This window comes from Micromonospora sp. NPDC048843 (genome assembly GCF_040649965.1).
In the GTDB taxonomy this organism is placed as follows: Bacteria; Actinomycetota; Actinomycetes; order Mycobacteriales; family Micromonosporaceae; genus Micromonospora; species Micromonospora hortensis.
Map to the genome: position 1 here is coordinate 1 of NZ_JBEZGJ010000045.1, position 41704 is coordinate 41704.

A 41704-nucleotide genomic window follows, 5' to 3' on the forward strand; every position below is an offset into this window, starting at 1 on the left:
TCTAGCGTGACCACTGACCATAAAGAGGATCGTTCCGGAGGGGTGCACCCACGCCGGATAACCCCACTTGATCGCCTCGCTCGCCTCCGGAACCGCCTCGTGGGCCAGTGCCCGCAGCTGCTCAAGCAGCTCGCGGCCCGGTCCGGTGAAGCCGTCGATGTACTCGTCGACCGTCTGAGGTCTGGCCATGGCGCCAGTGTGGCACGCCCTGCTCGGCTCAGCGCCCGCAGTGAGCGAGGCGTGCTGGGTTCACATGCTGTTTCAGCTCACCGGTTGACGGTCTCGACGAACATCCGGATCTCGGCATGAGCGGACACGCCCTACCGCCGCCGTGGAGCGACGTTGACGTCTTCGGGTCCGCCGAAGAGGTCACAAGCTTGAAGGACCTACTCAGGACGTTGCCCGTGGGATCGGTGTCTCGAATGACGGAACTACGGCGGACCCAGCAAGCCCACCTGCAACGCTCCACATCGATCTGCAGCACACCTACAGACGTGGCTTAGGCGAACCGAGACGCCGGCCGGCGCCAGCCATCCCGGGAGCAGCAGCGCCTGACCACTTGCGGCGACACTTGCCGGCCTGGCGCCCGACGGCTGGCTCGTGCTGTGCGGGTACGACCCCGGACCGCTGACCCTGCCCACCCAGCAGATGGTCCTCAACCGGCTGCACGTCATGGTCAACCCGTCCGGTTCCCCGCACGACCTCCGCGACACCCTCGCGTTCTCGGTGGCGCACGGCATCCTGCCCGACATCACCGAGATCGACCTGCGCGACGCGAACACGGTGCTCGACAACATGGCCAAGGGCCACTCCGGCAAGCGGTCCGTCATCACCTTCGACTGACCGTCGTTGACGGACATGAACAACCGAAGGGTGGCCGGTAACCAGCGGCCCTTCGCCGCACACTCCGGCACACGTTGGCCCGCTGTCCGGGGCAGTGCTTTGGACGGCGGGCCAACGTGTTATGGCCATACCGGACCCCGCGACAAAGACCGCACAGGGATTATTGCCAGCACCGCGTCAGACAGATTTTGATCTTGCGTGTCCGGAAGGGTTCGACTCTACCCATCTGGCCCTGCTGTGGTGTCGCCATGTAGGCGCAGCATTGTCTGTTCCTTGTCCTGGCGTCTCGAGATCCCGGAAGATGTCCCCGGGGCGGTGCGATGTCCTTGGCGCGCCGCTACTTCGCGTCGCCGTCGAACCTCGCTCGGTTCGGGTTCGATTCGATCCAGCCCTGGGCTCGACGCCACCACACCTCGACGGACGGCTCCAGATTGGTTGGGTCATCGAGGGTTCCGGCCTTGACGATCATGATTTCTGGTCGTTCGTGAAGAATGGTGAAGATCGGTGTGCCGCAATCGCCGCAGAAAAGCCTGTCCCGCAGGTTGCCGTTCTCCACTCCGACGGTCTGGTACGACTTGGGTGTGCCGCTAATTTCCAGGGCGTCACGCGCTACCAGGACGTTGACCGAGAATGCGGCGCCGCTGTGGCGCTGACAGTGAGCACAGTGGCAAAGGACGACAGCCTCGGGCTGCGCGTCGAATCGGTAGCTGATCGAGCCGCACAGGCAGTTCCCGGTTCGCATGCTGCCGGCAAGAGTTTGATCGATAACGCCCATTTGCGAATTTCCTCACTCGGTTGTCTGGGTTGTCCCAGCGACGGTTCATCGGGGTGCAGCAGAGTGGATGAGTATCAGGCATTTTTGGGAAACGCATGCTTTGCGCTGCCGATGACAGTTGCGGCCGCGACGATCAGGAGGATCAGTGCCGCCCAGGTGATCGAGGCAGTGCCCAGGCCGGCGAGCAGGAGACCGCCGATGAAACCGCCAACCGCGATAGAAGCGGAGAAGACCGTGATGGTGATCGACTGAGCGACGTCGCCGGCTCCTCCTGTCGCGTTGATCGTGGCACCCACGAACAGGCTCGGGGAACTGCCGAACGCGAAGCCCCATACGGCGACGGCGACGTAGACCAGCACCGGTGCGTCCGCGACGACGCCCAAGACGAGCACGCTGGCCCCGAGAAGCAGGGTGCTGCTCACGGCGAGCCTGCGCAGGTGTCGGTCGATGTGGGTTCCGACCACGAGAACGCTGAGCACGGAGGTGACTCCGAAGGCGAACAGCACCCAGCCTGTCTGGTCGGCCATCCCCAGGTGAAGAAGAAGGTCGGTGATGTACGTGTAGAGAAGGTTGTGCGCGATCATGTACGTGGCCAGCGCGAACAGAATGGGTCGCAGTCCGGGGATGACCAGGACGTGCGAGATCTTGAAACGTGCGTCAACCGGCTGTCCGGGCAGGTTCGGAAGGGCCAGCAGGACCCATGCCATGGTCATGACGCTCACGGCGGCGGAGGCGTAGAAGGCGAGTTGCCAGCCGCCGAGGCTGCTGAGCCAGGTTCCCAGCGGGATACCCAGGGCCAGCCCGATCGGGGTTCCGGCCAGGGCGATAGCGATGGCACGGCCTTGTCGTCCCTCAGGCGCGAGGCGGGCGGCGTAGCCGCCGAGAAGAGGCCAGATGAGTCCGGTTCCCAGACCGGCGAGGAAGCGGAGCACCATCGTCAGCGTGTAGTCGTCGGACAGCGCGGTGAGCGCGTTGGTGACGGCGACCACGGCCAGGGCGAGTTGCAGGACGTGCTTGCGCGGCCAGGTGGCCGTGGCCCGGGCGAGAGGGATGGCGCCGAGCGCGGTGGCGAGCGCGTAGATCGTGACGGTCTGGCCGGTCAGCGAGACGCCGGTGTTCAGAGTGCGACTCATTGCGGGCAGAAGACCGGCCGGGAGGCATTCGGTGAGGATGCTGATAAAGCCGGCCAGGAAAAGGCCGAACAGGGCATTGCCCGGGAGGCGGTCATGCCGCGCAGGCGCCGGGGTCGGGCCTGTGGATGTGGTGATGGTGTCGGTCATGGTGTGCTTTCGGGAGCGGTGTGGAGCCCATCAGGCGGGTGGCGCCCTGACGGGAGGGCTGGTGGAGGCGAGCCGGGCCGTCGGGATCGGTGATTCGGAGGGCCGAGGGCCGGCCAGGGGCTTGCAAGCCCGTTGCTCAGGGCACACCGAGCGTGCTTCAGGTGCGCGGCGTTAACCAGCCACCCGCTTCGTCTACGTCTCGGGTGGCTATCACTGGCAGGGACAGGCTGGGCTGCGTACTGCGTGGGATAATCGAAAACATGGCAAACCACCACGCTGCCTACACCGGCCCCTCCGCCGCTTTCGAATCGGACCCCGAACCGGAGGAGCAGGAAAGGCTCGACCCGCGCGCGGAACTGAACGAGTTTCTGCGTACCCGCAGGGCCCGCCGTAAACCGGCGGATGTCGGGCTGATCGACTACAGCCGACGGCGCCGCGTGCCGGGCCTGCGGCGGGAAGAACTCGCGCAGCTTGCCGGGGTCTCTGCGGCGTATTACACGCGATTCGAACAGGGCAACGCCCGCAACGTCTCGCGTGAGGTGCTGGACGCGGTTTCCCGCGTACTCAGACTCTCCGAAGCCGAGTACGCCCATCTACTGCGTCTGGCCCAGCCCAATCGGCGCCAGGGCCAGCCCGCGCCGCCGAGCCAGCAGGTGAGGCCCGAAATACGAGAACTGCTCGCGGCGCTGGAAGGCGTGCCAGCATACGTATGGGGCCGCCGCACTGACGTACTGGCCTGGAACCAGACCGCCTCGGCCCTCTTCGGTGACTGGGCGGGCCGTGCCCCGCAGGACCGGAACTGGGCTAGGATCACTTTCCTCGACCCGGCGTCCCGGAAACTGTTCAACGACTGGGAGTCCAAGGCGTACGACGTGGTGGGACAACTACGGCTGGGGGTCGGGCTGCACACAGACGACTCGCTGCTCGCGTCGCTGATCGGCGAACTCTCCATCAAGAGCGAGGACTTCCGCAGGCTGTGGGCAGCCCACGACGTCAAAAAGAAGACGCACGGCAGCATTCGGCTGTCACACCCGCTTGTCGGGGAACTAACGCTGCGCTACGAGACCCTCGCGCTCCCCGGTGATCAGGAGCAGTCGCTGAGCACCTACCACGCCAAGCCCGGCTCGCCCTCGGAAGAGGCGCTGCGGCTGCTGGCCAGTTGGGGAGCAGACGCAGCGCAAAAGTGGACTGCCAGCATATTACATTGATAAATGCAACAGCGGGTGGGCGGCGAATGCGCCGCCAACCCCGTGTGGTTGACCAAGGAGCAGAGCTTGTCATCCGGCCCGGACGGGATGCTTGAGCATATGGCGATCAGCCCCGCCCGGGATTCGCCGTAGGCCATCCGGTGCTGAAATGCGGAGTGACCCAGGGTCTTGAAGCCCCGGCGAGCCTGGCATAGGGCCGCATACCGGAGTTTGTGGTTGTCGATGTGACCGGCGGCGTTCCGTCTCAGGCACTATCGAAGGATTGTTCGCCGAGGACGCGGAGGAAGTCGAAGCTGTCGGCGGTGGTCGTGCCGGGTTGGGGTCGGAAGATGACCAGGCGCTGACCCGTGGTGGTGCTCAGGACGAAGTCGCATTGCACGTCCAGACGCCCGGCTTGCGGGTGGACGAGGATTTTGCGGGTGGTCTGTAGCGGGGCGACCTGCATCTCGGACCAGTACCGGGCGAACTCGGCGCTGGTGGTGGTGAGATCGGCGATCAGCTGGTCGGAGACGGGATCGTGGCCACGGCGGGCGGTGGCTGCGCGTAGGTCGGCGACGTATCCGCGGCCGATCGCCTCGTGCTCCTCGGGGACGTTGAGGGCGCGGGATTCGGGGTGGGCGAACCAGCGCCAGGCCACGTTCGCGTGCCGGGCGTCGCCGTCGGTCCAGGAGCCCAGGAGCGCACGGCTGAGGATGTTCTGGGCGAGGATGGTGGTGCGGTCGTCGATGACGTGTGCGGGCACGGTGGTGAGTGCGTCGAGCAGGAACATCATCGCGGGGTCGACGTACCCGCTGGGGGTGTTGGTCGTCGGCGGTGGGTATCCGGCGAGGTGGTAGAGGTAGTCGCGTTCGTCGACGGAGAGGCGCAGCGCCCGGGCGAGGCTGCCGAGCAGGGCCTCCGAGGGGTTGGCGGCGCGGGACTGCTCGAGTCGTTCGTAGTAGTCGACGGACAGGTTTGCCAGCAGTGCGACTTCCTCGCGGCGCAGGCCGGGGGTACGACGCCGCCCGCCGGAGACAAGCCCGACGTCGGCCGGGCGGAGTGCCTGTCGGCGAGCCCGAAGGAAGTCGCCGATTTCGGTTCGTGCCACGAACTGCCCTTCCCGGGACACGGTGCCACCAGGACGGCTGGTGGCACCGCGAAGATCTCGTCGATCTCGGACGCTACTGCTGGATCGCGGACATCGCCGGTCCGGTGTAACGCGCTCCGACCGCGGCACCGACCGGAGCGGCGGCGCTGAGCTCGGCGAACACGCTGGCATCGACCTTGAGCTGCGCCGCGGCGACGTTCTCCTCCAGATACGTACGGCGTTTGGTGCCCGGAATTGCGGTGATGTGGTCACCCTGTGCCAACACCCAGGCCAACGCGAGCTGGCCGGGAGTGACACCCGCCTGTTCCGCGATGGCGCGAATCCGATCCACCAGGAGCAGGTTCTGCCGCAGGTTCTCCTCGGCGAATCGGGGCCAGGTACGCCGCCAGTCGTTCTCGGGCAGGTCTTCGAGGGTGCGAACTGAACCGGTGAGGAAACCGCGGCCCAGCGGCGCGTACGCCACGAACCCGATGCCCAGTTCGCGCACGGTGTCGAGCACACCGTTGGTCTCGACGTCGCGGGTGAACAGCGAGTACTCGGTCTGCACCGCCGACAGCGGCGCGGTGGCGTGCGCGGCGCGGATGCTCTCCGGCGACGCCTCGCTGATCCCGAGATAGCGGATCTTGCCTTCGGCGACGAGTTCGCCCAGGGCACCAAAGGTCTCCTCCACCGGCACAGCCGGGTCGACCCGGTGCTGGAAGTACAGGTCGATGCAGTCGGTGTCGAGCCGGCGCAACGATCCCTCGAGCGACTTGCGCACGTAGTCCGGCTGACCGTTGGTGCCGCCGATGATGCCGCCGGCGTCATCGAGCGTCACACCGCCGAACTTGGTCGCGATGATCGCCTGATCGCGACGCCCTCTCAGCGCCCGGCCGAGCAGTTCCTCGCCGGTGAGCGGGCCGTACATGTCGGCGGTGTCGAACAAGGTCACGCCGAGTTCGAGTGCGCGGTGCACGGTGGCGGCGGACTCGGCGTCGTCCGGCGTGCCGTACATCGCGGTCATGCCCATGGTGCCGAGTCCCTCGACCGAGGCCACCAGCCCTTGGCTGCCGATTGCGTGCTTCTGCAAGATCACCGTGGTCTCTCTTCCTTGATGTCGCGATGCGGCGCCCGGTTGCCTATGACCAGCTTGCGGCAGATCGCGGCCGTTATCGGCGTTCTGTCTATCCCCGGCCTGCCAGGGCGACAATCCAACAAGACTCGCCGACCTGTTGATGCCGCTCCTGATGCCGCCGGGCCGCTGTGACCGGACGTGGGAAGAGGTACTCGGCGCGCCTGCTGACCACTCGCTTGCGCGGGAGCGACGGGAAGAGAGGCGAGGTCACCTCAGCTGCGAGCTCTAGCGCCGGCCGGACCGGTTTGTCCGGCCCGTCCTCGGGTACAGGCCAGCGGGAGAGGCTACCTCACCAGCGAAGATCACCATGAATGAACGATTTCGCCACCGACCGCAGCCACTCGCAGGAGGCGAGGTCCCTCGCCACGACCTCGTCGGCGCTTGCCCGTCAGATTGAACCGGCGCGCGTCCGCCCGGTCGACCACAGATGGCTCACAAGGAGTCCGTCGTCGGAGCGGTCAGCCCCACCCGCGCCGGGTGCCGGTCGCGGCGCCCTGTTTCACGCGAAGTGCTCGGAGGTCGTGAGTACGCAACCGCTGGCCGGGATGGAGCCGTTGGAGGAGATATTTGGCTCTGGTTCACGCGTGGTGGCTCCGACAGGCCGATCGATGCCACCGCCAACCGTCCGGCCGGTAGGCTGCGCCCGGCGGAGGCGGACCGCCTGTGCGCCTTCACCACCAGGATTCTTCGATATGAAGGTCGACGTGTCAGATGACCAAGGCGAAAAGGATCCCCTGGACCGATGGTTGAACGAGCGGTCGGAGGCGCCTGCGCAACCGCGCGCCCGACGGCAGGGCGGTCTGCGGTTCGCGTTCTACGGTCGGATGTCGACAGTTGAGCACCAAGACCGGGTGACGTCCCGGCACTGGCAGCTCGACTGCGCCACCGAACTCGCATTCGGTCACGGAGCGATCGTCGCCGAGTACTTCGACGTCGGCTGCTCCCGCCGCCGAAGCTGGCAGCACCGTCCGCAATCCGCGACTCTGCTGGCCACGCTCGGCGATCCTCTTCGCGAATTCGACGCAATTGTGGTCGGCGAGTACGAGAGGGCGTTCTCCGGGAACCAACTGCTGCACCTGATGCCGCTGCTCGAACAGCACGGCGTGCAACTGTGGCTACCCGAAACGGATGGGCCCGTCGACCGTCACAATCCGACCCACCACGCGCTGATCATGTTGCTGGGTGTCCAGTCGAAGCGCGAGGTGCAGCGTTCCCGGTCCCGAGTCATTACCGCGATGCGCATTCAGGCGCGGGAGCAGGGGCGCTACCTCGGTGGCAGGCCGCCCTACGGCTACCGGCTCGTCGACGCCGGTCCCCACCCCAATGCGGCACACGCACGATGGGGTCGCCGACTTCAGCGTCTCGAGCCCGACCCGGCAACGGCCGCACACGTGCGGCGGATGTTCTCCCAAAGACTGGCTGGTCACAGCTTCGCCAGTATTGCTCGTGTCCTGAACGACGATGCCGTCGCCTGCCCTTCTGCCATCGACCCCGGCGGCAACCACCACCGCGCAGGTGGGAGGTGGACCCTCCGAACTGTCGCGGCGATCCTTGCCAATCCCCGTTACACCGGCCGGCAGGTATGGAACCGGCAACGCACCGAGGTCGACGGCACCGACCGCGGACCCGACGCACGCGGAACCGTCCGCTGGAACCACACCAAGGACTGGGTGATCTCCAAACAGCAAGCCCACACCGCGCTGGTCACGGAGCAGGACTTCATCGCCACCCAGGCCATTCACTCCCACCGAAGCACCCGCGACGGCACGACCCGGAGCTACCTGTTTACCGGCCTGCTGCGCTGCGGTCCTTGCGGCCGGAGACTGGAATCCCACTGGGTCAACCAGCGCCCCGGCTACCGATGCCGCCACGGCCATACCAGCACCCAACGACCCGCCAGCCGGCGTCGCAAGATCCTCTACCTGAGGGAGGACCGCATCATCGCCAGGCTGGCCACCCACCCCAGCATCGCCGCAAACGCCCGCAGACCACACGAACTGGCGGCGTTCCTACGTGTCAACAAGATCGCCGTCGTGTGCGATCAAGAGCACTGCACACCCACCGCAGACACACCCAAGGAGGCCAACCCGCAAAACCAATGATCGATATGTGGTAATGATGTGTCCGAGGGGGATTCGAACTCTTGTACGCATCATATGTGCACCATTCTGGGGTGCACATGCTCATAGATTACGGTACGGCCAGGACTAGCTCAACACTGGCCGCCATAACCATGTGTAAATGTACAGCCGACAAGTTGGACTCAGTCCGCCACGGCCTCTCTGTCTGACATCGGCGGGCCACGACGAGAGCCGTTTTGCACGCTGGTGAACTCTCAGTCGACTGACTTTCGTGGCAAGCCATATCGTTCGCGTTCTTCACTGTTGAGCGCACGGGGCTCACTGCCTTCAGCCGGAACCTGCGCAGGGTTATTGCATGCGTCCCAGCTCATAATCGTGCCGTCGTCGTAGGCGATGATGAGGGCGTCTTGCCATGACAGGCTTCGCACTACCCCACGAGGTATGTCAAGTACGCCGAGAGGCCGTCCCTCTTGAGCGCGCCAGATGTAGAGCATGTAGTCATCGCTGATGGTCGCGAGACGGTGCCCGTCGGTTGCCCAGGTGAGGTGTTCGACGTTGCCCGTATGGCCGAGACAGTGTGAGCCGACTTGCTTCTGCGCGACGTTCCAGATTTCGACGTGGTTGCCGACGGCGGCGGCGAGTCTGGTGGAGTCATCCGACCAGGCCAGGGCTGCTACCTCGTCGGGCCCTTCGGTTCGCCATTGGTGGACGAGGGTATATTCGTCTCCTCGCCACAAGCTCACGTTATGCTTGCCGGCGACTGCAGCTACGAGGCTTGAATCCGGGGACCAGGCAATCGTTCCTGTGCTGTCTTCGCCTCCGTCGAGAACTGCTAGGCGCTGCGCTTTGGCCACGTCCCAGACCGAGAGAGCGGGTGGTGTTCTGCCGAAGAAGCAATGAGTATGGACAGCCAGCCGTGAGCCGTCGCCGGACCAGGCGAGTCCATAAACCCATGGAAGTGGCGTCGATGTCGCTATGTGTCTCGGAGTTTGTCGCGGTTGCGCGCCCCACTGCATCCGAGAGACACCGGATCGGGCGTCCCACACGGTGACCTGCTCTTGCATTGCGGTGGCAACCTGGTCACCTAGTGGTGAAAACGCGATCGACAGGCAGTCGTCGTCCCCGAGCCGCAGCGGCGGCGTCACCTCGTCCACTTCGATGATCTCTGGCGTCGTTCCGAGCCGCTTTACAGTGACGCGCCTGAGGTCCGGCGACCAAGAAATCTCTCGTAGGCTTCCGGTGGGCAGGCGGCGGAAGCTTCGGCCGATGACGTCCCACATCTCGACATTGTGAAATGAGGTTCCCAAGCCGATTCGTTTACCATCGGAGGACCAGGCAATCGTGCTGATCTGGTGAGGGCGCGCCCGCCGCTCAACGGTCCTGCCGCTTCCGACGTCGAACAGAGCCACACGATCATGGTCTCGCGTTCGACGCAAGGCGTAGGCGATGACATCCTCGACAGGTGACCATGCCATGGTTTCGGTCATGCCCGGCGGTGCGCTTTCGGCGGCCTGGCCCGTGTCGGTGTTGTAAATCCACAGCGTGCGGCGCGTCGATGCGACGATCTCAGTGCGGCGCATTGTGAATGCCGGAGCGGCTGAGACGGCGAGTCGGATTCCGTCGGGTGCCCAGCGCACCACCGGGTCTGACCACGCTACCTGCCGTCGCAGGACCTCCGACGCCTGCTCGCCGACGCTGACCACGAGCAGCAGGTCGTCTGAGGCGATGGCCAGCCGGTCACCCTGCGGGGACCATGCTGTGGCGCGAACGTGTGCGGCCGGGATGCTGGTGACCAACTGTGGGACCTCGTCGTCCAAACGGCAGACGTCAACGGTCCGGTAGTCGAACTGGCCCGCGAAACAGACATCGTCGCGCCACGAGAATGAGTCGAGCGATGCTGCAAAACTCCCCCTTCGGCTGCCCAGGGTGCAGCCATCCGCGACGCGCCAGAGCGTGGCACCTCGATCGTGCTGGGTGAGGGCGAGGGTGCCGCTGGCACTCAGCAGTGTGTGCCCGTACCCATCCCGGTCAGCGGCAAAGGTGACCTCGGCAAGGCGACCGGCGTCGTCCCACGTGCAGACGCGCCCCGTCTTGTCGGCGGTGCGCAGGGCCTCCCTGTCGGGCAGCCAGACTGCGGAGGTGATGCCGGTGGTGTGCCCGATGGTGAGGTGCCGTGTTCGTGACGTGGCGGTTAGGGCCCAGCGCGTCGTCGTCGCTGCCGGGGTGGGTGGTAACTCGTGTAGCGCGGTGTGGGCCAGTGCCACGGCCAGTTCGGGGTCCTGCCGGCGCACCTGTTGTGCCAACTCGGCAATCCGCTCGGACTGTCGGACACGGTCCTGGTGATCGAACTCTTGGGAGGCGTCGAGCAGGCGTCGGGCTGCGGTGGAGAGGGGTGCCTCGGCTGCGAGCGCGAGGGCATCGGCGAGCGTTCGGCCGCGCAAGAGGTCGTCTGTGTGTGGGTCCGCTTGCCATGCTGCCGCGCGGTGCTCGAGCCTGGTGATGCGGTGCAGTCGCTCCTCGTTGGCGCTGATCAGAGAGGCGAGTCGTCGCCACTGACGGAACAGGGCGTCGTGGGTCAATTCAAGGCAGGTGCCGTCCTCGACGTCGATGATCAGACGGGCTGCCCTGAACTCCTCAAGGATGCGAGCTGCGGTGGTGCCGAGGTCAGATCGTCGGATCGTCCTTCGTACGGTTTCCTTACCTTCCATAGCGATGCCGCGCAGCAGAGCAGAGTCGACGGCGTGCTGGGGGTACCGCTGGGTGAGGTTTTCGTAGATCTGCTCGGCGTGAGCTGCGATGGCACCACCCACCTCCCCCGCCTGTTCGTATTGGGCCACCGTGATGTGTTGGCGGTCGGACTGTAGGTGCAGACGTTGTAGCAGGTGGCTGAGTAGGGGAAGCGCGTCACCGACCGTGGCATCGGCGGTCATGCGGTCGATGAGGTCGTCCTCGAACGTGAGTCCGGCAGCCCGGGCAGGCCCCGCGATGGCCTGTCGGATGCGGGCCGGATCCAGCAGACCGATGGCCACAGGTCGGGTGATGAAGCCGGCCTGCTGATCGGTAAGCCGGCGGCGGAACTCGGGCCGGATCGCCACCAGCAGGCGCACTTCCGGCAGCACCGTCAGCGTTCGGGTCAGCAGGCTCCACCACTGGGCCCGGTCATGGTCGCCGGTCATCGTGTACAGGTCTTCGGCCTGGTCGACAACGAGCAGTACAGGGCCGCGGGCGGCGGCGAGGAAGCTTGGCACAACCTGGAGTGGAGCTTCCGGAGAGGCGGCCTCCTCGCGCAGCAGTCGCGCCGTCTCCAGCACATCCTTTGGGCCATCCTCTAGAGCCGCGGCGAGGCTCATAAACGGGTCGGCGGCCGGACGTAATGGACCCACTACGGTCCAACGCCGTGGTAGTCGAGCGAGGACACCCGCGCGGATCAGCGAGGATTTACCCACTCCCGACGGGCCGACGACCGTAACTATCCGGGTCGCCGGCGCCGGCCCCGAGCGCTCCAGTCGGTTCAGTACGTCCCTTGCCTCGCGGTCGCGCCCAAAGAAGACGCCCGCGCGCTCCGCCGTGAACGGGGCGAGGCCGGGGTATGGGCTTTCCGTGCCGCGCCACGTGACCGCGGTGCGGCGATGGACGAAGAAGCGCCAGCTGAGCCACAGGACGACGCAGAGTGGGAGCCAGAGGTAGGCGTAGTCAAGGACAAACCGCCACGGCCCACGCCAACTGTCCGTGCGCGCCGTCACGACGTTGATAGCCAGGCCGACGGCGATCGTGCCCAGCAGGGCACCGGACTCGCGACGGTACTCCCTTAGTGCCCGCCCCACATGGTCATCGCACTACGAGAAGGCACTGCTCGCCAGCGCGTGGCGGATAGCCGACAGAGACACCAACCATGGACGGGACTGGACTCACACCCCCTGACGTGGCTAAGCCCGGATCTCGATCAGCGGCACCGCGATACCGATGGATTGCACTGCGGCGTGCTGCTCTCCCTGTGGCTGACCGAGACACCCACCGTCGCAGCCTCCTCATGTCGTGATGAGGTGCCATGGCTTGCCGAAGGCGACGCGACGGAAGGCGTCGATCTCGCGCAGGTGGGCGTCGTGCACGTAAGGGACGAGAGCGGCCTCGCTGGCGTGCAGGCAGGCCCGGTAGCCGATCTCGCGCAGCGGGTGTCCGTCGGGCGGTGCCGGGCTCTCGGGATCCCAGCCAACGATGGCGCAGATGCTCTGCGCGGTGCGCCGGGCGTGGGGACGGGCGATGGCCCAGGCCGGCTCGGGGTACATACCGCGCAGGCTCCACAGGTCGCTGCGGTCAGGGATGGTGGGAATCTGCTCGTGGTCGGTGGTGCTGCCGGCCAGCTTGTCGAGCCGGTTGCGCAGGCTCTCACGGCGCCCGGCGATCGCGATGTTGTCCGTCAGAGCCGACTCGGTGAGCCACGCGACCGCGTCATTGTGCCCGGACGGGCCGAGCCCGGCGCCGGCGACGGCCTGCGCCGCGGCGGCGTCGAAGTCCTGCCAGAACTCGTGCGAGCCGACGCCACACGGCCACCAGTCGAGGTAACTGTCCTGGTCGGTGATCGGCTGCCGCCCACTGATGAGCGCAGCTACTTCAGGGAAGCCGGTCGAGGTGTACCAGTCGGCCAGCTCGACGCGCCCGAGCCAGTCAGTCAGTCGCCACCACGCGTCCCGCTTCGGGCGGGCGCACGCCGCCGCGAGGGCCAACTGCAGCACCACGGGACGCAAGTCGTCGGCGACCGTGTCGTACAGGTCCACACCCCAAGCCTCGAGGACCGGCGAGTGGTGCAGGTCGCCGGAGTGCACGCCGACGGGCAGACTCAGCGCCTCGGCGTAGGCGGCCACGAACGGATGGGCATCACCGGGTATCTCGTCGTCGTCGAGCACGACCAGGCGGCCGGTGAGGGTGCGATGGATCGGCACGTTGAGCTTGCCGTTCTTCGCCCAGTTGTAGGCGGTACGGCGCGGAACGCCGTTCTGGTCGGCCCATTGAGACAGCGGGATCGGAGTCATGAACCCACGATGGCACAGATGGCACAGTGCCATCCAGGAACGCTGCGCCAATTGTGCCATCCGCAGCAATGGGCATATCCGACAGCCGACTTTGCGGCCGGGGCGGCCAACGGTGCTCGCTGGCGACTGCGGGCCGCCGACACGGCCGGCCTCATCCCTGGTGCACCTCGCCGCCGCTCTGGGCATCCAGGCAGCGTGAAGAGACGTCGGCCTGGTCCGCTACCAGGTGCATCGCAATGAGGCTGGTGCCGCCGCAACGCCCGCTAATGCCCCAACACCACGTCGGTCCGAAGTGGCCTGGCTCGTCTCGGGCAGTGGAGCGGCCGGGTGGGGTGCGGGCCGGTAGCCTCAGGCGATGTCGAGCAGAGAGGCGTCGGACGGGCGGACGGTGGCGACGGCGTTCATCACTGGCGGTGGCGGCTTCAATTTCGAAGACCATGTTGGTGCGTGGCTCGCCGCCGGGATGGCCGCTGGCGAGATGCCGCTGGGCGTCGGGGTCGCGGTCCCGGTGGAGGTGCGGTTCCAGGGCAGTGCGTCGGGGTTTTTCCTCGACGACATGGTCGTCACCGGTGACGCGGCCGGTGGGCCGCGGTGGTCGGCGTCGGTGAAGTCGTTCGACATGTTGACCGGCGCCAGGCTACACACGGAGTTCGTGGAGGCCGCCTGGCGCGACATCCTTGCCGACAGGTTCCGCCGCGCTGCAGACCGGGTCGGTCTGGTGTCAGGGTCGGCGGCGCAGGGCACCTGGGTCGAGCTCGCGGAGCTGATCGGGGAGGCCGCGGCCGACCAGGCTGGCATCGCCTCGCGGATCGGCGTGCCTGGCGCGTTCAACGTGGCGAAGCGCTCGCTGTGGGAGTCGGCGAAGTGTCCGACGGAGCTTGCCGAGCAGCACGGGATCGACGTCGACTCCTCTCCCGCCCGGCTGCTGGCCTTGCTTCTGCCTCTGCGTCTAGATTTCCTCACTCCTACCTCCCAGGCGATCGCGGACGCGATCCGTTGGTGCCGCGCCGCGCTCGTCCCGCAGCAGGCCGGGAGGGCTGTGGATCTGTGGACGGCGCTGCTCGAGGTGGTCGCTGACCTGCGGCCCAAAGGCGGGGCAGTCACGTGGCAGCTTTTGGCTGACCGGCTGGGCGGGCAGTTTGCGTTCCAGCTGCGCCCGGATGTAGCCCCGGACTGGGGCCTTCTCACCGCGCACACCACCAGCATGATGGCCCGGGTCCGGGACCGGCTCGGCGACGACGTGGTCCTGGTCCGTGAGGACGTGACCGCCGTGCTCGCCAAGGCCGGGGCGGTTAACGTGCTGTCGGGGCCGTCGGGCTGCGGTAAGACCGTGGCGGCCAAGAGGTGGCTGGCTGCTCCGGGCATGCACCGGACGGTTTGGCTGTCGGCCGCGGACCTCGAGGCCGGCGTCGGCGCGCGACTCGGGCTGACCCAGGGCCTGGAGGAAGTCCTGACGCTTGCCCCCGGGGAGGTCCGCGTCGTCGTTGACGGCCTCGACCGGGTCTACACCGACGAGCCGTTCGCCGCGACGGCCGCCCTGGCACGCCTCTCGGCCGACATCGGCGGTCGGATCCGGTTGTTGATCACCTCGCAGCAGTCGGAGTTCCCTCGAGTGTCGGAGCGCTTGGTGCAGGCCAACGGCCCGCAGGCCGTCCCGCTCGTTATGGGGGACCTGTCTGACGCAGACGTCAATCTGGTGTTGCGCGGGCACCCGGACCTGGCCGCGGTGATCGTCGCTGGTGGGCTCGGTGGTGTCGTCCGGCGCCCGAAGGTCCTCGACCTGGTGCTGCGGGTGCCCGGGGCTACGGTTGCCGCTATCCGTGACGAGCCGTCGATCGCTGGTTTGTGGTGGCAGCGGTTGGCCGGAGCGGGCCCGAACGGCGCCGCCCGCCAGACGTTGCTGCGGCGGATCGCCGTCGAGCAGGCCGACCGTCTGCGGGCCCAGACTCCCCTGGACGACCTCCCGGTCGACGCCGTTGGGCTGGTCGACCAGCTGCGCGTCGACGGGATCCTCGCCGAGGTCGACGGCCGGGTCTCCTTCGCCCACGATCTGTTCGACGACTGGACGCTGTTGCATTACCTGCGCTCCCGTGACGACGTCATCGGCGTGATCGCGGAGAAGGCGGCGCTGCCGTCGTGGCACCGAGCGATTCGCTTGTACGCCGCCGGCGTGCTCCGCGAGCAGGGCGTCGATCGGTGGGAGGCCGACCGGTCTGCTCTGGACGCCGCCGACCAGCGGCTCGTGGCGGACTTGTACCTCGACGCGGTGTTCTACGCCCACGACGCCGACCGGCTTCTGGGCGAGCTGTGGTCGCGCCTCGCCGCCGACAGCGCTCTGCTGGCACGGCTGCTGCGCAGGTTCAGGTTCTCCGCGACCGTGCCGGACTCCGGTTGGATCACTGTGCTCGCCGACGAGCCAGACCTAGCGGTGTACGCCGCCGCCCAGTCGCGGCTGCCGGTATGGCCGCTGTGGCTGCCGGTCCTACGCGTCCTGGCGGCGGAGCATGAGACCGCAGTCGCCTCGGCCGCCCCGGAGGTCGCCGCGATCGCCGACCTGTGGCTGCGGCACGCCCCCGACACGTGGCCGGCCCGCGATCAGGCTGCCGTGATCGGCCTGGCGGTCGGACGGCACATCGTCGCGCACATCAACGGTGGAGGCTTTTTCGACGACACGGTCGAGCCGGTGCTGTGGCGGTGCGTCATCGCCGCCGGCGCGGTCGAACCCGACGCCGTCGCCACCTTCCTCGACATGCTGCTGCCCCCTGTTGATAGCCGGCTTGAGCACAGCGGCCGGGTCATTGGCCGCCAGCGTCGCGGCCAGACGAGACTCCGTGCAGCCTTGCTTGACGTCGACACCGTGATGCCGTTGCTGCCGGCGTCCGCGCAGATGGCCCGGGACCTGGTGCTGCGGGCTGCCGTTGACTCCGACCGCCATCACCGCCGTTACGTCCATGACCGGCTGCGTGATGGCCTCGGCATTTTCAGCGCCCCGCGCTCCTTCGATCCGATCCCCGAGTGCGGGCCGATCCGGGCGATGCTCGTCAACGCCGAACCGCAGGGCGTCGACGTGGTGCTCGCCCTCGTCGAGCACGCGACCGCCCATTGGAGACGCACCCGCAGCGCCGCGGTGTCAGGCGGCCAGGGACCCACGCAGGAGCGGCCGGCGTTCGAGCTGCTCGTCGACGGCGCGCCTGTCGCGCTGGTCGGTGACGCCACCGTCCTGGCCTGGAGCCACGGTGGCCACCGGGTTCCGGACATCTTGGCGGCGGCGATGATGGCCCTGGAGGCCCACCTTTACAAGGCCCTCGACGACGGCCGCGACATCACCGCGCTCCTCGTCCAGCTCACCGGCAGCCGATCGGTCGCGATGTGGGGACTGCTCGCCGACATCGCCCGCCACACTCCTGCACTGCTGGAAGGCCCGCTTGCTCCCCTGGTCACCAGCGCCGACCTACTCGACGACGACCGGATGAGCGTGCACATGCGCTCCTTCAGCGTGCTCCCGCTCGTCATGGAACCCACCCGAGCTGAGCGAGCCCGCACGTGGCACACGATGGACCACCGCAAGATCCCGCTCCTGGACCTGGTGCACCTGGGCGCATTCGTCACCGGCCGGCTCACCGAGCAGCTCACTACCGCCCGAGAGCACTGGGCCACGACAGACGCACACCGGTGGCGGGTGATGCTCGCTGCGACCGACATTGCGAACTACCACGCCGTCCGCGCCACGGACGGAAGGACCTACCTCGTGTACAACCCGCCAGCGGCCCTTGAGGAAGAAGCCCGCGAGATGCGGGACCACCGCGACCGCGATCGCGGCTGGTTAACGTTCGCCTACACCATGCGCCGCAACATCACCGACCATGTCCGCCCCAGCGACACGGAGCTCGAGGAGCAGTGGGCCACCGTCCAGCCCCAACTCGACGCTCTCGTCCCGGATGCTGAGTCGCCGAGCTCCATCAGCGGTGTGGAGGACCTGCGGTGCGGGTACGCGGCGTGGCTGGTGCTGTGCGCCCGCGACTGGCTGCGGAACCACCCCGACCGCGATGAGTGGTGCCTGGCCGTGCTCATGCGTCCCCTCACCGACTCGGCCGCCACGTGGTCCCACGCATACCCCGATAGCCCTTCCGACGATGAATGGGACGTCTTCTGCGCCGAAGCGCTCACCGCCCTGTGGGCCGAGACCCCCGACGACGTCACTGTTCGCGCGGCCATCGCGCGGCTGCTGCTCGGTGCCCGCCGCCTCACCGTCACCACCGTGATGCGCCTCGCCGCCGCACACCCCCACCTCGCCGACGACCTGCGCCGGCTTGAGCACCTGACGCTGCACTGCGCGCGGCTGTCGATGTCGCACTACGACATCGACCCATACTTTGAGGAAGCCGACCTCGACTTCGACTTCGACACCGACCCGGAGGAAGCCGCTGGACTCGACGTGGGCCAAGAGGACGATGAGCCCGGCCACGGCCCGATCGACGGCCTCCCGGAGCTGGAGGCTGCCGCCGAGGCCGCATTCGACGCCTTCGCCGACGGCAGCCTGCCCGCCGAGGTGCCCCGGTTGGCGGAGTGGATCACCGCCACCGCCGCGACCAGCTTCCCCGACGGCCGCGACGCCCGCTCCCGCATACTGCGCACCCTCGACCTCGGCTACCTCGTCGCCTCCCGCCCGCACTTCACAGCCCTTACTGCTGCGGCGGATACGCGCACGCGAGCCCGGGCGGTTGAGTTCGCCGCCGACCTCGCGACGTTCCTCGCCTCGGGGTTGACCTCTACAGAGGCCGCCACTCGTTCCTCCCACTACCCCTACGACGAGGAACGTCGCGCTAGTGGGCTTCTCGCCGACGTCACGATCAGCGCCGACGCCGCAGAGGCCCGTACGGTCTGGGAGCCGATCCTCGCCCTCGGGACCACCGCCTCCTCCTGGGTGGGCAACTACCTCAGCCAGGTCTGGAAAACCGCCTGCACGAAGGACCCGTGTCCAGCAGCGTTCCCCGCCCTGGTTGCAAACATGCTGGGATTCGCCACCACCGCCAACACCTGGCAGGGCTACTCCGGCACCGGCGTCCTGGCGCTCGCCGTCGCCGGCCTCAGCGAGTGGGGGCACTCGCCGGTCAGCGAGCAGCAGACAGCCGCCCTCCGCGCAGCCGTGCCAGCGTGGTCGACGTGGTTCGGCGAGCACATGGGCCACGACGACTTCGCCTACGCGGCCGTTCGCTTCTTCCGGGAGCCGGCCGCGGCAGGGTTCGTCCACGACGCCGTCGGCTGGCTCGCCGATCGCGAACGTTCCTCTCACCCCACCAGCGAGCGGTTGGACACCGCGGTCACCGAGTTCCTGGTTACCATCTCCACTCGCACCCCGAACCCGCTGCGCGGCTCCGGCCCTACCGCAGACAACGGACGGCAAGTCCTCGCCCGCCTCCACGGTCGAGGCAACGCCGTGGCCGGCCAACTCCTCAACAGCCTGACCTGACCGCATCTCACCACCCACCTACAATGGCAACCCGGCCTCCCTGCGTCGCGCCCCTGTCAGGCCAGCGGCACCAGACCGCGCACGGGCGGTCAGCCGCGCCCGTTCGCCGCTCGACATGCGGTGACCGGAGAGGTTCCACTCGGCAGCGTCCGACGAGTCGCCGTGCTGACCGACGGAGCAGCCCGTTTGGTCGCCCTGTTCGGCCTGCTCAACTGGCTCGACGTGCACGACCTCCACCCGACCACTGCTGCCGGCCCGCCTCCCCAAGGCGTGGATCGGCTTACCGGCAACAGCTTAGGTACTATCGATTCCGGACGGTACGAGTCGTGGTTTCGGTATCGGCCGCCCCAGCAGTAGCGATGCCATCTCGTAAAGAATATCTGGGCATAGCTGGATAGCGGGGAGTATCACTTCCGGCACAAGCTCCAGGCTCATCGACTGCGCCACCAGTTGACGTGTCCTTACTAGTTCGACGCCTCTGGCAGCGCACTTAGCCAGCATCACGGCTTTGCCCTCGCCGTGATGCAGGTGCTCCAGCAGCCCGACCGCCTGATCTACGAAACCCTGCTTGAGCATCTCGTCGACCAGATCTTCCATCAGTATCATGGCGAAGGCAGCGTTCGCGTCCAACAGGTCGCGCGCGAATGTGTCCCAAAGCCCTAGCCGGACTATGGCCGGTAAATCTTCCATGCCGCAAGAATCACGGTCAACAATGACAAGATGCTTTCCAGTAAGTCCTCCGCCGAGAAGTTCTGCCTCTTTTCGGAGCCCCGCCTGCCGGCAGGCGAGCGTTAGCCATGCGTTCGGCCATCTGCCGTCGGATCGCGTGGCATCGGGGTCAGCGGTCTGCAAAAGCAGCCGGACACAAGTCCCGGCCTCGGCAACGAGGCCCGCATCGGCCATCGCGACGGCGAGGATGGGGCCTAGATCAGCCTCTCGGCCAGCCGCGTCGGCATAAAAACTGAGTGCGTCGCTTCTGCTCATGCCCAGTGCCAGTAGCGCCTTGAACTTGGCGACGGTTACACGCTCGGCTAGGGAACCTGGTTCCTCAGCGTTGTGAGCAAGAATTGCCAGCGCGCGCGCTGGCTCTCCGACCTCGATAGCGAACTCAGCAAACTCCGCCGCGTGAAGCGGGCTCTCCGTCTGTTCTACCAAGCTACCGAGATGATCAAGAAGACGAGCCGGTGTGGATGGCGGTGCTGGTAGTCGGGCTGCCGCCAGAATCGATTCGAACCGCGCATGCGGTGATACCACATCGAAGAAGTCGAACCACTTGCCCGCCGGATGACGCAAGGCGCAGGACGCAAGAAATCGCGTGCCCCAGGCCAAGTCCCAATCAAACCGTCTGAAGTGGAGGAGATAGGAGGTCTGGAGGTGAAGGTCTTCCGACACTTGTCCCTGCCCACACTCGTGGGCGGCGGCAGATAGCGCAGCGACGAGGACAGGTTGCGCTTTACTTCGGACCTCAGCAAGGGCGGCTGCCAGGCTATCGAGCATGTGATGGGCGCCATCCGCGTCGTCCCGGTCAAGCATTGCGAGCGCGCACTGCGCGAAGGCATCTACACGCAGCTGCGGATCGCTGATTTCTGAGGCCATACCAGGGGCATGGCGGAGCACGCCGACCTGACAGGCGATCTCGACCGATTCGGCGAGCATGTCATCGTCGAGGGCCAGGTCAGGGACTTGACGCGGGTCCACGCCATGTGCGGCGTAAGCACCGGCGAGCGCGACGACCACATCACGGTCCGCCTGGGGGCGCAGCGCTACGAGATCGATGATGACTTGGGCGGTATGAGCATCTATGTAGCGGGCCGACCTGGCGAGGAGCTGCAAGTCCTCGCTGTCGACGTCCTCTATTGAGGAGCGTGCAAGCTGTGCGGCCATGGTCGCTGCCGCTTGACCGAGCGCTGACGTTAGGTCCTCGGGTAAGCAGCGTTCGCCATCCTCCAAGAGAACGCTGCAGGCGTTGAGTCCGGCGCCGAGGCGAGTGGCTGGATCGGCGCCTTCCAGATTTTCGATTAATCGAAAGAGTTCGTCGAGGCGGACCAGGACGTCTGCGCTCGACGCGAGCAGGTGGTCAGGTTCGTCGGTGACCTCCAGCGCTTTGGCGAGCAGTCGTCGTGCCATGTCGTGGTCGAGTCGGGCGAAGCTCGCGCTAAGCGCGGAGAGCCGCCATTCGTCGCCCTCCTCGGCTTCGGCGAGCAGCGCCTCCGCCGCCGCCTGTGCACGGGCCGCTGCCGCGTCGTCCCCGGCAAGCGCCTGTAGGACGGCTGCGCCCACTCGTTCTACGAGGTCATCGAAGTCAAGGCGGCCCGGGACGTGTTCGGCTTCCGCGGCTACGGCGGCAGCTTGACCTGGCGCGTCGGGCAGTAGGTGCCGCGCGATCTGCAGGAGTGCGTGCGATCGGAGATTTGGATACGGGATGGTGCGGGCGAGCTGCACGGCGTGGTTGAGCCGCCCGATCCGGGCGAGGGCCAAAACGTATTCCGACGGTACCGCGTCGGCTCGATCATGAATGTTGTGACGCAGAACTGAGACTCGTGCCAGAAGCTGCAAGTCGGAATTGCAATCCTGAGCAAGCAGCGCGGCGGCATCCGCGAACTCGGCGAGAGCGGCCGTCTCGCCACCGGTCCGCCAGCTCAGTAGTGCTTGTCTGCTCTCGGACGCGAGCAAGGCCAGGGTGCGGCCGTCTCGTTCGGCGGCGAGCATCGACGGATAAGACTCAACAAGATATTCCGGGGTATTCGCAGGCCAGCCGTCTTCTTGCCAGCCCTGCGCCCATCGGTCGATCATTGATCGCGCCGACGCGAGTTCGTTACTGGTCAGTTCGTTGCGTAGCAGTTCGACAAGTGTGTCGTGGGCGATAGTGTAGTGCGTCGTTGAGCGCGGCCGATCTTCTCGTCCATCGAGGACGCGAGCGAGGCGGCCCTTGGCCAAACCTCGCACTCGGCCGGTACTCCTCCCTAGGATTTCACCCAGGTCACGGATCGTCAGTCCACCGCGGGCGACCGCGATGACCGCTGTGATCTTGCGCAACTCATCTTCGTCAAGGATGTGATCGAGCTCGTGTTGAGCTTGGATTTGAATCGCCGCAGCGGCGGGTGATGGATAGAGGTTCCAGACTTCGCAGGTACGGAGCGGATGATGAGCATCAACATCCGAGGGAAGGTCGGTGTTGCTGCGGCTGGTAACCAAGACGCTCGCGCCCATCTCGATGCGATGCGGCAGCTGCGAGGCGATACTCGGCTCGTTCAGCTGACGTGCATCATCTTCGTCTAACCCATCGACAATGAGCAGTACTGACCGCTGCTGACGCCGCGCTGCCGCCGCCGCACGGGCCCACAAGTCGAGGAAATCGGCGCGACTCGGTTCCGCCGGTGCAATCTCGTCTACCAGCGCTGCCAATTGCAAGCAGGTGGCGTGGAGGAATTGACCTGCTCTTACGGTTCCACCACGACGTGAAATAAAGAATCCGACAATGTCTACCAGCGGCGGCGGGTCAACGGCGAGATGGCTGACCAAGGCCGTCTTGCCTGCCCATGCACCCGCTCGAAGATGGAGGTATCCCCGGCTCTCGTTGGCAAATTCTCCCAACTGCGCGAACTCACTATCGCGCTCCTTCAGCTCGGGGCAGCGGGCTGCGTAGTCTTCGAAGAGCGCACGGTATGGCGTCGGCCGTCGTCTGGAAACCGGTAGACCTAGATCGAACCGGCCGTAGAGTTCACGGCTCAGAACTGCAGTGTCGACACGTCCGGCACGTTGCGCAAATGTCGCAGCCAGTCGAATAAGATGCAGCCGTAAATGGTCAGCGACAACAGCGTCGTTGGTCAGCTGGGTAAGGCTAGTCACAAGATCCGCCTTACCGCCTGAATCCTCACCATCCAAATCGACGCGAATAACGTGCAGCGCTGCAAGGAATCTCCAGGAAAGTTCGTCAGAAGAGATTTTGGCCGACTCGGCATCGAGTCGCCTTGCTGCGTTGACAACGTGCGTAACTCTTTGCAATTCAGCGCGCATCGTCCTGCTGCGCGCCAAAACCGCTTCTTGGAAACGGGCAGGGCTATTCTGGCTTCTTGCCACCCCTACGAGGTCGACTAAATCGGCGACATGACTTTGCGTCGCCGAGACGGCGAGCCCTAGACGGCGTTCGCCGCTGTCCAGTTCCTGGCGGAACTCTGCGACCATTCGCAGGTACTGCGAAACAAGCCGGAGCAGCTTCGGGTCGCTCTGCTTGAAAACCGGGTTTCTGCGCACTCCGATTGACAGAATGCGCTGTCCCGCTGATGAGGCACCAACAACCACGATGTCATCGACTGGACTCGTCGCTGCCTGCTGGAACCAAACCTCTTGGACGACAAAACCGTCACCGAGCCCGGCAGTAGGACGACCCAGGAGAAGATCCGCGAGCAGCCTGCCGCCGTAATCATGTTCGAATGTCACACCCCCGCCGCCGGTCGAATAAGGACTCGCAACATGCATCGTCCGCAGCCCTCTCGCCCGTTCTGAACCTTTGAGGACGGTCACCTAACCTGCACCTGCAGGGCTACACCTTGCGCATAGTAGACGCCGGGAAGCCCACCTATGACCCTCGCACTTGCCGACCTAGCCGGCAAGGATGATCTCGCAACAGGGAACCATCCAGTAGGTCCCCACGCCTTCGTCATGGTCCTTGACGAGCCGTGCCATCGGCACTGGGGTCCTGACGGCGAGCGGCGTCGCGGGCTGCGGCAGGCACCTGTGCAGGTGCAAGACCGAAACGGGTTACGGAAACTCCTACTGCGCGCCATGGCTTCTACAGCAGCCGGCGGCCAGGTGCGTCGTCGCTGCGGGGAGCCGCGGGATTCGACGCTGTGTTCAGTTGAGCGTGCCTTGCGGGGCCTCGCCGCGTGCGGTGACCCCGGAGCCGTCTGGCCCGGAGCGCCGCACGCGGCCCCCATCCCTTACTTGGTCGTGGGTGAGACGGCGCCGCTCGCCTGCGAACACCGGTCGGCGCGATCTATCAGACGGGCCAGCGGATGGGGTTGGCCGGTCATGGCCGACAGTGCGTTGGCCACGTCGTGCAGATCAGCCTTGATGTAGGTGGTGGTGGAGGATCCGGGGCTGTCGGTGTGACCGGCGTAGGCGCGGGCGATGCCGTAGCCGAAGTGCCGTTCCACCCAGGTGAGCGTGGTGTGGCGTAGCCAGTGTGTGGATACGCCGTGCACGGCGACCCACGGCAGGCGCTCGCCGAGGCGTTTCCACAGGTGGTCGTAGCGGCGGCTCGTGATCGGTTGGCCGGCACGGGTGCGCAGCAGTGGGTCGGTGAGCAGGACCGCGCCGCGGGCGCGGGCGTGTTCGTGCAGGTGTTCGGCGAGGTCGAGGGTGATCGGTTGCCACCGGATGGTGGCGCCTTTCTCGGTCAGGCGGACGAGTCCGTTGATGGTGTCCAGGTCGACCAGGCGCAGGGCCAGTGCGCCGCCGCGGCGGCAGGCGGTTTCGGTGTGCAGGCGCAGGACCAGTGCGTCGAGGATGACGCCGTTGCCGCTGGTACGAGCCTCGATATTGACTTCTTCCAGCTCGTGTGGGGTCAGGGCGCGGCGAGTGCTGGGCAGGCGGCGGGGTTTCGCGACCCGGTGGGCGGGACTGGCGGAGGCGTCGATCAGACCATCGGCGATCGCCCGGGTGTAGAAGGCGCGGGCGGCGGCGACGACGTGCTCGCCGGCGTGCCGGCCGTTGCGGCTGTTGCGCCGCGACACCGCGCTGGCCATCATCAGTTGCTTCAAGGCCTCGATGTCGCTGGCGGCGACGCCGTCCAACGGTCGGTCGGGCCAGGCAGCGGCCATTCGTTCCCAGTAGGTGCCGTACGTGCGGCGTGCTCCAGGCCCGGCTGCGGCGAGAACGCGCGGCAGGTACTCCGCGACCGTGGGTAGGGCGGCCCGAGCGCTGGGGTGGGCTTGGAGGTCGGCCACGGTAACGCCCAGGTGAGCCAGGACCTGGTGTGCGGCGGCGACAGCAGACGGGTCAGCGGTCACTGTCGCCTCCTGACATCTGGTGGTGCAGGTCGGTGAGGAGGCGGGCGACGATGCTGACGGGATGAACGACGAGCAGGTCATGCGTGATGAAGGCGGCCAGGAGCACAGGCTGGCCGGGCTCGATCTGGCACATCTGCCGGGCGCTCGCCGGCAGGGGCAGTTCGCCTCGGCTGCCCACCTGGTACCGGTCGTCCTGTGTGGAGGTGATGACGAGCATGCCGTGGCACAGTTGGATGTCGAGGCGATGTCCCGGTGCCCAGCCAATCGCGTGCAGGAGGTGCTGGGCGCTCACCCGGCCGCAGCGAGCGGGGAGAGCCATCCACAGCAGCAGCCCCGAGGCGTCGATGATTGCCGGCGGGCAAACGCGGGCGGGTAGCACTGGCATCGGCATCGGTCGTGGGCTCGGCCGCGCGGGCGAGGCAGCAGGGATGAGCGGACGAACGAGGCGCTCAAGAACTCGGGTGGGTCGTGTCATGACGACACAACGTCGCGACTGCCCACACGCCTACGGCCTGCACGTCAGTGGCTTGGACTGGCGATGGGCGCCTGAGACCATGAGTTGGTGTTCCTCTACGTCGATGCCACCGCCGCGTACCGCGACGACGAAAGGTGGGGCTTCCACCTGGCTAACGAGATGGCCCGACGGCTCCGGGCCTCCTTCGGCGCTGACGAGGTGACGCGGATGCTGGAGCGAGCCGCGCTGTTTGCTCCTCCTGAGGGACCGCACTTCGTGTACGAGGACAATGTGCGGCTGTTCACGGGACGACGAGGGCGAGGTCCCCTGCATGTCGCCTGGGACACGAATCTGCTGATTGATTACTTCACGTTCGGGCATCGGATCTGGACGGGCGACAGCGTCGTTGATCTTGCATCCGGCGAGGATTACGCGACAGACCTGGAATCGCTGCAACTTGTTCTCGCCCTGTGGGCGGTTCGGGACATCCGCTTCATCATGCTCGCGGCGTCCGTCGACGACGCGAAGAAGACCCTGTCCCAGGAGCGTCGTGTGCAGCGGCTGCTTGCCTTCGAGGAGTTCACCGCCGCGCTACAACTCCTAGGCTGGGGGGAACCGGAGGAGCGTCCCTCCCGCGAAGGGCTGCTGATCCTGCCCGAGCGGGAGATGACGCGTGCCTTGACGGCTGTTCCCGCCGGGAACGACCGCCGGCTGGTGCACGACGCGCTCCAGGTCGGCGCGAACGTCTTCTTGACGCGCGACGTCGGGATCCTCAAAGCCACGGACGCGGTGCGGCCGTTTGGTCTGCTCATCGCGACGCCCGCTGACCTGCTCGAGGAGCTGTTCGCCTGCGGGGCTTTCCATTGCTTCCTCGGTCCGCGCTACCTGTACTGGCCGGCACCCGACCAGCAAAGGATCGGACATCTCATCCACGCCCTCAATCCCGACAAGCGGCCGTAGCGCGACCGCATCGGTGTCGACAGCCCACTGGGGGGCCGCTGTTTGGGATTCGCCATGGCGCGTCTGTCGCGACGCCGCGTCGGTCTGCTTAGGGTGTGGCGCTGTCGACACCTGGTCCGCATCCGACGGAGGCATTCGGGATGACCGCCCCTGATCCCACTCACATGGTCAAATACTGCCGCGACGTGCTGCCCAGCATGCTCACTGAAGTCTGCGACGTAGACGAGGACCTGGCCCACCGTATCGGCGACGACGTGTTGCAACGGGCCGAGGCGCTGGCGGCCCTTCCGCAGCGTGAGCAGGACGTGTTGATCGCGCCGTTCGTCGAGGAGGTGTTCGACCACAAGCCGCTGGCGTCACCGCTGGACCTGAAGGCCAAGGTCACCCTCGTGGTGCGAAACAGCCTGCTCGAGCAGGCACACCACGACGGCCCGCTTGACGACGGGATCATCCCGGCGACGGAGTACGCGGCCGGCCCGCTGTCGCATCTGCTGGCCGCGCGCCGCCGCCAGCCCGTCGCCGCTCAGGATCCGAACCCGTTCGCCGGGCTGGCGGGGCGCTATCCGCGTGCGTGGGCGTGTCTGGACGCGCTGACCGACACCTTCGCCGCAGGTGGCCGCGGTCCACTGCGCCTACCTTCGGCACCCACGCCCAGCCTGCCTTCCGGCCATGAGGTAGTCACGGCACCACCGTCCGACGATGACACGGTGACCGTGTTCAGCGCGATCGACCCGTGCTTCGACCAGGGCCTGGTGGACCTGCTCGGGAAGGCCGCCGAAGGCAACTTCGTACTGTGCACGTCGGCGCTGAGTCGGTACTCGCGCAACAGCGAGAAGTTGCACCGCATCCTCGAATTCCTTCTCGCGCACAGGGCCACAATCCTGACCACCAACTATTTGATCCGCCACACCGACGTCTGGGTCCGCCGTGGCGCGCTCGTCAAACCAGACAGCAGCAAGCCCTTCGCGGGCGTGCTCGACACCCAGGGACTGGCCGGCACCCACCGAAAGGTGGCTGAGAGCGTCGCGGCGCAGCACGGTCTGCGCTGACTCCGTCAGGCGGTTGCGCGTCGGCGCGGAGCACGATCAGCCGGACGAGCCCCTGTCAGCCGCCCTCGGCGATTGCGAGAACCTGTCCCATTGGGCGGTGACAGCGGCAGCCGCGCAAGCAGGCGTACCGTCGGACATGTTCCGTCCTGGGCAAACACGGTGGGGATGGTAGGTAGGGCGGCGGCGCGAAGGGGTTACCTGATGGCAACCGGGGACGAGGCGTCTCACTCGCGTCGAGACAGCGGTGGGTTCCTGCGCTGGGTGGAGCTCACCGATGACGACACGGACCGGTCCGCCTATCCGTTCACGCTGCCCGTCGTCGCCGGCCGACGGGCAGCCGGCCAGTTGACGCTGGATCCCGCCGTGACGTTCTTGGCTGGAGACAACGGCACTGGCAAGTCGACCCTGATCGAGGCGATCGCCGTAGCGGCCGGCTTCAACCCCGAGGGCGGATCTACCAACTTCCGATTCAGCACCCGCGCCACCGAATCGTCTCTGGGTGAACACCTTCGACTGGTACGCGGCACCAGGAAGCCACGCAGCGGGTTCTTCCTGCGGGCCGAGTCGTTCTACAACGTGGCCACCGAGATCGACCGCCTCGGTGTCGCCGATGGCTACGGTGGCACCAGCCTGCACGAACGATCCCACGGAGAGTCGTTCCTCGACCTGACCGTCTACCGGTTCAAGCCCCGAGGCCTGTACCTACTCGACGAACCCGAAGCCGCCCTGTCGGTACACGGGTGCCTGGCGCTGCTCACCCGCATCCACGACCTCACACAGGCCGGTGCACAGTTCATCATCGCCACCCACTCCCCCATCCTGCTGGCCGCCCCACACGCCCGGATCCTGCAGATCGAACCGGACGGCACCATCAACCACGTCGACTACGACGACGCCCAGCCTGTGCTGCTAACCCGATCATTCCTGGCCAACCCGCAGCGCTACCTGCATCACCTCTTCCAGGACGACACCTGACGTGGGCCGGCGGACCGGGGCTTATCGTCACCCAAGGGCACCCCGAACGCCCGTCTGCCTGGCCGATACCTGCAAGCCAGTGCCGATAACATTCCAGGATTTGACGGTGAGCATTGTAGGATTAGCGGATGTTGTATCGGACTCCCGCGCTGAACGATGACGACAAGCGCGTACTCGGCGAACTCGACACGATGCGGGACAACCTGCGGTATCAGATCGCCGAGCCACACCGCTGGACCGGACAACTCCGACGCACCCTGATCGCCCACGCCATCCAGGGCTCGAATTCAATCGAGGGCTACCAGGTGTCCCTGGACGACGCCGCCGCCGCCGTCGCCGGCGACGAACCGGTAGAGACGAACCCGCAGACCTGGGAAGTCATCACCGGCTACCGCGACGCCCTGACCTACGTGCAACAACTCGCCCGCTCACGCGAGTTCACTTGGCAGCACATGCTGCTCAACGCACTGCACTTCATGATGCTCCGCCATGACCTCAGTAAATGGCCGGGCCGCTACCGTCCAGGAGACATCCACATCGACGAGACGCACACCGGCCGACGCGTCTACACCGGGCCAGACGCCGACGACGTCCCGCCTTTGACCTCCGAACTGATCGACTGGCTGGCCGACGACGAACCGGAGACCCCGCTGCTCGTCCGAGCCTCCATGGCCCACCTGAACCTCGTCAAAATCCACCCCTGGCGGGACGGAAACGGCCGAATGTCACGCTGCCTCCACACCCTCGTACTCGCCCGCGACGGCGTCCTCGCCCCAGAGTTCTCCTCCATCGAGGAGTGGCTCGGCGTCGGCCGAAACACCTACGCCTACTACGACGCCCTCGGCGAGGTCGGCGGACCAACCTGGCAACCCGACAACGACACCAGCAAATGGATCCGGTTCTGCCTCAGCGCCCACCACCAACAAGCCCAACTGGTCCGGCAACGCCTCAACCAGGCCGCGCAGCTCTGGGAACTGCTCGACACCTGGGTCCGGCATGCTGGGCTACCCGAGCGGGTGGTCAGCGCCCTGCACCTCGCCGCCACCGGCGGCCGAGTACGCCGCACCCTCTATCAACGCGACGAGAACCTCACCGACGACCAAGCAACCCGCGACCTGCGCGCCCTCGTCCGGGCGGACATGCTTAACCAGCACGGCGAGACCCGCGGCAGGTTCTACCTCACCTCGCCGACACTGCGCGACCTCGCCGCCCCCGCGCTGCGCCCAAAGGAAATCATCGACCCGTACCGACGGTGAGCCGCGGGCTGGCCCCGCACCCGCAAGTCCGCGTCGGCCAGCACGCGCTGGCCGCGGAGTCCTCGAGTAGCTCCTCGGGGTAGGAAAAGGCGGAGGGCTCGCCGTGGTTCAGATCTGCTGCCGCGGCCATGTCCCCGGTGCCGTCGCGGCACCGGCTGCCTGGAATGCAAACGACGCCAGTTTACCGGGCGGGAGGGGCCTTAGAGCGGAGCAGGATCGCGCCTCTCGTAGCGGGCCGCCCAGTCAGATAGAGGCAGCCGTCGAAGCAGTGCTACTGGGACGAGAGCATCCCGCGTCGTCCGGCCAATGAGGGAGTCGGTCGTCTCGTGGAGCGCCCGGAAGTAGGGATCCTGCTCGCTGTGCCACGTCCTTTGCCTTGTCTACCCGTCTTAGCTCACTCGCGTCGGCGTATCTGACCGGCATTGGTGCTGGGTGAGAACACAAGTCCCTAAGGCCCCGACGGCGTCGACACAGTCCGTGGTTGCCGAGTAATCCCGCCGGCGTCGTCCTATGTCCGCTCAACATGGGCGTTGACATCGGCGGCCTTCGCGTCTGCATCGTGATGGCCCCAAGATGGCCTGCCCCCGCGTTTGAGGGTCTCTCGCGCTGGGCGCTGCGGGTGCTGACGCCCCCACTCGCCGCGCATGAGCCGCACCACGGGCGGTGCCGCCTCCGCGAGACTCGCGGCCTCGTAGCGAGGGACGCGCCGTCGGCACCAGGTCGCTGTTCCCCCAACGCTACCGGCCTGCCTGTCGCCTCATTACCCCTCACACGCCACGCGCCGCCTCCCACGCCGACATAAATGTTCCCGGGCCCTTCGTCACTCACTTGGTCACCCAACTGCTGCGGTGACCAACTAAGATCCGTTAACCACACCGGAGGGGTCAGATGGAGACGTGGCGAATCGTGGCGGCAATCGTCATAGGCCCGTCTGTGAGCCTGGTAGGTGTCGCCCTGGCCAGCAACTTTCGTGGCGTCACCGAGTGGCACATGCGACGGTCGATGTCCGCCGCGAGCCTGCTACGGCGAGTTCCGCCGTGGCGCTGGCTACCAAACGTCCCGCACGAGGAGCGTCTAGCGCGCTTCATCCTGCTGGACCGGCTGATCGGCGTGGCTATCGCAGTGGCCGGCGTCATGATCTTGGCTACTGTCGGCTACGGCGTCCTGACCGGACAGCCGATGCAGACGGTGAAGTAGACGACACCGGGTCGGTGTTGAGACGGTCACGATGCTGCCGACAGCACCCCTCGCTGCCGCAACCAGGCTTCGAGTTCCTGGGCGGTGCCGTCCGAGGGCGGCTGGTCATCAGTGAAGTAGGAGTAGGGCGCGATGCCCACGCCCTCAACGATGCGACGCGGATCGTTCTCGGGCGCACGCGGGTCCAACTCGCGCGCGGACAGCGATGCCATGGAGAAGATCGCGAATCCAGCTTGCAGGTCAAACCCAATGTCGGACGGAGTGCCGAGGTGCCCTTTGGCGGCGAGGTCGGCCATCACCTCGTCCATGAACCGATAGGTCAGCTGCACGCCGTCGAAGAAGACCTGGTCGTGTACGCCATAGCCGACTTCGACGAGTTCAACGACGTCATCTTGGTCGTACGTGACGATGAGCATCGGGTCGACCGAGTTATAGACGGCCCTGCCGTGTGTCCCGGGGCGGCTTGGAGGCCCGAGCCTCTGCTCAACCACCCCGCGTGGGTCATCGATCCTCACCGCGTCAACGCCGATCCCAGGGATGATCTCCATCCCCGGATTATGGGCCAACGCCTGCTAGCTGGACAGTCATGCGAGGGTTGGCGCCGCGCGCCGCGATGAGGCCGCAGAGGGGATGCCGCGCGTGTCCCCCGGGCAGGCCCGTGGCCGACGGATCAACGTCCCGAACGGCGAGGTGGCCGATGGCAGGGTGGCCGCCTACCTGGCCTACTACGCCATCGATGAGGCTGAAGCAGGGGGGCCGGAAGGCATGGCACGAGACCGGACCTGTTTCACCACCCACTACGGACGTCAGGCCGATCACCGTCCACGACGCCCGCCGCACCGACAGCAGAAGGGCCACCTCCCGAACTCGGGAAGCGGCCTCTGACCTGCACGAACTGAGAGTGGGCGATGCTGGTATCGAACCAGCGACCTCTTCGGTGTGAACGAAGCGCTCTCCCACTGAGCTAATCGCCCTCAGCGCCACTGACTCTACCCGATCGTGGAACGGGACCGGAAATCCGGGGTCAGTGGGTCGCGATGTAGTGCATCGCCTCGGCGATCACGTCGATGCCGAGGCTGTACTTGAGGGACAGCCAGACCACCGTGGCCACGAAGACCAGGCCGACGGACCCGAGCACGATTCGCACCAGCAGCGACTGTCTCGTCACCCAGCGTGTCCATCCGTGGACGTGGCGGCGGGTGAAGCCGAGCAGCCGGCGCGCCCAGTGGTATTCGACGGCCCAGATGCCCAGGCCGGCGATCACCAGCAGCCAGCCCGGCCCGGGGAGCGGGATGAGAGCGATGCCGATGGTCACCACGAGCGCCCCGGCGATCGCGATGAAGATCTTGAGTGCGATCCGGCCGGTGGGGTTGGCGCGGATGAGGTCGAGGGTCAGCGAGATCCGCTCACGCCAGCGGGGCCGACGCGGTCGCTCCTGCACGGCGATTCCGCCACCACGGCCAGCGTCGGTGTCGCCACCGCGACCAGCACCGCTGCCGCCGCCACCATCGGTGCCATCACCGCCGGGACGACCGGCGTCGGACGCCGGCCGACCGGCCCGTTCGGGCTGCTCCATCGGCACTCCGTACCCCCGCTTTTCGGCTGCTCGGACCGCGACTTTCGGCGGGCCGGGCGCCGCCGCCGGATCCACTGAGGATTGCTTCGTCACCATTTCACCCCCCAGTGTCGCTCGGGCCCGTCACTGCAACGGCCGACTGGACGTTACCGGAGTAAGTCGACGACTGAGCCACCCGATACCGGGCGGGATCACGCACTGGGCAGAACCGGAAATCCTACATGAATTCTCACATTCACGCGGCCTTTCCGTCCCCCTTCCCACCACTGGGTGAAGTCAGCGTATGGCGGAGCGTAGCCAGGAGTAGCACCTGAGTATGGGAAAAGCGGGACACGCGCGTTCCGCAGCGGTGCCGGGGGGAGAACGTCCATGAGTGTCATCCGACCGACGACCGTAGAGGTCGAGACGTCGCTAAGGCTCGTCGCACCTGACGCCACCGCCTTGCCGGTGCGTGCCAGCCTGCGTTACGACCCTGCTGACCCGTATGCGGTCCATGTCCTGTTCCATGCCGAATCGGCAGGGGGCGAGGCGGTGAGTTGGTCGTTCGCTCGCGAACTTCTGGTCACCGGCCTGGACGAGCCGGCCGGCATCGGGGATGTGCGGGTCTGGCCCTGGGCCACACCGCGCGGCGACTTCGTCGCGCTGGCCCTCTCGTCACCGGACGGCAACGCCCTCTTCGAGGTGCCGCGCAGCGTCCTGGTGCGTTTCCTTCGACGGACCTACGTCGTCGTCCCGCGCGGCCGTGAGGCCGAGCACCTGGACGTCGACACGGCGGTGAACCGGCTGCTCGCCGGTCGCTGACCGCCCGAACCTGCAACACCGGCCATACCGGGGCCGCGCGGATCTGCCGAGTCCGCGCGGCCCCGGCACACACCCAGGAAGTACGCGCACAGCGCTTCCCCGGGTCGGCCGGTGCTCAGCCGTGTGTGGTGATGCCGCCGTCGACGGGAATGACCGCCCCGGTGAGGTATGCGCCGGCGCGCGACGAGAGGTAGATGGCGGTTCCGGCCATGTCCTCGGGGCGGCCGATGCGGCCCAGCGGCACCTGCTGCTCGATGGCGGCCCGGCTCGCCGGGTCGTCGAGCGCGAACGCCATCATCTTGCTCTCGAACGGGCCGGGCGCGATCGCGTTGACGGTGATCTGCTCACCGGCGAGTTGGTGGGCGAGGCTGCGGGTGATCATGTGCACGGCCGCCTTGGTGGCTGAGTACGCGTACACCTCCATCATCGGCACCCGGATGCCGTCGATCGACCCGATGTTGATCACGCGGGCCGGGTCGTCGGCGCTGGCGGCGGCGCGTAGCGCCGGCAGCAGCGCCGTGGTGAGCCGGAAGACGGCCTTGACGTTGACCGCCCAGAGCTTGTCGAACGCGGCCTCGGGGTAGTCCTCCAGCGGTGCGCCCCAGGTCGCGCCGGCGTTGTTGACCAGCACGTCGAGGCGACCGAAGCGCTCGCGTACGGCGGCGGCCAACGCCTCGGCGCCGGCGTTGTCGCTCAGATCGGCGGGGATTGCCTCGCAGCGGCCCTCGGCGGACAAGGTGGTGGCGACCGCCTCGCAGACGTCCGCCTTGCGCGACGAGATGATCACGTGTGCACCGGCCCGGACGAAGCCCTGGGCGATCATCAGCCCAATCCCTCGCGAGCCGCCGGTGACCAGAACCGTCTTGCCTTCGACCGAAAACAGCTGCGTCATACCCATCCCATCGCGAGTCGGCGGGTGCCGCCGGCCGGTCGGGTGACCGGCGGAAACCGGGTGGACCGCGGACCGACGGCGATACCGCCGGGTAACGTAGCCCGGCCGCCGGGACCGGGACAAGCCCGCAGCCTGCCGCGGATTCCCGCTGCGAACGTCGATCGGGATGCGGTGACCTGCGGTTCGGGCTACCGTCGCAGGCGATGGTCTCCACCGATTCCTCCCCCGCGCCATCGATCGGAACGGCGTCTCCCGTGACCGACGAGATAGCCACGTTCGCGCTGGCCGATCTTGCCGGTGCCCCGGGCTGGCGTCGGCCGGTGATCGTCGAGCGGGAGCTGTTGATTCTCACCACGCGTGGGCACGGCGACGCGGAACTCGACTTTCACCTGCTGCCGTGCCGGCCCGGCACGCTGCTACGGGTCCACCCCGGCCAGGTGCTGCGCTGCGCCGGCCCCCAGTTCGACGCCACAGTGGTCGCCTGGGACGCCGAGGCGCTGCACGGCTTCGACGTCGACCTGACCACGACAGCGACCTGGCGGCAGTTGGCCGGCGAGGACGAGGACGCGGTGATCAGCGAGGTGAGCCAGTTGGCGGTGGACTGTCGGCGGCACCCCGACGGCCCCACCGCCCGCGCGCTGCTCCGGCATCAACTGGCAGTGCTGCTGCTGCGGCTGGCAGTGGCCCACGACGACCGGTCGCCGGCCCGACCCGAGGACGAGACGTTTCACCGGTTCCGCCGCGAGGTGGAGCACGGCTACCCGCACACCCGGCGGGTGGAGGACTATGCGGCCGAGCTCGGCTGCTCGGTGCGGACCCTGACCCGGGCCTGCCTGGCCGTCACCGGTCGCAGCGCCAAACAGGTCATCGACGAGCGGGTCGCGTTGCAGGCCGGCCGGTTACTGGCCGCGACGGATCAGCCAATCGCCCAGATCGGCCGGCGGCTCGGCTTCTCCGAACCCACCAACTTCGGCCGCTTCTTCACCCGCGAGGTCGGCGTCAGCCCCGGCGCGTTCCGGGCCGCCCGGGATCAACAGGTGGCCGGCCGGGTGGTCCGACCTCGACCGCCGGCGGAGTCGACGGGCGTCAACGGCGGCTGGTTCCGCCCCGCCACCCCGGGCGAACCCGCAAACGGCGGGCACTCCACGAGACCCGGGTCGCCCGCCGGAGGGCCGGGCGGCACCGGGCGGGCATGATGGCACTGTGCAGATCTCCGCGCGCGGCGACTACGCGGTACGGGCGGCGTTGAGCCTCGCCACCGCGTACCCCTCGCTGCTGTCCACCCAGGCCATCGCCGCGGAGCAGGACATGCCCCGCAAGTTCCTGGAGGCGGTCCTGGCGGATCTGCGCCGGGCTGGCATCGTCCGCGCCCAGCGCGGCGCCGAGGGCGGCTACACCCTCGCGCGCCCACCACGTGAGGTGACAGTCGGCGCGGTGCTGCGCGCCGTCGAAGGCCCGCTGGCCGGAGTCCGCGGGCTGCGCCCCGAGGAGACCCGGTATGAGGGCTCGGCGGAGAACCTGCCCGGCCTGTGGGTGGCCGTGCGTGCCGCCGTTCGGCGGGTCGTCGACGAGGTGAGCCTCGCCGAGATCGTCAGCGGTCGACTGCCCGCGCACGTCCGCAAGCTCACCGCGCTGCCCGACGCGTGGGAGCCGCGCTGACCTCGGGTCCGCTCACAGCGTCCACACCACCTCCTCGGTGCTGAGCCTGGGCAGCCGCCGCTCCCAGGCGTCCGGGCCGGGGTGGCCCACGTTGAGCAGCAGCAGCGCCTCGTGCCGGCCGCCGGGGAAGAACTCGCGGGTCACGCCCGCCGCGTCGAACCCGGCCATCGGGCCGGCGGCCAGCCCGGCGGCCCGTACGCCCACCAGCAGGTAACCGATCTGGAGGGTCGCGCTGAAGCGGGCCTGCTCGGCGCGGGACGGACTGTCGCTCAGCCAGTCGCGGGCCTGCGGCCGGTGCGGGTACAGCTCGGGCAGCCGCTCGTGGAAGTCCACGTCGGCGGCGAGCACCGCCACCAGTGGCGCGCTGGCCGTCTTCGCCCTGTTGCTCGACGAGACGTACGGCAGCAGCCGCGCCCGAGCCGCCGCCGAACGGAGCAGCAGCACCCGCAGCGGCTGACCGTTGTACGCCGTCGGCCCGTAGCGGATCAGGTCGTGGATCGCCGCGACCTGGGCGTCGCTGACCGGCTCGTCGGTGAACGAGTTGGCCGTGCGGGCCGCCCGGAACAGCAGGTCCTGGGCGGCCCGGTCCAACGCGAGCAGATCGGCCGTGGTGACTGCGGTCACGGGGAGACGGCGGTGGTGTAGCCACCGCGGTGGTGGACCAGCGGCGCGCCGTCGCCGCCGTCGCCGAGCGCCAGCGGCTCGGCGATCACCAGCGTGTGGTCGCCGGCCGGCACCCGGTGCACCACCCGGCAGAGCAACCGGGCCAGCACCCCGTCGAGCAGCGGCACCCCGAACGGTCCGGACGTCCAGTCCGGGTACGCGGCGAACCGGTCGATGCCGCTGGTCGCGAAGACAGTGGCGGCCTCCCGCTGCCCGGCTTCCAGCAGGTGCACGGCGACGTGCTCGGCGCGGGCGAGCACCGGCCAACTCGACGACGCCACCCCGAGGCAGAACGAGACCAGTGGAGGGTCCAGCGACACCGACGTGAACGAGGTAGCGGTGAAGCCCGCCCGGAGGGGCGCGCCGATCCCACCCAGGCAGGCCGGGTCGGTGGCGCGGGCGACAGCGGTGACCACTGTGACGCTGCTGGCCTGCCGCCGCAGCAGAGCGCGGAACAGGTCCGGGTTCACCGGTCGCAGCTCGGTGATGTCCGCCGAGAGGCGCTCCACGGTGGTCATGCCGGCACCAGGGCGGACGCGGCGTACGCGCTGGCCGGTCGGGGCAGGCCGTAGTGCTCGCGCAGCGTCCGACCGGTGTACTCGGTGCGGAACAGCCCACGGGAGCGCAGCACCGGCACCACGTGGTCGACGAAGTCGGCGAGCCCGCCGGGCAGGTGCGGCGGCATGATGTTGAACCCGTCGGCGGCGCCCTGGGCGAACCACAGCTCGATCTGGTCGGCGATCTGCTCCGGCGTACCGGCGACGACCCGGTGACCCCGGCCACCTCCGAGTCGACCGATGAGCTGGCGGATGGTGAGCTGCTCCCGGCGGGCCAGCTCGGTGACGAGCTGGTAGCGGCTCTGGTGGGCCTGCACGGTGCCGGCGGCCGGCAGCTCCGGCAGCGGCCCGTCCAGCGGCAGGCCGGTCAGGTCGATGCCGAGCATCCCGGAGAGCTGGGCCAGTGCGTAGTCGGGGACGATCAGCTCCTCCAGCTCGGCGGCGAGCGCCTGCGCCTCGGCCTCGGTGCCGCCGATCACCGGCGCGATACCGGGCAGGACCTTCACCAGGTCCGGGTCCCGGCCGGCGGCGGTGACCTGCCGGCGCAGCTCGGCGTAGAAGCTCTGCCCGTCGGCGAGGGTCTGCTGCGCGGTGAAGACCGCCTCGGCGTAGCGGGCGGCGAAGGCGATCCCGTCCGGCGACGAGCCGGCCTGCACCAGCAGCGGTCGGCCCTGCGGCCCCCGGGGGATGTTCAGCGGGCCACGGATCTGGAACTCCGGCCCCCGGTGCGCCACCTCGTGCACCCGGTCGGTGTCGGCGAACACCCCGGCCGTCGTGTCGAAGACCAGCGCGTCGTCCTCCCAGCTGTCCCAGAGCTTGACCGCGACGTCGACGAACTCGGCCGCCCGCCGGTAACGGTCGGCGTGTTCGGGGTGGCTGTCCCGATTGAAGTTGACCGCCTCCCGTTCCTGGGCGGAGGTGACGATGTTCCAGCCGGCCCGGCCGCCGCTGAGGTGGTCCAGCGAGGCGAACTTGCGGGCGACGTGGAACGGCTCGTTGTAGGTGGTGGAGACCGTCGCGATGAGACCGATGTGTTCGGTCACCGCGGCGAGCGACGCGAGCAGGGTCAGCGGTTCGAAGACGGCCTGGATGTTGTGTCGGGGGTTCGGCCCGACCGAGAGACCGTCGGCGAGGAAGAGCGAGTCGAGGGTGCCGCGTTCGGCGATCCGGGCCAGCTCCTGGAAGTGCCGCACGTCGGTGACCCGACGCGGGTCGGTGCGGGGGTGTCGCCAGGCGGCCTCGTGGTGGCCGACGCCCATCAGGAACGCGTTGAGGTGCAGGGTTCGGGTCATTGGAGTCCGTCCTATCCGGCAGAGACGTCGACGCGCCAGGTGGAGAAGCGACGTTCGAGGGCGACGAGGAGCTGGTTGACGACCAGGCCGATGGCGGAGATCGTGATGATCCCGGAGTACATGTCGGCGATCGCGAAGTTGTACTGCGCGTAGTTGATGAGGTAGCCGAGCCCGGCCTTCGCACCGACCATTTCGGCCGCGACCAGCACCAGGATCGAGTACGCCCCGGCCAGCCGGACGCCGGTGAAGATGGTCGGCACCGCGGCCGGCAGGATCACCTTCTGGAACAGCCGCAGGTGGTTGAGCCCCATCGAGCGGGCCGACCGGATCAGCAGCGGATCGACGCCCTTCACCCCGGCGATGGTGTTCAGCAGGATCGGCCAGGAGCACGCGTACAGCACCAGGGCGATCTTGGAGGTCTCCCCCAGGCCGAGGATGAGCACGAACACCGGCAGCAGGGCCAGCGCGGCGGTGTTGCGGAACACCTCCAGCAGCGGGCTGAGCAGCTCGGCGAGCGGCCGGTACCAGCCGATCAGCAGCCCGAGCGGGATGGCGGTGAGCACCGCCAGGCCCAGCCCGGCCAACGACCGGGTGAGGCTCGCGCCCACGTGCTCGGCGAGCTGCCCGCTGCGCAGCAACTCCCACCAGGCCACCAGCACCTCCGACAGCGGGGGCAGGAAGACCCGGTCGACCAGCCCGAACCGGGGTGCGCCCTCCCAGATCGCGGCCAGCGCGGCGATCGCGACGGTGCGGTGCAGCACCTTCGCGCCGACGCCGAGCAGTCGACCGGCGCGACCGGGAACGGCACCGTCGGTCGCAGCGCGGGGCGCGGTGGGTGGACCGACGAGTCGGGTGGGACGTTCGGCGATGTCAACCAACGCGGGCCTCCTCGGTATGGCGGACGCCGGTGCCCTCGGCCGCCTGGGCGGCCCGCACCTCGTCCCGCAGCAGGGTCCAGATCTGGTGGCGGTGGTGGCGGAACGCGTCGGTGGAGCGGACGTCCTCGACCGCGTCCCGGTCGCCGAGGTCGATGTCGATGACCTGTTTGAGCCGCCCGGGCCGGGACGTCAGCACCGCCACCCGCTGACCCAGGTAGACGGCCTCGTCGATGCCGTGGGTGATGAACACGATGGTCTTGCCGGTTCGGGCCCAGATCCGCACCAACTCGTCCTGCAACGAGTCGCGGGTCTGCGCGTCCAGGGCGGCGAACGGCTCGTCCATCAGCAGCACGTCCGGGTCGTACGCGAGGCTGCGGGCGATGGCCACCCGCTGCTTCATCCCGCCGGACAGTTCGTGCGGGTAGCGGTCGGCGAACCCGCGCAGGCCCACCAGGTCGAGGTGGTGCTCGATCAGGGCCGCACGATCGGCGCGGGGTACCCCCTTGGCCTCCAGGCCGAACGCCACGTTGCCGGCGGCGGTGCGCCAGGGCAGCAGCGCGTACTGCTGGAAGACGATGCCCCGGTCCAGGCCGGGACCGGTGACCCGCCGACCGTCGACGAGCACCCGCCCCGCTGTCGGCTCGGTGAGCCCGCCGAGCAGGTCGAGCAGTGTGGACTTGCCGCAGCCGCTGGGGCCGACGACGACAATGAACTCGCCGGGGCGTACCCCAAGGGTGACAGCGTCCAGCGCGGTGACCGCGCCGGCGCCGCGACGCCGGCTGGCGCGGACCGGGAAGGTCTTGCTCACCCGATCAAAGAGGATCTTGTCGGTGCTCACGCGTTCCCCCCGTCCACGAAGGGGTTGAACCGGTTGGTGTAGATGTCGCCGGGCTTCGGACGGTCGCCCTTGAGCTCGCCCTCGGCGGCGAGCCAGTCGATCCAGGTGCCGAACTCCTGCTCGCCGATCACTCCGCCACGGCCAGCGACCCCACTGCTCTTCCAGTAGGCGACCAGCGAAGGGTCCTCGTTGCGGCCGCGCTTGCCGATGATGTCCCGCATCCGGGCGACCACCGTCTCCCGAGGTTGGGTGCGGGCCCACTCGATGGCCTTGCCGACCCCGGTGACGAACGCCTTGACCGTCTCCGGGTTGCGCTTGATGAAGTCGTCGCGGAAGACGTAGGTGCCGCCGCTGAAGGCGCCGAGCAGCTCGTAGTCGGTGAAGATGGTGCGGGTGCCTCCGCTGGCGACCGCCTTGTCGCGGATCACACCACCGAGCACCGCGACGTCGATCTGCCGCTGCCGCAGCGACTGCTCGGTGTTGACCGGTGGCAGGGCGACCAGCTCGACCTGCTTGATCTCGGCGGGGGTGAGACCGCCGCGGGCGAGCCAGGTCTTGAGCACGGCCTCGGCGTGCGCGCCGAGGGTGTTCATGCCTACCTTCTTGCCGATCAGGTCGCGAGGACTGCGGATCGGGCTGTCGTCGAGCACGTAGTAGCCCTGGAAGGTTTGCGCGTCCGAGCCGTAGTAGCTGACCACCGCGGTGATCGGGGCGTTGGCGGTGGCGAGCTTGACGATGGCGCCGTTGAACGCGCCGCCGAAGTCGCTCTGCCCGGTGGCGGTGGCCTGGATGTCCTGCGGACCACCTGTGACGTTGCCGATCCACTTGAGCTTGACGTCGTCGAGGTAGCCGAGGTCGGCGGCGAGTTCGGGGAGGGTGACCTGACCGACCGAGCCCTGGTAGCGCAGCTCGCTGGCTTGGGCGCCGTCGGCTGCCGCGTCACCGCCGCAGCCGGTGGTGGCGGTGAGCACGACCAGCGCGGTAACGGCGGTGAGGGTACGTAGAACGGCACGACGGGGTGGGGACATGAGGAGTCTCCTGATCTGTCCACGATGGGAGCGGGGACGCCCGGGTGAGGGCGTGCGGGCACGCTGCTCCGCGTTGAGCGGGCGGGCGCTGGGAGTGCGGCGCTGGAGCCGAGCCGGATGGACCGGTCAGCTCAACAGAGCGCGCTCGCGTGCCGGACCAGGTCGACGTGCACACGAGCGGTGAGGAGAAGCTCATCCCGCTGCGACATGACCCCATGCTGCCCGGGATCGGAACGAGCGGTCAACGACCTTCCAGAAGATGAGACTTCTATCGCTGCCGATGTTACGGAGCGCCCCGACCAGCGTTTACCGTGCCGCAACACCTATCTGTTGAATAGAGATTGCCGCGCCTGGTGGGCCACCGTCCAGGGCGGACAGCGAGAGGGTTTCAAAAGTTGTCGGTTCGGGCATGTTCGATCTCGACACGGCAGGGAACGGTGACGAGGGGAGACCTCCGATGGGCCTCATGTTTCGCAAGCGCAAGAAGTACGGTCCGATCATCCTGAACTTCACCGAGAACGGCTTCTCCTCGTGGAGCATCAAGATCGGTCGCTGGTCCTGGAACTCCAAGGCCCGTGCGCACCGGGTCGACCTGCCGGGTCCGCTGAGCTGGAAGCAGGACAAGTCCCGGTCGTAAGCATCCCGGGAGTCGAGTCACGTACGCCCGCAGGAAGTCGTTGTGCGGCTTCTTCGCCTCGTCGGTCTCACGCTGGGTCATGTTGGGTCCGAT

General features: G+C 67.6%; 33 protein-coding genes and 1 tRNA gene. 13 read left to right on the plus strand and 21 right to left on the minus strand.

The features are described from left to right. Positions 1–189, minus strand: a 189-nt coding sequence (locus AB0C20_RS13610) for a DUF1801 domain-containing protein (RefSeq protein WP_357568071.1), incomplete at its 3' end; no start/stop codon positions are given. A 411-nt stretch (positions 190–600) separates the two neighbouring features. Between AB0C20_RS13610 and AB0C20_RS13615 the strand changes: the two genes are divergently transcribed. Beyond that, entirely contained in the window at positions 601–843 is a 243-nt protein-coding gene (locus AB0C20_RS13615) for a hypothetical protein (RefSeq protein WP_357568072.1), read from the plus strand. A gap of 337 nt (positions 844–1180) precedes the next feature. Here AB0C20_RS13615 and AB0C20_RS13620 read toward each other — a convergent pair whose 3' ends face one another. Both AB0C20_RS13620 and AB0C20_RS13625 read right to left on the minus strand, forming a co-directional pair. Next, a complete protein-coding gene (locus AB0C20_RS13620) occupies positions 1181–1618 on the minus strand; it encodes a GFA family protein (RefSeq protein ID WP_357568073.1) in 438 nt (145 codons plus the stop codon). Positions 1619–1692: 74 nt separating this feature from the next. Further along, a complete protein-coding gene (locus AB0C20_RS13625; protein ID WP_357568074.1) occupies positions 1693–2898 on the minus strand; it encodes an MFS transporter in 1206 nt (401 codons plus the stop codon). A 260-nt stretch (positions 2899–3158) separates the two neighbouring features. Here AB0C20_RS13625 and AB0C20_RS13630 point away from each other — a divergent pair, with 260 nt between their 5' ends. Continuing rightward, positions 3159–4106, plus strand: a complete 948-nt coding sequence (locus AB0C20_RS13630; protein WP_357568075.1) for a helix-turn-helix transcriptional regulator — start codon at positions 3159–3161, stop codon at positions 4104–4106. A gap of 244 nt (positions 4107–4350) precedes the next feature. Here the strand turns inward: AB0C20_RS13630 and AB0C20_RS13635 are convergent, their stop codons facing one another. Further along, the gene (locus AB0C20_RS13635; protein ID WP_357568076.1) at positions 4351–5193 is read right to left on the minus strand and encodes a helix-turn-helix transcriptional regulator; all 843 of its coding nucleotides are present in this window, start codon (positions 5191–5193) and stop codon (positions 4351–4353) included. Positions 5194–5266: 73 nt separating this feature from the next. Then, positions 5267–6382: an aldo/keto reductase gene (locus tag AB0C20_RS13640; protein WP_357568077.1), complete on the minus strand. Its 1116-nt coding sequence runs from the start codon at positions 6380–6382 to the stop codon at positions 5267–5269. Between the two features lie 617 nt (positions 6383–6999). On the opposite strand from AB0C20_RS13640, the gene AB0C20_RS13645 reads away from it, so the two are divergent. Next, positions 7000–8409, plus strand: coding sequence for a recombinase family protein (locus tag AB0C20_RS13645; RefSeq protein ID WP_357568078.1), 1410 nt, complete (start codon positions 7000–7002; stop codon positions 8407–8409). Positions 8410–8642: 233 nt separating this feature from the next. Here the strand turns inward: AB0C20_RS13645 and AB0C20_RS13650 are convergent, their stop codons facing one another. Together AB0C20_RS13650 and AB0C20_RS13655 are read right to left on the minus strand one after the other, a co-directional pair. Then, complete coding sequence (locus tag AB0C20_RS13650) at positions 8643–12131, minus strand: NACHT and WD repeat domain-containing protein (protein WP_357568079.1); 3489 nt, start codon at positions 12129–12131, stop codon at positions 8643–8645. Between the two features lie 285 nt (positions 12132–12416). Then, the gene (locus tag AB0C20_RS13655; protein ID WP_357568080.1) at positions 12417–13418 is read right to left on the minus strand and encodes a hypothetical protein; all 1002 of its coding nucleotides are present in this window, start codon (positions 13416–13418) and stop codon (positions 12417–12419) included. Positions 13419–13773: 355 nt separating this feature from the next. Between AB0C20_RS13655 and AB0C20_RS13660 the strand changes: the two genes are divergently transcribed. After that, complete coding sequence (locus AB0C20_RS13660) at positions 13774–18888, plus strand: hypothetical protein (protein ID WP_357568081.1); 5115 nt, start codon at positions 13774–13776, stop codon at positions 18886–18888. Between the two features lie 294 nt (positions 18889–19182). Here the strand turns inward: AB0C20_RS13660 and AB0C20_RS13665 are convergent, their stop codons facing one another. From AB0C20_RS13665 to AB0C20_RS13675, 3 genes are all read right to left on the minus strand, one after another. Continuing rightward, on the minus strand, positions 19183–23412 hold the full coding sequence (locus AB0C20_RS13665) for a hypothetical protein (RefSeq protein ID WP_357568082.1): 4230 nt from the start codon (positions 23410–23412) through the stop codon (positions 19183–19185). Between the two features lie 416 nt (positions 23413–23828). Then, positions 23829–24899: a site-specific integrase gene (locus AB0C20_RS13670; RefSeq protein WP_357568083.1), complete on the minus strand. Its 1071-nt coding sequence runs from the start codon at positions 24897–24899 to the stop codon at positions 23829–23831. Beyond that, positions 24889–25284 carry a hypothetical protein gene (locus AB0C20_RS13675; protein WP_357568084.1) on the minus strand — a complete coding sequence of 132 codons (396 nt, stop codon included), beginning with the start codon at positions 25282–25284 and terminating at the stop codon, positions 24889–24891. The genes AB0C20_RS13670 and AB0C20_RS13675 overlap by 11 nt, the downstream gene beginning before the upstream one ends. A gap of 177 nt (positions 25285–25461) precedes the next feature. Here AB0C20_RS13675 and AB0C20_RS13680 point away from each other — a divergent pair, with 177 nt between their 5' ends. The 5 genes from AB0C20_RS13680 (at position 25462) to AB0C20_RS13700 (ending at position 30790) form a co-directional block, all read left to right on the plus strand. After that, complete coding sequence (locus AB0C20_RS13680; RefSeq protein WP_357568085.1) at positions 25462–26313, plus strand: hypothetical protein; 852 nt, start codon at positions 25462–25464, stop codon at positions 26311–26313. Positions 26314–26453: 140 nt separating this feature from the next. Next, the gene (locus AB0C20_RS13685) at positions 26454–27362 is read left to right on the plus strand and encodes a hypothetical protein (RefSeq protein WP_357568086.1); all 909 of its coding nucleotides are present in this window, start codon (positions 26454–26456) and stop codon (positions 27360–27362) included. Positions 27363–27563: 201 nt separating this feature from the next. Next, a complete protein-coding gene (locus tag AB0C20_RS13690) occupies positions 27564–28337 on the plus strand; it encodes an AAA family ATPase (RefSeq protein WP_357568087.1) in 774 nt (257 codons plus the stop codon). Between the two features lie 128 nt (positions 28338–28465). Further along, positions 28466–29593 (plus strand): Fic family protein, encoded by a 1128-nt coding sequence (locus AB0C20_RS13695; protein ID WP_357568088.1) that lies wholly within the window; start codon positions 28466–28468, stop codon positions 29591–29593. Positions 29594–30481: 888 nt separating this feature from the next. Further along, positions 30482–30790: a hypothetical protein gene (locus tag AB0C20_RS13700; protein ID WP_357191666.1), complete on the plus strand. Its 309-nt coding sequence runs from the start codon at positions 30482–30484 to the stop codon at positions 30788–30790. Positions 30791–30816: 26 nt separating this feature from the next. Here the strand turns inward: AB0C20_RS13700 and AB0C20_RS13705 are convergent, their stop codons facing one another. The 3 genes from AB0C20_RS13705 to AB0C20_RS13715 all read right to left on the minus strand — a co-directional run bounded on the left by AB0C20_RS13705 (position 30817) and on the right by AB0C20_RS13715 (position 32462). After that, complete coding sequence (locus tag AB0C20_RS13705) at positions 30817–31338, minus strand: hypothetical protein (RefSeq protein WP_357191668.1); 522 nt, start codon at positions 31336–31338, stop codon at positions 30817–30819. Positions 31339–31692: 354 nt separating this feature from the next. Further along, positions 31693–31764: transfer RNA gene (locus AB0C20_RS13710), tRNA-Val, on the minus strand. Positions 31765–31814: 50 nt separating this feature from the next. Beyond that, positions 31815–32462 (minus strand): TIGR02611 family protein, encoded by a 648-nt coding sequence (locus AB0C20_RS13715; protein WP_357568089.1) that lies wholly within the window; start codon positions 32460–32462, stop codon positions 31815–31817. A gap of 273 nt (positions 32463–32735) precedes the next feature. Between AB0C20_RS13715 and AB0C20_RS13720 the strand changes: the two genes are divergently transcribed. Further along, positions 32736–33167 carry an SsgA family sporulation/cell division regulator gene (locus AB0C20_RS13720; RefSeq protein WP_007457244.1) on the plus strand — a complete coding sequence of 144 codons (432 nt, stop codon included), beginning with the start codon at positions 32736–32738 and terminating at the stop codon, positions 33165–33167. A gap of 115 nt (positions 33168–33282) precedes the next feature. On the opposite strand, the gene AB0C20_RS13725 is transcribed toward AB0C20_RS13720, so the two are convergent. Beyond that, the gene (locus AB0C20_RS13725; RefSeq protein ID WP_357191672.1) at positions 33283–34059 is read right to left on the minus strand and encodes a glucose 1-dehydrogenase; all 777 of its coding nucleotides are present in this window, start codon (positions 34057–34059) and stop codon (positions 33283–33285) included. Positions 34060–34262: 203 nt separating this feature from the next. Between AB0C20_RS13725 and AB0C20_RS13730 the strand changes: the two genes are divergently transcribed. Continuing rightward, positions 34263–35255: an AraC family transcriptional regulator gene (locus AB0C20_RS13730; protein WP_357191674.1), complete on the plus strand. Its 993-nt coding sequence runs from the start codon at positions 34263–34265 to the stop codon at positions 35253–35255. Positions 35256–35262: 7 nt separating this feature from the next. Then, positions 35263–35718: an Rrf2 family transcriptional regulator gene (locus AB0C20_RS13735; RefSeq protein ID WP_030333674.1), complete on the plus strand. Its 456-nt coding sequence runs from the start codon at positions 35263–35265 to the stop codon at positions 35716–35718. A gap of 12 nt (positions 35719–35730) precedes the next feature. On the opposite strand, the gene AB0C20_RS13740 is transcribed toward AB0C20_RS13735, so the two are convergent. From AB0C20_RS13740 to AB0C20_RS13770, 7 genes are all read right to left on the minus strand, one after another. After that, positions 35731–36342 (minus strand): malonic semialdehyde reductase, encoded by a 612-nt coding sequence (locus AB0C20_RS13740; RefSeq protein WP_357191676.1) that lies wholly within the window; start codon positions 36340–36342, stop codon positions 35731–35733. Beyond that, positions 36339–36899, minus strand: coding sequence for a flavin reductase family protein (locus AB0C20_RS13745; protein WP_357568090.1), 561 nt, complete (start codon positions 36897–36899; stop codon positions 36339–36341). Before AB0C20_RS13745 ends, AB0C20_RS13740 begins: the two co-directional genes overlap by 4 nt. Continuing rightward, positions 36896–38230 carry an LLM class flavin-dependent oxidoreductase gene (locus AB0C20_RS13750; RefSeq protein WP_357191680.1) on the minus strand — a complete coding sequence of 445 codons (1335 nt, stop codon included), beginning with the start codon at positions 38228–38230 and terminating at the stop codon, positions 36896–36898. Before AB0C20_RS13750 ends, AB0C20_RS13745 begins: the two co-directional genes overlap by 4 nt. 11 nt (positions 38231–38241) lie before the next feature. Next, on the minus strand, positions 38242–39108 hold the full coding sequence (locus AB0C20_RS13755; RefSeq protein WP_357191682.1) for an ABC transporter permease: 867 nt from the start codon (positions 39106–39108) through the stop codon (positions 38242–38244). Next, positions 39101–39946, minus strand: a complete 846-nt coding sequence (locus AB0C20_RS13760; protein WP_357568091.1) for an ABC transporter ATP-binding protein — start codon at positions 39944–39946, stop codon at positions 39101–39103. Before AB0C20_RS13760 ends, AB0C20_RS13755 begins: the two co-directional genes overlap by 8 nt. Next, on the minus strand, positions 39943–40974 hold the full coding sequence (locus AB0C20_RS13765) for an ABC transporter substrate-binding protein (RefSeq protein ID WP_357568092.1): 1032 nt from the start codon (positions 40972–40974) through the stop codon (positions 39943–39945). The genes AB0C20_RS13760 and AB0C20_RS13765 overlap by 4 nt, the downstream gene beginning before the upstream one ends. Positions 40975–41105: 131 nt before the next feature. Then, positions 41106–41183: a putative leader peptide gene (locus AB0C20_RS13770; RefSeq protein ID WP_349881247.1), complete on the minus strand. Its 78-nt coding sequence runs from the start codon at positions 41181–41183 to the stop codon at positions 41106–41108. Positions 41184–41431: 248 nt separating this feature from the next. Between AB0C20_RS13770 and AB0C20_RS13775 the strand changes: the two genes are divergently transcribed. Next, the gene (locus AB0C20_RS13775) at positions 41432–41611 is read left to right on the plus strand and encodes a DUF4236 domain-containing protein (protein WP_030333600.1); all 180 of its coding nucleotides are present in this window, start codon (positions 41432–41434) and stop codon (positions 41609–41611) included. Positions 41612–41704 lie beyond the last annotated feature (93 nt).

Excerpts from the sequence above, each read along its gene's own strand:
- AB0C20_RS13745 (WP_357568090.1), bottom strand. The coding sequence starts at position 36,899 with ATGACCACCGTGGAGCGCCTCTCGGCGGACATCACCGAGCTGCGACCG.
- AB0C20_RS13750 (WP_357191680.1), bottom strand. The coding sequence starts at position 38,230 with ATGACCCGAACCCTGCACCTCAACGCGTTCCTGATGGGCGTCGGCCAC.
- AB0C20_RS13770 (WP_349881247.1), bottom strand. The coding sequence starts at position 41,183 with ATGTCGCAGCGGGATGAGCTTCTCCTCACCGCTCGTGTGCACGTCGAC.
- AB0C20_RS13715 (WP_357568089.1), bottom strand. The coding sequence starts at position 32,462 with ATGGTGACGAAGCAATCCTCAGTGGATCCGGCGGCGGCGCCCGGCCCG.
- AB0C20_RS13730 (WP_357191674.1), top strand. The coding sequence starts at position 34,263 with ATGGTCTCCACCGATTCCTCCCCCGCGCCATCGATCGGAACGGCGTCT.
- AB0C20_RS13695 (WP_357568088.1), top strand. The coding sequence starts at position 28,466 with ATGTTGTATCGGACTCCCGCGCTGAACGATGACGACAAGCGCGTACTC.
- AB0C20_RS13685 (WP_357568086.1), top strand. The coding sequence starts at position 26,454 with ATGACCGCCCCTGATCCCACTCACATGGTCAAATACTGCCGCGACGTG.
- AB0C20_RS13725 (WP_357191672.1), bottom strand. The coding sequence starts at position 34,059 with ATGACGCAGCTGTTTTCGGTCGAAGGCAAGACGGTTCTGGTCACCGGC.
- AB0C20_RS13630 (WP_357568075.1), top strand. The coding sequence starts at position 3,159 with ATGGCAAACCACCACGCTGCCTACACCGGCCCCTCCGCCGCTTTCGAA.
- AB0C20_RS13625 (WP_357568074.1), bottom strand. The coding sequence starts at position 2,898 with ATGACCGACACCATCACCACATCCACAGGCCCGACCCCGGCGCCTGCG.
- AB0C20_RS13765 (WP_357568092.1), bottom strand. The coding sequence starts at position 40,974 with ATGTCCCCACCCCGTCGTGCCGTTCTACGTACCCTCACCGCCGTTACC.
- AB0C20_RS13660 (WP_357568081.1), top strand. The coding sequence starts at position 13,774 with ATGTCGAGCAGAGAGGCGTCGGACGGGCGGACGGTGGCGACGGCGTTC.
- AB0C20_RS13675 (WP_357568084.1), bottom strand. The coding sequence starts at position 25,284 with ATGCCAGTGCTACCCGCCCGCGTTTGCCCGCCGGCAATCATCGACGCC.
- AB0C20_RS13620 (WP_357568073.1), bottom strand. The coding sequence starts at position 1,618 with ATGGGCGTTATCGATCAAACTCTTGCCGGCAGCATGCGAACCGGGAAC.
- AB0C20_RS13645 (WP_357568078.1), top strand. The coding sequence starts at position 7,000 with ATGAAGGTCGACGTGTCAGATGACCAAGGCGAAAAGGATCCCCTGGAC.
- AB0C20_RS13655 (WP_357568080.1), bottom strand. The coding sequence starts at position 13,418 with ATGACTCCGATCCCGCTGTCTCAATGGGCCGACCAGAACGGCGTTCCG.
- AB0C20_RS13705 (WP_357191668.1), bottom strand. The coding sequence starts at position 31,338 with ATGGAGATCATCCCTGGGATCGGCGTTGACGCGGTGAGGATCGATGAC.
- AB0C20_RS13775 (WP_030333600.1), top strand. The coding sequence starts at position 41,432 with ATGGGCCTCATGTTTCGCAAGCGCAAGAAGTACGGTCCGATCATCCTG.
- AB0C20_RS13720 (WP_007457244.1), top strand. The coding sequence starts at position 32,736 with ATGAGTGTCATCCGACCGACGACCGTAGAGGTCGAGACGTCGCTAAGG.
- AB0C20_RS13690 (WP_357568087.1), top strand. The coding sequence starts at position 27,564 with ATGGCAACCGGGGACGAGGCGTCTCACTCGCGTCGAGACAGCGGTGGG.
- AB0C20_RS13700 (WP_357191666.1), top strand. The coding sequence starts at position 30,482 with ATGGAGACGTGGCGAATCGTGGCGGCAATCGTCATAGGCCCGTCTGTG.